The sequence below is a fragment of the Tamlana sp. 2_MG-2023 genome (assembly GCF_030548465.1).
Lineage (GTDB): Bacteria > Bacteroidota > Bacteroidia > Flavobacteriales > Flavobacteriaceae > Pseudotamlana.
In genome coordinates this window covers 1-57,084 of sequence record NZ_JAUOSF010000011.1, presented here as the reverse complement: position 1 = coordinate 57,084, position 57,084 = coordinate 1, and the positions used below count along the sequence as shown (strand labels likewise).

Here is a 57,084-nt window from a genome sequence, read left to right as displayed (position 1 = left end):
CCAAGAGAATTAAAAACAGTAATTTTAAACTAGTTTTAGAAAATTAAGCAGTTCTAATATGGGGAAGCTTACAATAGGTCCTAAACTTTATGAGGATGTACATGGTAAACTTGATTATACACCTGTGAAAAATAGAATCATTGAGAGTAAAGAAAGTAAGGTTTTTTCTTTGTATATGGGCTATGATGTATATTTAGATTATGAATTAAGAAGTAAGATTTTAGAGGATACAATACTTTCAGAAATAAGAAAAACAAAAAAGGTTTATAACATTACCAATAACAGAGAGAATTTTGATATCTATAAGGGCAAAATCTCTGATTCAATTAAAGGTTATATCCATCTCAATTATACGAACCCTAAAACAGAACAATTTGATTATCTCAATATTCCAATTGAGTTTTAATATTAGGTGTTTAGCAGGCTTTACTTTTTGAAAACAGTTTAAAAAAACGATTAATGTTTATTTGTTTAATACCGAGGTGATTAATGAAGATTTATTTAAAATATGTATTCTTGATATTTTTTCTAGTGGCTTGTAATTCACGAGAAGAAAATCTTCAAATTGAACTTTTGAAAACAGACTCACCAATGAAAGTGCTGTTAAGTTCAAGTAAAAGTGGTAATAATAAAGTAAAAATTTTTATACCACAAGAATTTAAAGTTACAAGCGCTCCTTCGGCTATTAAAGTTTCAAGCATCCGTTTTAGTGAAACAGGAGCCAATATATATGGAAGTCGAGGTACTGAGATTTATACTTACGATGAAAGTGGTCTTGAAATAGCAAAAATTGAACGCCAACTTTCCAAAAACAATATTTATAAATTTTACGTAGGTTATTTTAATAGCATTAGTGATTATGAAAAAGAAAACATTTTAGCTAATTACATTCAAAAGGGAACTAAATATGGAAATAATATTTATGATATTAAAAATAATGATTCATTGTTCAAGAAGCTAAAGAATAAAATCTCTGATTCAATTAGAGGTTATATCCACCTCAATTATACCAACCCTGAAACAGAACAATTTGATTATCTCAATATTCCAGTTGAGTTTTAATATTAGTTGCTGTGTAGCCATTGTACTTCAAAAAATAGTAGTATTTTTAGCACAATAAAATAATAACTAATTTTGACAAACTACAATTAACACTCAAAAAAATGAAAAAAAACCTACTGTGTATAGCGCTATTTTTTGCGTTATTCACGTATCAAACAAAAGCAAATGAGATTACCTCTCGTAACGCAGTAATTGCTACCACAACTACTGCTAATCTAGGTGATGTAACTGTCACCGGAGAACTAAAACAATGGCATAATATAACTTTAGAGATTACTGGACCTCAAACTTCAGAGTCAGCCAATACAAATCCATTTTCAGATTATCGAGTTCAAGTCGTTTTCACAAAAGGAAATGAAGAATTTTCCGTACCTGCTTATTTTGCTGCCGATGGAAATGCAGGTGAAACCTCAGCTACATCAGGTAACATTTGGAAAGTACATTTTAGACCATCTTCTACAGGAACATGGAATTACAAAGTTCATTTTAGAACCGGTACCGATGCAGCAACTTCTACCAGTAATACAGTTGGTACAGCAGTGCAGTCTGTTGACGGGAAAACAGGAACAATTGTTGTCGCTGCTTCTGATAAAACAGGAAAAGATTTACGAGCTAAAGGGCGTCTAGAATATGTTGGAGAACATTACTTACGTTTTGCAGGTAATGGTGAATGGTTTTTAAAAGCGGGACCTGATTCTCCAGAAAATTTTCTTGCTTATGAAGATTTTGATAACACATCCGATATAGGAGGAAGAAGAAAATCTTGGTCGCCACATGCTGGAGATTGGAATTCAGGAGATCCAAGTTGGCAAAATGGAAAAGGGAAAGAAATTATTGGTGCAGTAAATTACTTGGCTGATAAAGGATTAAATACATTTTCTTTTTTAACAATGGCCGCACCTGCAGGAGATGATAAAAATGTTTTTATGTGGACTGCTACCAACGAACAAGACAGGTATGATTGTTCAAAATTAGACCAATGGGAAATTGTTTTTACTCATGGTGAAAGAAAAGGAATGCATCTTCATTTTAAAACTTCGGAAACGGAGAATGAAATGCAATTGGATAATGGAAATGTAGGTAGAACACGTAAAATTTATTATCGTGAATTAATTGCTCGTTTTGGACATCATTTAGCCTTAAACTGGAATTTAGGGGAAGAAAACGGAGATTATGGAAATACAAATCAAAATGATGCACAACGTATTGCCATGGCAAAGTATTTTGCTGATAATGATCCCTATGAAAATCATATTGTAATTCACACATCACCTAATGGGCAAGATAAGATTTATACGCCATTATTGGGTAACAAATCCGAATTAACAGGAGCTTCTGTACAAACAGGATGGAATAAGGTACATGATATGACTAAAACGTGGGTAGATAAATCTGCTAATAACGGTAAAAAATGGGTTGTTGCTAACGATGAGCAAAACTCGGCAAAAATCGGAGTTCCAGAAGATGCTTATACAGGCACACCCAATAAACATGATATTAGAGAAAATGTTTTATGGGGAAACTTCATGGCTGGAGGTGCTGGTGTGGAGTATTACTTTGGGTACGAAAGACCACATAGTGATTTAAATTGTGAAGATTTTCGTTCTAGAGACGATAGTTGGGATTACTGTAGATTTGGTCTTCAGTTCTTTAATCAATACGTTCCTTTTTGGGAAATGAAAAATGATAACTCTAAAACTTCTAGAGGGCAGTGTTTTTATAAAGATGGAGATATTTATGTTATTTATTTACCTAATGGAGGAGGTAGTAATGTAACCTTGCCTAATGGTAATTATAATGTTAGATGGTACAACCCTAAATCGGGAGCTGGTTTAACGGATGGAAAGCAAAACTTCAGTGCTAATGGAGCGACTGCAATTGGAAATTCACCAAATACTAATAATGATTGGGTTGCATTAGTTACAAATACTAATTTTTCTCATCCTGGGAATCCTAATGGATATGAGCCAGAACTAGAAACCCCAAAAGAAGAAGTAGAAGGGCCAGCTGGTAGTGTAGGGTGTAGTGAATCTACGTCTAAGGTTACAGGTGATTTTATAGCTATTGAAGCTGAAGATACTGATGCTGACCTTGGTTTATGGGAAATGCAGACACCGACAGATGACTGGTATTTAGGGGACACCCAAGGTGTAGCTCCTATTAATAATAGTTACTTAGAGTTTACAGGGAATAATATAAATTCAGGTAGTGCTCAATCTCCATTAACTTACACCTTTGTTTGTGAGGAAACTGCAACATATAGATTAGTGATGCGTATGCGGCAAAATTTGGAAGGAAATGGAACGCATGAACAAGACAAGTCTAATGATGTGTATGTGAAATTGGAAGGAGATTTTGAATCAGGAAATGAATATACAACAGCTAGTTTAAAAAGTAATATGAAGTTTTGGGGAAGAGGTACCAAAATAGGAAATGACACTGTTGATCATTGGGGAGCCATTGTTCAAGGAGAGTTAGGGCATGATAAACTACCAATTATGTACAAGCTTAAAAAAGGCGAAACTTACACATTAACAATGTCTGGTAGAGCTAAAGGTGCCTGTATTGATTATATACTTTTTATTAATACAAAATTAAATTTAAACCCAGGGTATAATGTTGATATTGCTGTTAAGTTTGATGAAAAATATAGACCTCATACTTGTGAAGATAACGATGAACCTGTTATATCAGATTGCAATACGATAAATGCTGTAAATTTTGATAAATTTACAGGTTGGAATAATACTTTTGTTGATGCGCAATCAGGTAACGCACCTGCTCCAGCAAATGATATTCAAGTTTTATCCGTGTCCAACAGATTAAAATGGGCTGCTGCTGAGACTACATTTACAGGAGAGGACGGAGACATGCTTATCAAATTGAATTCCATGCAAGAAACAGATGGAGAATGCACTTTTAAAGTTTTTGTAAATAATGCGCTTATCGGAGAGGTGACCAATGATAGAATTCATGGGACAGGCATAGCGGATTATACCATCCAAACCCATGAAATTAACAGCGATGCTGTTTCTTTAGTGAATGGAGATGTTATTCGTGTTAAGTTTAATAATGCAACAAATGGTTTAGTTCCAGAAGGAAATACTACTGCAACAGCACGTGGCAGATGGGTGAGTTTAGAGCTTTGTCCTGCTGGGGAAGCCGCGGAGGATCCAGACCCAGTAGAAAATGAATTAAGTACCATTCACGATGCTTATATTCAAAATTCGGCTTCATTTAATAATAATGATTTAAAAGTTGAAAAAGGGGTAAGAACAGCTTATTTATTGTTTGATACTGATGGTTTGGATTCTTATACTCAATCTATTCAATTAGATTTAACAGTAGGAGACGATGCAGGTTCTGGAGAATTAAAAGTCTATAAGGGAAATCATACCAATTGGACTGAAACAGCAATTACTGCTGCAAACGCACCAACTAAAGGTTATCTATTAGGGAGTATTGATGAAACTTATCAAAAAGGAAATACATACTCTATTACTCTTGATATATCTAAAATAACTATTGGCGAGCCGCTAACTTTGATCATTGAACAAACTTCAGGTAATGATGTGTGGTTTTCTTCATCTGAAGTGGCTGGTAAAGAACCTAAATTAGTTATTGAATCAGCTACAGCATCTGTTGATGATATTGATATGGATTCTGTGAACGTATATCCAAATCCGTTTGTTAATGAATTAGTAGTAGATTTGCCAATTGGAGCCAGAACAATTGAGCTGTATGATTTTGCAGGAAGACATATTTTAACTAAAAATGTAGAAACAGGATTGAGAACGCTAGTTGTTTCAGAAAATGTTTCTTCATTAGAATCAGGAGCTTATATATTACAAGTAATTACGGAAACGAATGTATATTCTCTTAAAGTAATTAAGAAATAGCTTCTTAACCATTAAAGTTTAGGGAAACCCTCTTTGTGGTTCTTAAAATAATTAAATAAAAAAAGCGACTTGAGATAATCAAGTCGCTTTTTGTTTTGTTTAAATTGAACATGGCAAATTCTTCTTTTTTATGATTCTTTTCTGTATTCTAAAATCTATAATCAATATGATTACCTAAGTTATTTGTAAATTAGAGAATGGAGACAAGATGAAACCTGTGCGATTCAAATTAGTATGGGATCATTCCTGAAAGTTGTGTTTACGCAAAAAATTGAGTTAAAATAAAAGGGAAGACTTCTACTTTTTTTACTCATCTAAATTAACTTCTGAAAGCTGTAATTTTAGCTTTTAGTATACTGTAGAATCATTTGTACTTCGATTTACAAAATAGTTTAAAATAGTCCTGTAGATAAAACAAAAAAAACTCAATCAAACAATCGAGTAGACGGGTGGCAATAATGAATTATTCCGTCTACAAGACATGTTTTTCTATCACCTTTTACTGTTATTACCACAGGTTTAGCTTGTATAGTATTACATACAAAATTAAAGTTCCTGAGGTGATTTTAGTTTTATAAGCCTTGTTTTTTTGGACGGGATTTGGAGTGTTTCTGTTTCTTGGCGCAAAATTTATGGGAGGGTATTTGGTTGAATAATTTAACTTACTAGTTCTAGAGCTCGCGCAAGGGATAGCAGTGGAAAGCCCACAGGGAAGTATGACCGCGGACTTGCAACGAATAGCCCGACCCTAAAGGGTTGCGCCCAAAGGATGCTACTGAAAATGAAAGCCAAATTCTTTGAAAGGTTGTCTTTTCTTTAAACTGCTAAATCTTTGTATTCTATTAAAACTGAAAGTAAATAAACGGTTGGAAATCGGTTGAAAAGGCTTGATAACAAATAATACCCACCACTACAGAAGCAACAACTTTTAAGTAAATTGGGCTGTTGGCATAGAGATTTTCAATTTGGGTTTTAGTTGAATTTGGTAACCAATGCGTGATGTAACCAATGCCCATGACGATGAAAACAGCTTTGTAGTTCACAAATATGTCCCAGGCATAGTGTAAATCCATATGATAGGCTACTTGGTTGTACCATTTCGCGATATGCTCCATACTTTCGCCCCTAAAATAGATGCGGGTAAAGGTGATAAAAATTAAAGTCACTAAGATTTTCCACCATCTTGCAATCCAGTGGTTGTATTTTTCATACGGACTTATCTTTCTCCATAATTTGTAAACCACGATACCCAAGCCGTTAAGTCCGCCCCAAATCACAAATTTCCAAGAAGCCCCGTGCCACAAGCCGCCAATAAGCATGGTGAGCATAAGGTTGATGTTGGTATTAATATAGTTCTCTACTTTTTTATTGTATTGGGCGGCAATAAAAATGGCCAAACAAATTGCTAATGTTGAATATACCACGATTAAATTTTGATAGGCGTAGAGGACACCTAAAATAATGATAGATAGGATGATGTAAGAACCTATGGAGCCTTTTCGGTTTCCGCCTAAAGGAATGTATAAATAATCTCTTAACCAGGTGGATAGCGAGATGTGCCAACGCCTCCAGAAATCGCCGGTATTTAGTGCTTTATACGGTGAGTTGAAGTTTACGGGTAGCTTGAATCCCATGAGTAAAGCGAGGCCAATGGCAATATCGGTATAACCAGAAAAATCACCATAAATTTGTAGGGAATACCCAAACATGGCCATTATATTTGCGAAGCCAGAAAACATTTCTGGGGTGTCGAAAACACGGTCTAAGAAGTGCATGGCTATAAAATCGGCAAAAATCATTTTCTTAATGAGCCCTTTTAAAATCATAAAGGTTCCCTTGTCAAAATCGGATTTTGTTAACAGCGTTGGTGCTGTAATTTGAGGTACAAAATTCTCTGCTCTTACAATTGGCCCTGCGACAAGCTGCGGAAAGAAACTCACATAAAATCCGAAATCTACAATAGAGTCTAAAGGTTTTAGTTTTCTTCTGAAAATATCGACACTGTAACTTATGGTTTGGAAGGTGTAAAATGAAATACCTACTGGAAGTATAATTTTATCGACTGTAAAATAGTTTTGATCATTGAAGCTATTTCCCCATTCGGCAAGTAAATTCACGACCTGATAATCGGTATGGAACAACATGTTTAAAGAGTCGGTAAAGAAATAGGCATACTTAAAATAACAGAGTACAGTTAAATTAACGATAACACTTAGCGTAACTAGGGCATAGCGTTTTTTGTTGTTTTCGGTTTTGTAAATGTTTCGACCTATAAAGAAATCGACAATGGTACTAAATATGAGAATACCAATAAATAAACCACTAGTTTTGTAGTAAAAGAATAATGAAATTAGAAATAAATAAGCGTTTCTCTGTTTAATTTTTTTGTAAAACACGCCAAACAAGGTGTAAGCGACTGCGAAGAAAATCCAGAAATTTACTTGAGTAAAAATTAACGGAAAATCTTCCGAGAATGTGAAAATGTCGTATAACCTATTCATCGAGACGTTTAAAGTAATTTAGTAATTCGGTTGCGTTTCTGCCGGTAGATGCTGCCCATGCATTTACTATGGCGTCTAACATTAAATCCGCCTTTACGCTATAGCCAAACAGGGTGAAATGAACACGGTCTTTAGGCATGAGTTCGTTTTTATACCATTTTTGCGATGATCCCAATCCTCCCATAATTTCGAAAAAATCCCAAACCGCCATGTTGTATTCTTCTGCTATTTCTAATATAATTCGTTGTTGTGTAACCGTATTCGGATTTGGTTTTCTGCGCCTGTAATAACTATCATTAGGAACCGTAAGCAGAATGGCGCAATTGGGGTTTTTACGCTGAATCATGTTTAAAAAAGATTTGTAATAATATCTGAAACCTTCAGCGTCAAACTGATCTTCTGGCATATAAGCATCATTCGTTCCTATGGAGATAATAAATAAATCAGGGTTATAGAGATCAAACTGACGTTCAAAATAGGTGCTACGATCGAAACGTTTAAAACTAGCGCCGTTAACACCTATAGTTGTATATTCTATACCAGGATTGTTGTTTATAAACTCTAAACCCATAATATCAAATTCAGGATTTACCGTAGCAGAATCTTTTAGTTTAAGGCTTATTTCTAGGCTGTCTATGGTTCTGTTGAAACGAAATTCACGATACATCTTAACGTAATTTATCGTGTCTGATTTTACTAAAGTGCTGTCTAAAACAACTAAATTATAATCGTTTCTCCAAGTGTTATAAAACACACGTAATTTATCAAAGTTATAGGGTTCTCTATTATAATTTTTATAGTTCGCTTTTATAGATAGCGTGTCTGAAATATCCCTAAATGCAGCTGTTATTCCTGATAAGCCCCAAGCAATACTGTCTTTAGTGATGGAGCAGCGGTAACCTTGCCATTTATCTTGAGTGCTACTTGATACACGGTAATTTAAAGGGTTGTTTGTGTGTGCTAAATGGTAGGGAAACACAAAGCCTCGTTGTCCCGTAGCATAAGGATTCATGTTTTGCAAATAAGTTCTTAGTTTATTAGAATAAAAATCGGCTTGAATATGCGATCCTCCAATATGCATGATTTGAAGTTTATCTTTTTCGCCAGAATAAATACGGTCTAGTTTAGCGAAAAAAGTCTTAAAAGCAGGCGATTTATCTGCGTATTTAAGGGTGTTAGCTTCAAAATTTATAAGATGTCCTAAGGTAGGTTTTATGCTGTCCAACACATAATGTTGAGCATGAATAGACGTAGTGAAAAACAGGAGTAGAATTAAATACTTCATTTTTTATCCGTTAGATCTAAGTAGAGCGATAGAAAAAGAATTTCAGAAATCACTTTAGTACCCGATGGTGAAAAGTGCGTGTAATCGTTCCCTGCGAGTTTTTGGTCTACCCAATAGGGCATCGAGTTTTTTCCCCCCATAGCATCGTAAATGCTCCAATAAGCTGCTCCATTTTTAGTCATAATATCTTCAAGACATTCATTTAAATAAGGTAAAAGCGGGTAGGTAACCATTTGTCCGTTTTCTGTAGTAGACATATCACTAGGGCCAATGAACAAAATATTTGCATCGTTTGTTTTTCGTTTTACCCAGTTTACATGGTTTTTAATATATCCTGCATAACGTTTTACATGTAGTGAATCTTCAAAGTAAGGCACAGAGTTTCCTCCGTATTGAAAAATTACTAATTTCGGATCTAACGCCTTGTACATTTTTTTGAAATTGGTACTGTTTGTTCCTGCAAAAATAGTTCCTGCCGAACCGCGCATAGCCACGTTATCTAGGTTAATACCCTGATCACCATCTAGGGTGAGTCCATAGAAGTCTGGACTAATTTTGCTTTCCAATTCTATTTTTAAGGACGTTGGGGTTACAGCTAAATTAATTTGGTATTTATGATACTCTCCATCGTTTATTAATGCGTCCGATTGAATTAATTCCCCATTATTAAACACTTTTATAGTCGTTGGAGTTACCGATTGCCCGTAGTGTAAGCCGATTTTTGTGAATTTTTTTAGGCGGTTGTATGAACGGGTTGGTTGAGAAATATAAATGGTGCCTTTGGTTACTTGTAAGGTGTCTAAAAGCACATCGTTAATACTGTCGTAAGCCTGTGTGAATCGTGAAAGCGACGAGTAAGCGCCATATTTTTTATGTTCGAAAGGTGTGGCTCTCTTGTCAAAATAGGCATGACGTGTCCAATTATCTGAAGCTGCTACATCATTACTAATCTGTTCATAAACTTGTACAATAGGTACAAATCCAGGACCATGACCTCCGTAAATACCTTGGAGCCTGTTTCTAAGATATGCTGAAATACGATCGCCTTCCAACTGGGAATCGCCGTAATGAATAATACGACATTGACTCGCGTTTAAGCTGTTTCGTAATTTTTCTAAATATTCAGATTTATTTTCAGGGTATTGAATACGTTGTACTTTAGATGTGTCTATTTTTCTAAAATCAGGAGGAGGAGGTAATTCTTCTATTTCCGCTACGTCATTTTCAATTTCCGTATTTTCTATAATAGTTTCAACATTAGTTACAATACTATCTAAAACAGTAACTTGTGTCGCCTCAGGTGCTTTAGTTTGAAGAAAAGATTCAGATTTAGGATATTTTATGGTCACATCACCTATGAAAAAGCCTTCCTGAAATGTACCGTTTGGCAGTGGTTTAGAATCTGAAAAGAAAGTCATTCCTAAAAGAATCAATAAAACAATGATCAGATATAAGGAAATTTTTAATGGTGTGTATTTCAAGTTTGTTTAGGTTAACTGCTTTTATAAGAAGCAGAATCAGGGTATAAAGATACATTTCTTGATTAAAACTATCAACGGCCAGTAAAATAATCCGTGATTTTCTGTTTTTTTCTGAAACTTAAGCATAATTTAATGGAAGCAGATACATGTAAATAGACGATTTTAACAATTTATTGGGCTTCTAAATAAGCTCAAAGCCTTACTATTTAGGTAAAACTTCCGCATCTTTGCCTAAAAATTAGCATTGTGAATTTTAAAGACAAAGAACTCATCATATTTGACTTTGATGGCACGCTCATCAATAGTATTCCAGATCTTACCTTGGCCGTAAACACTATGTTGTCTCATTATGAAGCCAAACCACTGACAATAGAAGAGGTGACACCATTCATAGGTAACGGGGCGATGCCTTTGGTGAAAAGAGCCTTGGGACGTGCGCTACCAAACCAAGAACTTTCGGAAGCTTTTTTAAATGAAGCTTTTAAAGTCTATTTAGCGGCCTACCAGCAGGTAACTTGTAAAGATACTTTTATGTATCCTGGCGTTTTGGAAACCTTGAAATATTTAGATGATAAAAGTTATAAACTAGCCATTTGTACAAACAAACCCTTTGGGTTTATCAAACCTATTTTAGATAAATTAGAAATTACACAGTACTTTAAGAGTTGGGTTGGTGAAGATTCTTTACCAGAGAAAAAGCCTCATGCAGCGCCACTTTTTCATATCGCTGAAGAAATGAATACGACCATTGAAAATAGTATTATGGTTGGTGATTCTAAAAATGATATTCTTGCTGCGCAAAATGCAAACATGGAAAGTATTGGAGTAAGTTATGGTTATAATTACAATGAAAATATAGCAGATTATAAGCCTACAGTAGTCGTCGATCATTTTTCTGAAATTCAAGAATTGTTCTAGAATGGATAAAATTTACAATGTTGGTATCATAGGAGCAGGGGTTTCAGGTGTTGTAACCGCATTACAGCTGGCAAAGCATGGTATTGATTCTGTATTGTTCGAACAGGAAAAAAGTGTTGTGAGTGGTCCTCCGTTTTGTCATTTACATGCTGGAGGTAATTTGTACCCAGACATCTCTGAGTCACAATGTAAATTGCTTATGAAACAATCCATAGAAATGGCGCGTTTATTTCCAGAATCTATTGATGAAAGACCAACATTTATAAGTGTTCCTAAAACTGAAAAATATGAGTTTAATAAGCTAGAGGAGCGTCTTGATATGTTAGTGCAGTATTACGAGGATTTAATAGCCGAAGATCCTGCGAATAAAATTCTTGGAGCACCAGAGCATTACTATAAAATTTATACCGAAGCGGAATTAAACGTTTTAGCAAAACAACCCACTATAAAACATCCGAAGTCACCTGATCAATGGATGACTAATACCATTAAATTAATAGATTATAAAAAGTTAAAGATGCCAGTAATTCTTGTTCAAGAATACGGGTGGAATCTTTTTAGGCTCGGTGCTCAAGCACAATTGGCATTGGACAAAACTCCTTTTTGTGATTTAAAAACAAATACTAGCGTTACGAGTATTAAGGATGTTCGGAAACAAAATTTAAATTACAATTGGGAAATAACCACAAAAGACGAGGTTTATAAAGTGAATTACCTAGTGAATTCATGTGGCTTTAAAGCAGGAGAATTTGACGAGTCATTACATTTAAACACAGAGCGCTTAATTGAATTTAAGGCTGCGTATGTTTCAAAATGGGATCCTATTCCTGGATTAATTCCAGAGCTTATTTTTCATGGTGAACGAGGCACGCCTCGTGGTATGGTGCAATTAACACCTTATTGCGATGACTATTATCAAATTCATGGCATGACAAACGAGATTACATTGTTTGAAAACGGATTGGTAAAGTCTAAGAATAATGTGCCACAACCAGAGTTTGAAGATGGTATCAAGCAAAAATTAACACGTGGTTGGGATTACAAGGAAGTAAAATCGCGTACTGAAAAAGCCATAGCATCGGTCACTAAATTTGTTCCAAGCTTTAAATCGGCTAGTGTTGGTGGACCTCCATTATTTGGTGCCCAACAAATACCGGGTGACGACCCAAGCTTAAGGATAGGGGAGGTTCGTTTTCCCTGTAAAACTTATGCGCGTAGTGAAATCGTTAAGGCTTCTTCAGCTTTAACTGTAGCCAATCAAATTTTAAATAAAATACAAGAAATAGGTATTATGCCTTCAATAAATGATGAAGGAAGCCAGAATTCAATTTTAGAAAGCATATCTAAAGATGACATTGATGCCTTGGCTGAAGCTCTTGCTGAGCAGCGCGGTTATCCAAAGTCGTTATCTCGATTGGTTATTGAGAAAAAGTGATTGGTTTAATTTTCTAATAAGAAAATTAATCACCTCTAGCGCACATGGAAAGTAGTATCTTGAAATCTTTCATTTAAGACAAAAATGAGTGATGGTTTAAACTGTTTATAAAAATATTTTTAGCTTAATTTTTATAGGTGACTTTGCTTCCTTTAAAGTCATTTTCTTCAAAAATTCTTCGTACTTTTAATATGTATATCTTTCAATCAAAGGGTTTTATGTGTTTGTTTTAACATGATTTACATCGCTACGTTTTTAATCGTGTTTTGTTAAGAGTTTTCATGATATTGAATTAATCACGTTACAAAATAGATTAAGGTTATATGAAAATGATTAAATAACTATTTACTTTTTATAGAAAAGTAATTTGCCAAAACCGTGCAGGTTTTTCATAATTATCACAGGTTATCGGACGACTTGGGTCGCCAGTTAAAATGAGTTTATCACCTTCTATTTTGGCATGGGTAATGGTTCCTGCTTTATATGTAAAACTTGCTATATCATGTCCTTGTAGGTATTGTTTATTATAGATTCTTACGGTACTAATTTCTGGACGTGATGAATGACCACCAAAACCAAAGGAAACCGTGCCGCTATAATAAATGGCAATACTACCATCTAAGCCCTCTGGTTTTAGTAATTTAGGAGGGCGATTTGAACAATAATAAGGGTTTTTAGATAAAAGTGTTTTTTCAAAAGTTTTAAGATTTACCTGATACAACTTTGTGTCTACATGCTTTTGGGTATCTGGATTGGCAATCATTAAAATGGTGTCAGTATTAACATAATTAACAAACCATATGGATTTCATTACAGGGTTTTTAAAAGTGTGAATCAGTTCGCCTAACTTATGGTCCTGTTGCAAATGGATGGTGTTATCAAGAAACACTAAGGTGGTATCGGTATCTTTAAGTTTAAAGACTAAAACGGTACGATTTTCATCGTCAAAAACATGGAGTTCATCACGTAATTCGCCTTCGGGTGTCATTAAGAATTCTTTAGCAACCGGTAAATCGCCGTCACTAGGCATAAACTCTGTAATTATTTGGGCATCTGTATTGGAGAGTTCTTCTATTTGTATGTTTGGATTATGATCTAAAATATCATTGCTTAAACGCACTTTTGCAATAGATAATTTATCAATAAATATCATTTTAATTAATAGGATCACAAAAGGGAAAACCACTAAAAGGACAAGAATACCAATAATCCACCACACAATTTTCATATATTATTTTAAATTAAGATGTAATAAAAGCTTTGATAAGCTCATCCTGACAAATTATTGTTTAAGTATGCCTTTTTTTATTGCTAGTTGTTTGTTATTTGTTTTTGGAAATTTATTTTAACCATTAACCATTAACCATTAACCATTAACCATTAACCATTAACCATTAACCATTAACCATTAACTAAAACGCTTCACCAATTCTAAAATAAATGCCCCAATCATCTTTACCCACGGCGGCGTCCAATCCGATATTAAATTTCACTTTCTTAAAAGCTGCATAGCGATACCCAACACCAGCACCAGGATAGGCTTTCCAGTTGAAGTCTTCGGTGTCCGATCCATACATGGTTGCAATACCGGCAAAACCTACTACGCCCATTTTGTCGTTAAAATTGTAACGGTATTCCCCTTGAACGGCCATTAATCCGTCACCACGGTATTTGCCTTCCGAATAGCCACGAATATCTTTTCCACCAAGGACAACCTGTTGTTGAAAGGCGATATCACCCAAACCAAATTTTCCGAAAAAACGCGCGGCAATAACATCATGATCTTTTCGAGTAGAAAAATACTGGTTATATTCCGATGAAATTTGATTGGCATCCACCTCGTTTCCAAACCAAGTTGGGTAGGCTAAATATCTTAAAAGGGTTTTGACTCCATCAGTAGGGTAGTAAATCGCATTTCTGCTATCATATAAAGCATTGAGCTCAATGGCATTGGTTTGAGTTACATCTTCCGGTTGTACATCGTCTTCATAGAGGGTGTCATAATGGGCGAAAGTATAGGTGATTCCGCCATATAAGTGCTCTATTATTTTGCGTTGTACTCCTGTGCTCAAAACAGTAATGTCAGTTCCGTAGTCATAAAAACCGGGAACTTCGATGTCAGTCATGTAAAATTGAGAGTTTTTATCACCCGTTAAAAAGAAGAGTTTGGCACGCCAGGTGTCTTCCTTAAAATACCATTTATTAAATGCGGCGATAAAATAGGATTTATTCGTGGTGTAAACTGCCGACATACCTGATATGGATTTTGCCGAAACGGTATCGTTTTTATCCAATTTGTACATCATCATAGGAATGGCACCAAACATAAACTCTAAATTTCTGTTGTAACTGATGTAGGGCATCACCTGAAAATCAATTTTCTTTTCCTTTATGGTGTCAGTTTGTTTCTTGTTTTTATGTTTTGCTTGCTGCGCTTGTGTGGTATTTAGAAATAAAGTGAACAAAATAAGAGGGAGTATGTACTTTTTCATGGCCTGGAGGTATTTCAGCTTTAATTAGTGAAGTTACTGTGAATTTAGTAATTAATGAAATCTTCAGGATGATTATTTATAGTGACTAAAAAAACAAGATGACAGCTTGTCAGTCTTTTGTAAATGGCACAAAGATTGACTTATACAACTCGAAATTAAAAATGAACAGTCAACAATATAAATAAAAAGTTATGAGTAAAATTATTGGAATTGATTTAGGAACAACCAACTCTTGCGTTTCTGTAATGGAAGGTAATGAGCCTGTAGTTATTCCTAATGCAGAAGGAAAAAGAACAACACCATCTGTAATTGCCTTTGTTGAAGGTGGAGAAATTAAAGTTGGTGACCCAGCTAAAAGACAAGCAGTAACAAACCCAACTAAAACAGTTTATTCAATTAAACGTTTTATGGGAAACAAGTATTCTGAATCTAAAAACGAAGCAGAACGCGTACCATATAAGGTAGTAAAAGGTGATAACGATACACCTAGAGTTGATATTGACGGTCGTTTATACACACCTCAAGAATTATCGGCTATGATTCTTCAAAAAATGAAGAAAACTGCTGAAGATTACTTAGGTCAAGATGTAACACGTGCTGTAATTACAGTACCAGCTTACTTTAACGATTCGCAACGTCAAGCTACAAAAGAAGCTGGAGAGATTGCTGGTTTAAAAGTAGAGCGTATTATTAATGAGCCTACTGCCGCAGCCTTAGCTTACGGTATGGACAAAAAAGGTACAGACCAAAAAATAGTAGTATTTGATTTTGGTGGAGGAACACATGATGTATCTATCCTTGAATTAGGAGACGGTGTATTTGAAGTACTTTCTACAGATGGTGATACACACTTAGGTGGTGATGATGTTGATGAGAAAATCATTAACTGGCTAGCTGATGAGTTTAATGCAGAAGAAAACATGGACTTAAGAAAAGATCCAATGTCTCTTCAACGTTTAAAAGAAGCTGCTGAAAAAGCGAAGATTGAATTATCATCTTCAGCTCAAACAGAAATCAACCTACCTTATATCACAGCAACTGCTAGTGGACCAAAGCACTTAGTTCGTACATTAACAAAATCTAAATTCGAGCAATTAATTGACGATTTAGTAAAACGTACTATCGAGCCATGTGAGTCTGCATTAAAAGCAGCAGGTTTATCAAAATCTGATATCGATGAGGTTATTTTAGTAGGTGGTTCTACACGTATCCCTGCAGTACAAGCAGCTGTTGAGAAATTCTTCGGAAAAGCGCCAAGTAAAGGTGTAAACCCAGATGAAGTTGTTTCTTTAGGAGCAGGTATCCAAGGTGGTGTATTAACAGGAGATGTTAAAGATGTATTACTTTTAGATGTAACGCCTTTATCTCTTGGTATCGAAACTATGGGTAACGTATTTACAAAACTTATTGAAGCGAATACAACGATTCCTACTAAGAAATCACAAGTATTCTCTACAGCAGCAGATAATCAACCATCAGTAGAAATTCATGTTCTACAAGGGGAACGCGCAATGGCTGCCGATAACAAAACAATCGGTCGTTTTCACTTAAGTGATATTCCACCAGCAAGAAGAGGAACACCACAAATTGAGGTGACTTTCGATATCGATGCGAATGGTATCATTAAAGTATCTGCGGAAGATAAAGCAACTGGTAAGAAACAAGATATTCGTATTGAAGCGTCTTCAGGTTTAAGCGAAGAAGAAATCGAAAAGATGAAAGCTGATGCTGAAGCTAATGCAGAATCTGATAAAGCTGCAGCTGAAAATGCTCAAAAATTAAACGAGGCTGATTCTATGATTTTCCAAACGGAAAAACAATTAGAAGAGTTTGGTGATAAATTATCTGATGATAAAAAACAACCAATCGTTGAAGCTTTAGAAGAATTGAAAAAAGCTTATGAGTCTAAAGATGTGGCTGTAATTACACCTGCTTTAGATAAAATAAACGAAGCTTGGAAAGTAGCTTCTGAAGAAATGTACAAAGCACAAGCTGAACAAGGTGGAGCACAACCAGGACCAGATGCTGGTGCAGGTGAGCAACCACAAAATGAAAGCAGTGATGTTGAAGATGTAGACTTCGAAGAAGTAAAGTAAGTAGAGAACCCATCTCGATGAAAACCGAGATGGTGTGAATCACTTATTCCGAACTTGTTTCGGAATCTCATATAGAATATAAAAGTTCTACAATATAGTAAAGCGCAATCTTTAAAGGTTGCGCTTTTTTTATACCCTTTTGTAGCTGTTTTTTTAATATGATTGGTTTAGTAACCCTATTTCTCGTAATATTGCTTGAAAATTAATTTATCCTAAAGGCATGAAAAAAATTATTGTTTTATTTTCCGTATTAAGTTTAGTCTTAACCTCTTGTTCAAATGATGATGTTGTTGGTTTTACCTCGGAAGATCTTATCGGGAAATGGGAGTGTACTAGCGTTGATTACGATGGTACCGCAACGGTTACTGTAAATGGAGAAACTTCAAAAATAACGATTACAGGAGAAGATATTAATAATTCTATGATTAGTACATTTAATGAAAGTAATAAAGTTTTGTTCACTCAAGGGACGTTTACTATAGAATTAAGAATGACTGTAGGTGGTGTTGAGAGAACGTCTTATTCCAACCTTCAGCAAATTTTAGACGGAGATAGTTGGAATCAAAATGGGAGAACCTTAAGAATTTATAAAGGTGACGAAGAAGAACGTTATGAAATTGATGAATTATTACCTACTTCTATGATACTTTCTTCTTCACATAAAGAAGATGTGCTTATTAACGGACAAGCTGCAACTGTAGATTTTGATCTTGTAGCCACTTACCGAAGTATAAATTAATAAATCAAATGAAAAAAATTAGCATTTCATTAGTTGTCTGTATTTTAGTTTTAACTTCTTGTTCTAGCAATGAAAGTGAAGCTTCAGATATTTCAGAAGATTTAGTTGGTACTTGGATAGGTACTGATTTAGTGTACGAAGGCTCGTATGAAACCTCATTAGGAGGGGAAAGTCATGAGACGATCTATCACGGAGAAGCTTATGATATAACTAACAAATTAACTTTTAACGAGTCGCCTAATACCGTAGTTTCAGAAGGGAGTTATAATGTTAAACTGGAATATACTGTAGATGGTATAAGTGATACAGAGTATGTAGAGGGTGAAGAATTCCTCGAGAATGGTTCATGGGAGCTTGATGGTGATGAACTTATAATTGAAAATGAAGATCTATCTGATTCTAAAGAAAGAGAAACTTCTATTAAAATACTTCTAATAACAAATGATAAATTAGTAATTAGCTCTACAGAAACCGTAGAATTGAAAGAAAACGGTGTGGAAATTAAGAGCCTTGTAAAAGTAACCTCTACATTTAAAAGATAAAATAAAACGCAATCAAGAACTTTGATTGCGTTTTTTTAATCTCAATTCATACCTATAAAATTTGTCCGTTTTCATCAACTTTTAAAGTTTTTTTAGAGCCATCCACTTTTATTTTTATTTTATATGTTTTTTCAATAGGCTTGTGTGGTACGTATGAAACATAATACACAGTAGATACAAAGGAACAGCCAGGGTGCGCCTTGGTTACTGAATACCTCACAGAATAAGGTAGCGAAACATCTTTGTATCTTTCAAAAGATTTGGTTAGTTCTCCAGCGCTGTTATAATTAGCAATAATACTCCCTTCATATTGATCGTGTTCTTCAAAAACGACTTGGTAACCATTTATTGATTTCTTATTAAATAGAGCTTGTTTCGTGATATCGTAATTAGCTACAGTGCTTTCTAGTGATCTAATGCGTTTTGCAGTTTGCATTTCTAGTACAGTGGATAAGTATTGGCTGTGTACGGCAGTAGCTGTTTTGTACTTTAATAATAGCAAGTCGTCAGATTCATAACTTACTTGAGCAAACATGAGGGTGGTAAAACCTAGAGTAAATATACCGATTAGTAATTTTTTCATGATAATAGATTTTTAAATTAAACAATTTGTTGAATACGTAATTCATTAAAAGAGAGAAAATTATTTAATTGGTTACGGCAATTTAAAGGATAAGATAATAGTAAAATGCAACCTAAGTAGCAGATTTGTAATGTTTTATGTTAAAATTGATGTATTACTTTTTTATTCTATCTAAAAGAAGGTTCATATTTAGTATTTTGATGTTCTTATTTGTTATTTCAATAATACCTTCTTCTTTAAACTCTTGAATATGTCTATTTAATACAGTACGTGTTGTGCCAATAAGTTGCGCCAGTTCCTTGTGTGGGAGACCATTTATTAATTCTAACTTATGGGTTGTTTCATTAGTGTGCTCGACGAGCAACTTTGCAAGACGAGTAGAAGTGGAATCTAAGTTTGAGCTTGTTACATAATCTTCCAAACCTTTCATTTTTATCATGCTGTATTCAAGGGCGTTTTTATAGAATGCTACATGCTCTTGCATCCATTGCTTTAAAAAGGTAATTGGAATAGAAAAGACTTCGGTGTCGTCTAAAGTTTCATAGTATACCTCATGGTGACACCAATCAAATACGTTATACAGGTCGAAAACATCATGTTGAGTTAAAATAAATAAGGTTATTTTTCTATCCTTTTTAGGGTTAAAGAAGTAGACTTTTAACCTTCCACTCGTAATAATGTAGAAGTTATTTACAGTCTCACTCCTGTCTAAAAAGCAAATACGTTTGGTCCATGTTTTTTGTTTACTATGAAAGAATAGTTCTTGTAAACCCTCATCAGAAACATCTTTAAATAAGGGGTTTTCTTTGAGTGCCTTAATATCATTATATCTATTGAGATGCATCATACTAGTATAGCTGTTAAATTAAAAGGCTAATACAAGTTTTGGGATGCTATTAATGTTCTAAGGAGTTTATAAATATAATGATTAATAACTTGAAAAACAGCTAGTCACAAGGTGATTTTAAAAAATAGTTTATTAACATTTAACCTTTATGTTTTTTGTGTTTTTATCATTTTTAGGTTGAAATTATTTTAGGAATATAAGCGAGATTCATCTTATATAATCTTTTAATCACATACTTTTGTTTTAAAATTGAACTATGCTTTTTTCTGAACATATTAAAAGTAAAAAACAACCCAAACGATTAGCAGTTAAACTGAATGCAAAAGGAGAACAGTTTGTATTGCAAGGGCATCCGTGGGTGTTTTCTAATAATATTGTAAAAATAAATGATGACGCTAAATCTGGAGATTTAGCCATTATTTTTGGAAAAAGTAAAAACCGTGTTATTGGTCTTGGCCTATACGACGGAAATTCCCCAATTCGTATTAAAATGCTTCATAGTGGATATGAAAAGGCAGAAATCAACGCTCAGTTTTTTCAGTTAAGAATAGAGGAAGCTTTTAAAAAACGAAAAGGGCTACTGAAAACGAACACCAATAGTTACCGTTTGTTATTTGGAGAAAATGATGGTTTTCCTGGTTTAATTGCCGATGTCTATGCTGAGGTCTTAGTGGTTAAAATTTATTCCGAAATCTGGTTGCCTTATATTGAAAACATCATTCCTAGTCTTCAGAAAATATCTAAAACAGAAACCGTAGTGGTTCGATTAAGCAGAAGTTTGGAGCAATCTAAACAGCATCAGCTTAAAAATGGTGAGGTCGTTTATGGAAGCTTAAAAAATGAAGTGGTTAGGTTTGTAGAGCATCATGTTAATTTTTCAGCAAATGTTATAAAGGGTCATAAAACGGGTTATTTTTTAGATCACCGAGCCAACCGAAAACAAGTGGGTGAGTGGAGTAAAGGAAAAACCGTGTTGGATGTGTTTTCATATGCGGGTGGATTTTCAGTGCATGCTTTGTATAACGGTGCACGGGAAGTCACCAGTTTAGATATTAGTAAGCAAGCTTTAGAAATTGCTGTTGAAAATGGCAAGCTAAATGCCTACAAAGGGAAGCATAAAATTATTGCCGGAGATGCGTTTGAAGAATTAGAAACGCTAATTAAAGATAATGTCACTTTTGATGTGGTGGTTATTGATCCGCCAAGTTTTGCAAAACAAGCTTCAGAAATTAGTTTAGCAAAGAAGAAATACGCACAGTTAGCTAGGCTAGGAGAGAAGTTAACATCCAAAAACGGCTTATTAGTATTGGCATCATGTTCATCACGTGTGCTTGCTGAAGAATTTTTTGAAATTAATTCTAGTGTTTTAGATAAAACCACTAGAAACTATAAAGTAGTTTTAAAGACGCATCACGACACAGATCACCCCATTGGGTTTCCTGAAGGCGCTTACTTAAAATGCGGATATTATCGTTTTTTAGATCAGCGTTAAATTTCATGAGGCTGTTCAAAAAGTATTAAAGTACGTCATTCTGAACTTGATTCAGAATCGCATCATATTGATAACCAGTCATTATGAGAACCTGAATCAAGTTCAGGTTGACGAAAACTTCACTTTTTAGACAGCCTCATTTATTTTATTCAAACCGTTTTTTCTCTCTCTGAATGAACGCTTTTAAATCGGTAGGTTTTTTACCTATTAATCGCTCATAAAAATCTGAAATTTTAGGTTCTTTTTGAAAACGAGGTAGAAAGTGAAGTAGAATCATAACCATTATCATTCCTGAAACCATGCCTTCACGTTTTTTAATACGATAAAATGTAATCGGATTTACATTTCTGTACGAAATAGGGGTTGGTATAATGCTGTTTATAAGCGTGGTTACATTCTCAAAATTTTTGTTTTCCAATCCAGTGATTTCGATGGCTTGATTTTTGAAATGGCCAAACTTGCTAAGCAGCATAGCAGCAACCTCACCAATGTTTTGAACATCAACCCAATTGAATTTTGCCTGTCCCGCCGGCAAGATAATTTCACGTTTTGTTTTGATATCTTTTATAAGTGTTGTAGTTAGGTTTTGCATGAAATAACTCGGTCGGAGAAAGATATGATCTAACCCTTGTTCAAGAATTAACTGTTCAATTTTATTATGCGGGATGGCTTTGCTTTTTTCAACACCTTGAACTGAAAGGAAAACGATCTGGTTTATCTGCTTTTCCTTGATTTTTAAAATTAAAGGTTTAAAGTAGGTTTCAATATCAGAAATATGTGGCGGTCTTAACAAAAACACTTTGTCAATGCTATTTAGGGCCTTATCATACGTATTAAAATCTTCAAAATCAAAATGAGTATATTCTAACTGAGGAAACGCCTTAAAAACGTTCTGAGCTTTTTTAACATTACGAACACCAGCAATAATCTTGTTTGCGCCATTGATTTCAGTTAAAAATCGAATCACTTCATAACCTATATTTCCTGTGGCTCCAGTTATTTATGTATTACTCATTTGAAGTTTTTTGTTGTAGGTTAAAAATAGGGATATCAAAATGATTTAATGAAACTTTATAATCTTAATATTTAGTGTCCAAGATTAAAATTAATACGATTAATTCAATTTGGAAATGATAAAAGTCATCCTAAAGAAATTAAAGATTTAATGTAGATCTGGCTAGTCTATTTTTGTTTATTATGTATGCATAATATTTTATTATATTTGATAAAAAAGAAATATGCCTATATCTTTAACCGAACTATTAAGTATTAAACATCCGATTATACAAGCACCTATGTTTTTGGTTTCCAATGTTTCTATGGTTAAAGAAGCAATGGATTGTGGAATAGCAGGTTGTATACCCGCACTAAATTATAGGACACTAGATGAGCTTAGAATGGCACTTCGGGAATTAAAGGCAGCAAAGGCAACAAATGGTGCTTTTGGTTTTAACTTAATAGTAAATAAATCTAATGTAAAGTTTAAAGCGCAATTAGAGCTTATTTGTGAAGAAGGCTGCGATTTTATAATTACTTCATTGGGAAGCCCAGCAGAGACAATTACTGAAGCCCATAAAGTGGGAATCAAAGTTTTTTGTGATGTCGTCGATTTAAAATATGCACAAAAAGTAGAAGCTCTAGGTGCAGATGCTATTATTGCGGTAAACAATGAAGCGGGGGGACATCGGGGAAACAAAACCCCAAAAGCTTTAATAGAAGAATTAAGTACAAACTGTCATATTCCTATTATTTCTGCAGGAGGCGTAGGTTGTAAAGCAGATATCGATAAAATATTAAGTTATGGCGCTGGTGGTGTATCAGTAGGCAGTCTTTTTATTGCTTCAGAGGAAGCAGGAGTCACCGATGAATATAAACAAGCCTGTGTGGATTATGGTCAAAAAGACATCGTCATGACCGAACGCATTTCGGGAACACCTTGTACCGTAATTAACACCCCGTATGTACAGAAAATTGGAACAGAACAAACTTGGTTGGAATCCGTTTTAAACAAAAATAAGGCATTAAAAAAATGGGTTAAAATGATACGGTTTTCAATAGGCATGAATGCGACTAAAAATGCAGCAACTAAAGCGACTTATAAAACGGTATGGGTGGCCGGACCGAGTATTGAATACACAAATAAAATATTACCCGTAAAAGATATTGTAAGACGATTAGTAAGCTAAAAGTCTTATTTCATTAAGTTAAATCTTTAATAAAGTTTTCTTGAGTACCTATTCTTAATGTTTATATTTGAAACGAATTAAATCCCTTAATTGGATAAAACATATTCCATATTTTAAAAATTAAAATGATGAAACAGAAATTAACACTATTATGCGCTTCTTTAATTGCTATTGTTTTTTATAGTTGCGGACCTTCAATTAAAGTGACTGATACTTGGAAAGCTCCTGATATTAGAGAAATCCATGACGATAAAATTTTAGTTATAGCTAGAATGGACGATAGAGCTTCAAGACAGTTATTCGAACAGGAAATTGTTAGTAAATTAAAAAGTGTTGGTATAAATGCTGTGCCTAGTTATTCGACTTATCCAGATATTAAAATTAATAAAAAATTGGAAGAGTCTGAAGTAAACGAAGATATCGCCAAGTTTAAAAAGGATGGTTTTGGAGCCGTAGCATTAACCGTAGTAAAAGATGTTAAAACAGAAATTAACACAGAACAATCTGGTGGTTATGTAGCAGGAGGTTATTACCCTGGTTTTTATGGCGGATATGGTGGTTTTGGCGGCTATTATGGTTCTTTCTACTCGCCTTATGGCATGGGAGGAAGTTACATACCAAGCTCTCAACGTACTTACGAATCGGATATTTACAAGTTAGAAACAGTAGTTTATGATTTAGGTAGAGAAAATTCTAAGCAATTGGTAGCTGTTGTAAACTCTGAAATTACAGACCCAGATTCGGCTTCAGGAGTTGCTAAACCTTACGCAGAAAAAGTTTTAGAGCAGTTTAATAAGTAAAAACTGTTATATCATACAGTTGATTGAAGCTGTTTCAAAGGAAAATATTTCGTCAACCTGAACATGATTCAGGTTCTCATTATCATTGAAAATCAGTATAATGAGGTTCTGAAACAAGTTCAGAATGACGCGATTGTAGGCTTTTGAAACAGCTTCATTTTTTTTAATGAAATATTAAAGTTTTAAAAAATATATTCTCAATGGAATTATCTAAAGAAGAAGTTTTGGCACGCGCCAATGCCGTATGTAAAAACACTTTAATGGAAACCCTAGATATTGAAATAGTAGATTATGGAGATGATTTTATTCTAGGGAAAATGCCGGTGACTTCAAAAGTGTATCAACCCGACGGTGTTTTGCATGGCGGCGCAACAGCGGCTTTAGCAGAAACGATGGGAAGTTTTGCTGTACAAATTCTAATGCACAACAAAGATGTGTTCGTAAGAGGTATAGAAATTTCGGCCAACCATTTAAAAAGTGTTAAAGATGGAAACGTGTACGCCAAAGCTGTTTATTTACACAAGGGTAGAACGACTCAACTTTTAGAAATACGTGTAACAGACGACCATGATAATTTGATTTCGTTGTGTAAATTGACTACTATTGCACTCCCAAAATCGAAATAGATTTACATGACTTCAGGAGCTTTTTTTGAACGTATAAAAACGCAGTATACAAACAATTTGCCATTTGTAGCTTATAGAAAACCGAATGCTTCAGAGTTAAATGGTTTGTTGCAAAATAATGACGAGTTATATCTTTCTGAAGATTATACAGAAAAGGGTTTTGTTTTCGCACCATTTGATAATTCAGAAAAAAGCATATTAATGCCTTCGGAATTTTCAGAAACATTAACTACGGTTTTTGAAACTTCAGTTACAGATAAAACTTCAACTGTAAATAGTACAGCCACTGCAGAGGACAAAATATTTCACATCAACTTAGTTAATCAAGGTGTTGAAGCTATTAAAAATGATGTTTTTAAAAAGGTGGTGCTATCCCGAAAGGAAGCTGTCCAACTCCGCAAAGCAGATCCTTTAAAAATCTTAAAGAATTTATTAAACACCTATAAATCGGCTTATGTTTATTGTTGGTATCACCCAAAAGTTGGTTTATGGCTGGGCGCTACACCAGAAACTCTAATTAAAATAGAAGGCAAACGATTTTCTATTATGGCTTTGGCCGGTACTCAAAACTATCAAGGGAATTTAGAAGTGACTTGGCAGGAAAAAGAAATACAAGAACAGCAGTTTGTAACCGATTTTATCTTAGATCATTTAAAACCATTGGCAGAAAGTTTTAAGGCTTCGGAAGTAGAAACCGTAAAAACAGGAAATCTACTACACTTAAAAACTATGATTTCTGCACAATTAAAAGATGAAGTTTCTTTAAAAAGTGTCATTGATGCACTGCACCCTACACCAGCGGTTTGTGGTTTACCTAAGGAAAGTGCCAAAGCATTTATTTTAAAAAATGAAAATTATAACCGTGAATATTATACAGGTTTTTTAGGGGAATTAAATATAGAAAAGACCGTTGCGCCACGTTCTGGAAGGCGAAATATAGAAAACAGAGCCTATGCTCTAACTAAAAATAGCACACAATTATACGTGAATTTGCGCTGTATGCAACTTAAAAATGAGCAAGCTTTATTATATGTTGGAGGTGGAATTACTAAAGGTTCTGATGCTGAAAAAGAATGGTTAGAAACCGTTTCAAAATCTTTAGTGATTAAAAGTATTATATAATTGTTGGTTTTCTTATTTTTGAGTGTTAACCAAGATCATCCTGATTAAATGACATATCCAAAAATTGCACTTGCTCAAACAGTTATTCAACTATGTAAATCAAAAGGGGTAAAGCATATTGTGATTTCTCCTGGTAGCAGAAATGCACCTTTAACAATAGGTTTTACTAACGATCCTTTTTTTAAATGCTATAGTATTGTTGATGAACGCTGTGCAGGTTTTTTTGCCCTAGGAATAGCGCAGCAATTACAACAACCAACAGCTGTTGTCTGTACATCTGGAAGTGCGCTCTTAAACTATTATCCAGCAGTTTCAGAGGCTTATTTTAGTAATATCCCTTTGGTGGTATTGTCGGCAGACCGCCCGAAGCATTTAATAAACATAGGAGATGGACAAACTATTAATCAGAAAAACGTATTTGAAAATCATGCTTTGTTTTCAACCGATTTGAAGTTGGATTTGAAAGATGAAAAACACATTCCTTCAAATGAAGAAGTTCCAGTTTTAGTCAAAGTAGAAGATAGATTCGAGCGTTTACTGGGTTTACAGAAAAATATTCAAAAAAGTAACGAGGAAGAAATTAATTTAGCCATCAATATGGCGATTATGAAAAAGGGCCCCGTTCATATTAATATTCCGTTTGACGAACCGCTTTATGAGGTTGTAGATAAGCTAACGGTTTCTCCAAAAACAGTTGAAGCTGTAGCAAAAGAACATGAAATTGAAGATTACGTCCTGCAATCTTGTTTAGAAGAGTGGGATACAGCGCCTAAAAAAATGATATTGGTTGGTTCTAATATGCCAAATAAAATAGAAAAGAAATGGTTGGATGAAATTGCAGAAGATGATAGTATCATTGTTTTGACAGAATCAACTTCAAACATTCATCATAATGGTTTTTTTCCAAGTATCGATCAGTTTATAGCACCATTAACAGAACAAGAGAAGGAAGAACTTCGACCAGATATCTTAGTGACATTTGGAGGCTTAATTGTTTCTAAAAAAGTAAAACAATTTTTAAGAAATTATCAGCCAAAACACCATTGGCATATCGATCGTAAACAAGCTAATGATACGTTCTTTTGTTTAGATAATCATATAGAAACGACCCCTAATCACTTTTTTGAATCCTTTTTACCTAAAATATTGCACTACGTAAAAAGTCAATATAAAACCCGTTGGCTCGACGTAAAAGGGAAGCGATTAAAGAAACATAAAGATTATGTTATTAACGCGCCTTATTCCGATTTAAAAGTCTTTAATAAGGTTTTAAAATCCATTCCAGACGATAGTGTTTTACAAGTAGGAAATAGTTCGGCAATTCGTTATACACAATTGTTTAAAGTAGATAAAACCTTAGAAGTATATTGTAACCGTGGTACTAGTGGTATTGATGGTTGTACCTCTACAGCTATTGGTTGTGCGGTGGCAAGGGAAGATAAGCCTACAGTATTAGTAACTGGAGATTTAAGCTTTTTATACGATAGTAACGCACTTTGGAATAATTATATTCCTAACAATTTTAGAATTATTGTTGTAAATAATCAAGGCGGTGGTATTTTTAGAATTTTACCAGGACATAAAAACACTGAAAATTTCGACACTTATTTTGAAACAAATCATAACCTTTCAGCAGAACATTTATGTAAAATGTATGGTTTGGATTATGAATCGGTTTCAGATGAAGACAAATTAAATACTTCTTTAAATAGTTTTTATTCGGAAAGTAAACAGCCTAAATTATTAGAGATTTTCACACCTAAGAAAATTAACGACGAAGTGCTTTTAGGTTATTTTGAAAATTTAAAAGAGATTTCAAAGAAAAAAGTAGTACCGAAAGATTCTGAAGCAAAATAGGTAATGGCTTTTATAATTTGAAATTAAATTATAAAGAGAAATTTCAATCATAAAAAAACGTATAGATTCTATGCGTTTTTTGTTTTTCAATAAAGTTATCTTTCGTTAATATCATTACCTTTGCCGCATGATAACATTAGGACAAGTAAATACGCTAGAAATACTTCGTGAATCAGAACACGGGATCTATTTAATCGATAATGAAGACAATCAAGTGTTGCTTCCTACGCGCTACGTTCCAGATAGTTTTAAAATTTACGATAAATTAGAAGTCTTCGTTTATTTAGATAACGAAGAACGCCCGGTGGCTTCTACCGATATGCCATATATTAAACGTGGTGAATTTGCTTTGTTACGTTGTAATCAAGTTACTGATTATGGAGCTTTTCTAGACTGGGGCTTAGTTAAAGAACTATTTTGTCCGTTTAAAGAGCAGGCTTTTAATATGAAAGCTGGGGGCTGGTATTTGGTGCACTGTTATTTAGATGAAAAAACAGAACGACTAGTCGCTTCAAGTAAAACCAATCGTTTTTTAGATAATACCAATTTAACGGTGCAACAGTTTGATGAAGTTGATTTAATCGTGTCGCACCCTTCAGATATTGGTATGAATGTTATTGTAAATAAAATCCACTCGGGGTTAATTTATAAAGACCAGATTTATAAAGATATCAGTGTTGGTGATAAACTAACAGGAATCGTTAAAAAAGTACGCCCGGGTAATAAGTTAGACATTTCTTTAGGACAAATAGGATATCGTAATATAGAGCCTAATGCAGAGCGTATTTTACATGAGCTTCAAGACAATTCAGGGTATATGAATCTTACTGATAAGTCGAGTCCTGAAGCGATTAAAGAGCAGCTTCAAATGAGTAAAAAGAACTTTAAAAAAGCGATAGGGGCACTTTATAAAGAACGTCAGATTGAAATAAAATCTGATGGTATATATTTAGTTTAAAACCTGTGTGTGATTGAATAATCAGTTGTTAAGAGTAGCTTTCACCCAAGCAACAGCTTCTTCTAAATTATTAAAATCCTTTTTATTAAACTTAAAAAAGTGGTCTTCAATGGCTGTGATTTTTTTAGCACTAAGGTTATAGGTTACAGTGGCATAGGCCTTAGCCGTTGGAAAGGCTTTATTAAATAAATAAGCTTCAGTAATCATGATAGAGTAGGAGTTTACACGATTACTGATAAACCCAAAATCTTCGGTTCCAAAGGCTTTTTTTATGAGCCTGTGGCAAGGTTCAAAAGTTATAAAATCAATAGTCACCCCTTCGTTAAATTCTGCAACCACATAGTTTTTAAAAAAGTATAGGCGACCTATATCTAAAGTTTCTAGATGAATATATTGTTTTAGTATAGATGTGTCATTGTTGGGCATATTTATTTTGAATTAGGGAGTTCAGAATAATAGATGTCTTGATGTGTAAATTGATGATTTTTAAGAAAGTATCAATTTTTAAGTAGGTTTTTTAACTAATTTAAAGATAATAAAAAATTTTAAGCTACGAAATTGTTTATTTTACAAAAAGAATTACGCTTCATAATTGAGATATTTCAACACTATAAAAATTCTTAAGAATAGTCTTTCACACTTCATAGCTTCGTTTATTATAATTATTTTTGCCCTATGATTAATCAAGATACCATCGTTGCACTAGCAACACCATCTGGCGCAGGTGCCATTGCTATCATTCGTTTATCGGGAAAAGAAGCCATTACCATAGCTGAATCTCAGTTTAAATCGGTTTCAGGTAAGCAATTGGCTAAACAGTCTACACATACCATTCACTTGGGGCATATTGTGGAAGGTGAACGTACCATTGATGAGGTTTTAGTTTCTGTTTTTAAGAATCCGAACTCTTATACAGGAGAAAACGTGGTAGAGATATCATGTCATGGCTCTAGTTATATTCAGCAGGAAATCATTCAGTTATTTTTACGAAATGGTTGCCGTATGGCCGATGCAGGTGAATTTACCTTGCGAGCCTTCTTAAACGGAAAGTTAGACCTAAGTCAAGCGGAAGCTGTGGCCGATTTAATTTCAAGTGACAACGAGGCGAGTCACCAAATTGCTATGCAACAGATGCGTGGTGGATTTTCTTCGGAAATAGCCAAACTACGTGAAGAGCTTTTAAACTTTGCTTCCTTAATTGAATTAGAACTTGATTTTGCTGAAGAAGATGTTGAATTTGCCGACAGAACGCAATTTAAAGAACTTATTTCCAGAATTACCTTCGTTTTAAAACGACTCATAGACTCCTTTGCTGTAGGTAATGTGATTAAAAACGGTATTCCTGTGGCCATTGTAGGCGAACCAAACGTAGGGAAATCTACATTACTTAATGCCCTTTTAAATGAAGACCGCGCCATTGTGAGTGATATCGCCGGAACCACGAGAGATACTATTGAAGATGAATTGGTGATTCAAGGTATTGGCTTCCGATTTATCGATACTGCAGGAATACGTGAAACCCAAGATGTGGTAGAAGGTATTGGAATCAAGAAAACCTTTGAAAAAATTGAGCAATCGCAAGTGGTTTTATACCTCTTTGATGCGACACAATTTGTGGATAATGCTGAACAGTTTCAAATAGAAATTGAAAAAATAAAAAACAAATACCCTTTAAAGCCTCTGTTAATTGTTCCGAATAAAATTGATAAGCTTTCAGAAGCCGAAGAAAAAGATTTAACCACCTTTTTAAGCGGTATCGAAAACTCCAAATATATTCTATTATCAGCTAAAGAAAACAGGGGTGTAGATGCGCTTAAAAACCAACTCATCGGCTTTGTAAACACAGGAGCGCTACGCAATAACGAAACCATTGTCACCAACACCAGACATTACGATTCCCTATTAAAAGCTTTTGAAGAAATTCAAAAAGTACAAGATGGTATTGATACTAATTTATCTTCAGATTTAATGGCTATTGACATCCGTCAGGCGCTATATCATTTTGGGGAAATAACCGGTCAAGTCACTAACGATGAGTTGCTTGGCAATATATTTGCTAACTTTTGTATTGGCAAATAGTTCGTCTCTCTTGGTAACCTATATTTTATTATCTGAATCATTTACCTTGATAAAAAATGAATTGATATGAGTCGGTATTCCCAACTAATTGATGGTTAATGAGTGGGGTGTCTGTTTTTTCTAAACTTAGAGCAAAATCCAAGAAGTACTTCAGGGTGAAAAATGGTAGTGTCAGTTAAAATTTATGTCTTGGTGTGGGGTTTAAAATTATTGTAGTTTTCTAAAAGAATATTTGCATTTAGCGCTATAAGTGGTTTATGGTGGGGTGAACTTGTAATTATTTAAGAAACGCAGGATTCAAGTACTAAAAACCTTTCTTTTGTATAATAAAATACTATTTTTGAGTTTAAATCAAGACGTTCATTTAAGTGATTAATCTTTTAAGCCGTTAACCTGTACGTTCTGTATCATTAGAATTTTTTTTAAAATAATACATAGTAAATGAAACCACTACAACCACTATCATTAGCATGTCGCACTTTTTTTTTAAGCAGTTGCCTTGCAGTACTAATATCCTGTAAAGGACAAACCTCAAGTCCTAAAAAAACAGAGACCACTCCTGTTGCTCAAACAGAAACTACAAGTTCGGATGAAGCAATTTCGACTGATCCAGTCCAAGAAACTCCCACGGATTCTATAAAAGGAAAGGCCGCTTTTGAAGCAGGTCTTATAGCAGCAGGTGAAAATAATATGCCAGCAGCGTTTAACGATTTTACCGAGGCCGCCAAAGCAGGTCATGTTTATGCGCAGTACAATTTAGGATTAATGTATGAGCAAGGACTTGGAACAAATAAAAATTTAGAGGAAGCAGTGCATTGGTATAGGGAATCGTCAATGCAAGGAAATTCGGCAGCACAATTTAATCTTGGGGTGTGCTATGAGAATGGCAATGGTACGGCAATAGATTTTGATAAAGCGAATGAATGGTATCGTAAAGCTTCGGTACAAGGTGATGGGTTAGCCATTGGTAACCTTGGGATGCTGTATATTCGTGGTCAGGGTGTCGCGGTAAATAAAGTTGCTGGTATTGCATTATTGCTAACCTCAGCTACTATGGATACTTCTCCACAAAATTCGGCAAGGAATAACATTGCATCGACCAAAGGTTTAACACCTGAAATGATTAGCGAAGCGCAAACGTTATCAGGAGAAATGACTTCAACTCAGAATATTTTAGAGCCACTGGATGCGTATTTGAATAAATAAGAACAAGATACAAACGGAATGATCGTTTAAGCTTTGCTGAAACGGCTTTTAAAAGATAATTTAAACCTCGTAAATAAGGATTGTTTATGAGGTTTTTTTATTGTTGAAACCCAATAATTATGCTGCGCTTAGATAGATCTTTAAAGATGTAGATTAGGGGGCGTTATGTATTTTGTGTTTAAGGGAAAGTTTCTGTATAAGTCCGATAATTATTTTCCTGAAGAAGGCTCCAGAGTGTAGCTTACTAAAGAGTTTAAAAAGGATGCTTTAGTGCGTACAGGTATTTTTTATGAAAAGACAATTAAATATACCCCTCGTTTAAACGGGGGTAAAGTTATGTAACTAATATAACTGACCAACAAGGTAAGCTTTGATGTTTGTCCAATAAAAACGATTAAAATACATTGACAAAGGGCTACTGTTATTTTTAAAACAAAAATATGGCCCAGACAATAAACTAGTTTCAAATTAGAAATCCCCAAACCAAAAACCAAACTAACCTACATGAATAAAAAATCAAAAAATCACAATCCGTTATTTAGTGCCCGTAGTTTGTGTTTGGTTGCCTATGTTTCTAGGTGCTCAAAATATAGATATGGCTAGGCTTTTGTAAAAAAAACTGTTTTCAAAATAAGGATTAAAGGTATATATTTATGTATTGCTTTATAGGCATGGGAGAGGCGTTCTATGGAGGGAAGGTTGAAGTAAGGGCTTTGTAGACCACTAGTCGAAGACTAGCGGGAGCGGGTAAGTCTTGTTTTAGTTTTCGACCATCTCTAAAGAAAAAGGGCCTCAGTTTTCTGAAGCCTTTCATCTTAAAAAAAGAATATCACTACTTTATAACTTAATTATTTTTTGTTGTTGACGTCCTGAAACTAGTTCTACTTCTAGTATATAAACTCCTGCTTGCAAATCATCAATCAATAAGGTTGCTGCTGTATTTCGAACATCAATTTGTTTTACCAATACTCCTTTAGTATCAAATATACGAACCAATGTAATTTGTTTTTTTGATACCATGGAAACAAAATCTTGAGCAGGGTTTGGATACCAAACTACTTTCAACTCGTGATCCTCTGCATCCAAAACGTATTGTTGTGTCAACTTGATTTTATCCAAGTTCCATTGCCAATTATTACTTCCTGTAGCTCTAATTTCTAAAGTATGTTGACCCGTTGTCAGGTTTATCTCATTTTGAGCAATTAGCTCCTGATAAGTATCCCATGCACCATTATTTTCAACGGCATCTACAGAAACGGCAACACCATCTATTAAAATAGTAATTTCAGCATTATCAGATGGTGAAGATATTAAATAAGTAAGCTCATAAGTTCCTCCTTCAGTAACATTAAAAGTATATTTTGCCCAATCTTCATTATTTACATAGTTGATTCCAAATTCACCTTTATTTACTCCTGTTCCTAAATCATCAACGTAAGTTCCTCCTGTTTCTAAAAATAATTCTGCTTCGATTGTCAACCCTTGAGGAGCATCTTCTAACAATGCTTCTACGATATCAACCAATTGGTACTGATTGTGCGTATTATCGGCATATCCACCACCAACTGTTCTGATGGTTGCATCTAATTTGTAATCTTCTCCTAATGCCGGTAAGGCGTTTAAAGGAATTGTAATGGCTACGGTTCCAGTTCCTGCTTCAACAGTTACTTTACCGTTTGCCAGCCAAGCTCCATTTGGTTGAGTAAGTACTACAGAGACATCTCTAGGAGCTACCGCTTTGTAGGCAACTTCTACTTCTATACTTGTAGTTTGCACAAATTCACTTGGTAAATTCACAAACTCTACGTAATCATCTGTAATTACTGCTTCTAAAATATCGGTAAAAATTACTGCTTCATCTAAATTATCTACCCAGTTACTACTTCCTGTAGGTCTAATTGCTATGGAAATTTTATAATCTTCCCCTAATTCTGGTAACGAGGGCAAATCAATAGATATAGCTACACTGCCTGATCCTGCTGGAACAGTTTCCATGCCATTTCCTAGCCAAGTTCCGTCTGGAGCGGTGAAAACAGCATATACATCTCTTGTTTCGGTTGCAGAATAACGTACAGGAACTTCAAAGGACAATTCTGGTTCCATAGCATCAACTGTTTGTGTAAAAGAAACGGAGTCTGTAGCGCTATTGCTGCACGTTTCTCCAGGTAGACCGTAACAGGTACCAGAAGCCGAACCGCTCCACGATATTCCTGCTACCCATGGGGTGTTTCCATATTCGTAAGCACCAACATCAGGATTGGCTCCTTGGTAACCATCGGTATAATTAATACCGTTAAGATCTATTACTCGCCCATAATCAATAGCTTGCGCATTGGCTTTTAAGGTGAAATCGTTATTGGTAATATTATTGAATGAAGTAGCACTAACCAAGTTGTTTTGTTTATCGGCAGTTGGTTCCCAAGTATGTTCATCTTCTTGATTACCCGGACGGTCGCTAGCCTCTTTTTCGGTTATATTATTCCAAACCTTAACGTTACTTTGGTTATAACCATTGTACCAAGCGCCCATGGTTGCCGAACCGTTTACAAAGGTATTGTTGAAGATGTTCAAATTAGTTCCGTCCCAGTTTATTTGAACATTTGTCCACTCCGTATTATATACGACATTGTGGTGTACGTCCCAGTTTTTGGAGCGGTTATCTAGATAAATACCTGCTGCTTTAAATCGACCTTCACGAGCATCGGAATCATGAAAAATATTATGGTGGATACTTGATTTTGATGCTCTACTATTGGTAGTGTATAATAATCCACCATCATCCGCAATTCGCATACTGTAGCTAATGTCGTTGTACGCAAACTCGCCGCCATCTACATAGGCTTGAATGACATCTTTTCCTGCCCTTGTTAAAGTATTGTTGCGATAGGATCCACCTGTAGCACCTCTGGTATTCAATACACAATCGTAGTTTCCTAAATAATTAAAATCATGTACATAAGAATTTAGAAGTTTGTTATTGTCGCCTTTGTCGTAAACGCCATTTCCACCGCCCCAAGCTATTTCGCATCGCTCTACAGTGTTGTTTCTACCTGTCATCAATACACTTTGTCTTCCGGAGTCAAAGCTATTAATCACATTTAGCGTGTGGTTCCCATAGAAACTAGACACCTGATACACACGATTGTTGTCTCCTGATAGTGTTATTTCGCCTCCAAATACGGCTAAATTTTCAACGTGAATATAGTTTTTATTTAAATTAATGGTTTGCTGTCTTTTTCTGAATTGGATAGTGTTGTCTGTCGGAGCACCACCACCATCGATTTGAACGTACAGCGTGTTGTTGCTATAGAACCACTCGTTTTTATAATCTAAGGCTTCTTTAATGCCTTGCAAAAAGAACTCGCCCCGTTTTACACCATGACCCGTATAGCCAGGATGGTGCTTTTCATTAATCCAATTTAGATTTTTATTGAGATAAAAATTGATTTGGTTTGCACTAGAACCTGTAATATAATCCGTCCAGGCCAAGAATCCGGCACCACCATAAAAATGAATCGTACCACCATTTTCCCATTTTCCAGCATAAGGAATCGAGGCTTCATGGCCATTTCTATTGTTACCATAGTTTAATACCGATCTACTTCCACCTGCTGTACCTGTATTACAGGCGGGTAAATAATCTCTTTCGAATAGGTTTTGAGGTGTGTTATTGGGCCATCGGGCTAAGTCCATTAATTGATTGTTGTGCAAACACATGTTGTCTTGCCCTAAATCCCAGTTTACAGTCGCCTTATAAACATTACCATTATCCAAAGTCCAATTATTAACAGCTTGCATAGCCGTTATAATGACAGCTTCACCAGGTGCACCCCTAAAAGTAATGGGGTTACCCGCTGTACCTGAGTTTTTTGGGGTTAGTGTTTCTTCATAAGTTCCTTCATGAATAATTACGACATCACCTGCAACAGCGACATTTGCTGCTTTTTCAATGGTTCGATAAGGGGATGCTTCTGTTCCTGAATTGGAATCGTTTCCTGTTTTTGATACATGAATTTCCGCTGAAAAACAGACATGCACCACAAGAGCCAGTAATAGACTCGCGTAGGTTTTTGGTTTCATTGTAGTGTAGTTGTTTAATTTGTAGGTATAAACATACAAAAAAATACTTTCTTAAATAGCAAGGAAAAAAACATTCTATGTCTATGTAGAGTTTATTTCTAGTACTATGGTAATACTAGTCTATTTTATTTGAAATGCCTTTTGTTTAAGTATCGGATAAAAAATAAACATATTGTTAGTCTTTTGACTTTCAGTGTTTAATGAGGTGTTTGCGATAAAGGAGAAACCATGCCTGCATATGTGTATTACTTTTCTTCCATGTTTTATAATTTTTGTTGGGCATGTTTTGTGCAGGTATAGACCTACATTGTAACACTAGACAAACGCCTAACGCAATAGAAAATCATTAGTTATAAAAATTTCTATTTTCTCCCCTGTGCAGTTTTTGTCTAGTACTAGTGTGCTACCTAAGCTATTTTATTTGAATAACTTTTCATGTTTATTAAGAATTCAGAATTAATTTCAAAAAAAACATATGAAATATTATTTAGTGTTATTGTGCTTAGGGCTTTGTTTACCAGCTACCACACAGAATTACGATTGGGAAAACCCTGAAGTTATAGGAATAAATAAAGAAGCAGGGCATGCCTATTTTATTTCATACGATTCGGAAAAAGACGCCTTAAATGAGGATTTGGAAACCAGTCATTATAAATCTCTCAACGGTATTTGGAAATTTAAATGGAGTGCTAATCCTAACGAAAGATCCAAAAATTTTTACCAAAAGGGGAACACTGAATTAAAAGATGAAATCCCTGTGCCATCCAACTGGGAAATGCAGCATTATGGCTATCCGTTTTACGCGAATATTACCTATCCGTTTCCTAAAAACAAACCTTTTGTTCCTCATGATTATAACCCGGTAGGCCAATATAAAAGAGAATTTAATATTGATGCCGATTGGAGTAACAAGGAGGTTTATATTCACTTTGGGGCTGTAAAATGTGCTTTCTATTTATGGATTAATGGAAAGAAAGTAGGCTACAGCCAAGGCAGTAAGTTACCAGCAGAATTTAATATCACTAAATTTATTAAACCAGGAATAAATGATGTTGCTATTGAGGTTTATAAGTTCACAGATGCTAGTTATATTGAAGATATCGATTTTTGGCGTTTGGCAGGGGTAGAGCGAGACGTGTTTCTCCATGCGCGCCCAAAATTAATGGTGCAAGACTTTTTTGCAAAGGCAACTTTAAACGAATCCTTTACAAAAGGTGTTTTGGATTTGTCGGTGGATTTAAAGAATGTTACCGCGAAGCAGTCCACAAATATATCAGTAAAACTTTACGACGGAAATCAAGTGGTTTACACCGAAAACAGGAAACAGACCGTAAATAAAGAAGCAGGTAGTACCATTCAATTTCAAACGGAAATAGACCAAATTAAACCCTGGTCGGCAGAAAAACCAAACCTATACACGTTACTTATCAGCTTAAAAAATAGTCAAGGGATAGTACAGGAATCTATTGCTCAAAAAATTGGTTTTAGAAGTGTTGTTCTTAAAAACGGACAATTATTAGTAAACGGTGAACCTGTTTTATTTAAAGGGGTAAACCGCCATGAACATGACCCTGTTTTAGGTCATGTAACGACAAAGGAAATGATGCTAAAGGACATCCAGTTGATGAAACAATTTAATATCAACGCAGTAAGAACCTCTCACTATCCTAATGATCCGTATTGGTATACACTTTGTAACAAATACGGACTGTATGTAATTGATGAAGCCAACGTAGAAGCACATGGCTATGGCTGGATAGTTAATGAGGTGGCAAGAGATTCCAGTTATTATACCGCTATTACCGATAGGATTCAGCGTGTTTTTAATAGAGATAAAAATAACCCATCGGTTATCATTTGGTCCATGGGTAATGAAGCAGGTACCGGACAACCGTTTATTGACAGTTACCAATGGCTAAAGAAACAGGATAATACACGGTTGGTATCTTATGATCGTGCCGAGGTAGATCCAGATTTTGATCATGTAAGACATACCGATATTATTGGCTACATGTATGCTCCAATAATAGATATTAAAAAAGAGCACTTGCCTGCAAACCCAGAGCGGCCTTTTATTTGGGTGGAATATGCGCACTCTATGGGGAATAGTACAGGAAACTTAAAAGAGTTATGGGATTTTGTTAGAAAAGAGCCAAGAGTTCAAGGTGGATTTATTTGGGATTGGGTAGACCAAGGAATAACAAAAACTTCCGACAATGGAGAGAAATATTGGGCTTATGGTGGTGATTTTGAGCCAGAAGGAGCAGATCATGCAGGCCCTTTTTGTTTGAACGGCATTGTTTTCCCTGATAGAACAATTCAACCAGCCCTTTGGGAAGTTAAAAAACAATATCAAAACATACATGTAAAATTAACAGATGCCAACGCCTTGACTTTTGAAGTGTTTAATGAACATTTTTTCACCAATTTGTCTGATTTTAATTTGGAATGGGATCTGTTAAAAAATGGCCGACCGGTTAAAAGCGGAAGTCTGGAATTATCAGTAGTACCACAATCCACAAAGATGTTTAGTTTAGAGGTCAATTTATCTAAGGAAACCTCCAAAGATGAATACATAATTAATTTTCATTGGAAACTTAAAAAGGCTACAGAATTTTTGGAAGCAGGACATATTGTTGCCAAAGATCAATTTATCCTTAAAGATGGACGTTTTCCTTCAAAAGAAAATGTTTCAAAAGCTGTTATACAAGTGTCTGAAACAGATAAACGCATTGAACTTACTTGCGAGTCCAATATTAAAATAACTTTCGACAAAGTAAAAGGAACTTTAACTTCCTATATGGTTGATGAAGAAGAATGGATGGCTGCGCCTTTACTATTAAATATGTGGAGAGCTCCAATAGATAATGATTTAGGAGCTAAAACACCAGAGAACTCTATGAATTGGAAAGCGGTTGAAAGTAAATTGAAATTAAAGCATGTGGCATGGAGAGCACTTGATGATAATCGCGTGATGATTAGTTTTAGAAAGGAAAACCCTGAAATAGCTAATTTTTTTATTAATTATACGGTAGATGGCTATGGGAAAATTAAAACGCAATATGTATTTGAAAAAACAGGAGGAAGCGGATTAATACCGCGTATGGGAATGAATGTGAAGCTTGTTAAAACTTTAGATCAAGTATTCTACTATGGAAGAGGACCGCACGAAAATTATCCAGACAGAAACCAATCGGCTTTTTTAGGTGTTTATAAATCCAATGCTAAAGACTTTTATGTGCCATACATTCGGCCACAAGAAAACGGATATAGAACAGATGTTCGTTGGTTAGAGTTAATGAATGATAAAAACAAAGGTTTAAGGTTTACTAGTCCGCAAAAGCTTAATTTCAATGTTAACCGGTTTAATAATGAAGATTTTGAGCCAACAGGAAGAAATCGTCATACCACAGATATTCGACCTAGAAATCATGTAAACTTAAATATTGATTATAAACAAATGGGCGTAGGAGGAGATACGAGTTGGGGCGTATTGCCTTACCAAGATTATTTGATTTTTCCAGAACCTATGAAGTATACATTTTATATAGAACCAATTATGGATTAACTTATTACTTTGAAAATAATAAAGGGTTGTTAAATGTGTCATTTTAGGTACTCTTCCATGGATGAAAAATAATTACATTTTTTTACACACGGCCGATTTTGGTGATAAAAAAACAATAAAACGTTAGTTATGAGTATTAATTATAGCATAAAAATTGTTCAATAAGGCATAATGGATTGTGTTTGTATTTTGATTTTTTTACAATTACCTTTGAAATGAGTAGGTGGCAAAACAACCTTCCTCTATAAAAGATTCACAAATGGATAAAAATGCAGTTCAAGACCTGCAATCGGAAGATAGACTTAAATTAAAAGCAATATATAATGAATATCGAACTGAGTTTTTGAACTTTGGGAAAAGGTATAATTTGAATGAAGATGACCTATCAGACGTGTATCAAGAGGCTTTTTTAGCACTTCGAAAATTGGCAATAAAAGGAACGTTAGATGATGTTAAAAGTAGTATGAAGACGTACCTTTTCGGTATCTGCAAGTTTAAAATTTACGACGTATTAAAGAGAAAAAAGGTAAAAATACCTTACGAAGCCAAATTACATGTGGTTGAGGAGGAAATTCAAGAGATAGAAATCGATAGAGAGCCCCCATTGACTGAAAAACAGTCGTTATTGCGTAATTACTTTAAGGAGTTAGGAGAAAAGTGTCAACAGGTGTTAACCATGTACTATTATCGTGGACTAAATATTAAAGAAATTGTTGAGGAGGGGGGATACGGCAATGAAAATGTAGTAAAAGCTCAAAAATCGCGATGTTTGAAAACGTTAAGAGAACTATGTAACGGATAGCATTATGAATCAAGAAACATTGTTACAAAAATACCTGCAGGGGAAGCTAGCCAAAACGGAACAGCAAGAATTTGACGCGCTTTTAAAAAGTGATCCTGAGTTTAGAAATGAAGTGGAGTTTCACTCTGATGTCAACAGAGCAATTTCAGCTGAGGAAGATGAAAAATTCATGAAGATTTTATCAGATTTTGAATCTGAAGCAAGAGAGAAAAAAACAGAAATAAGTAAATTTCCAACCAAATGGCTTGTAGCTGCTTCTATCGCTTTATTAGTTGGTATAACTTATTTTTTCACAACCTATCAAAATACGACATCGCATGATCTGTATGTCCAAAACTTTAAGCCTTACCGTAATGTTACACACCCAATAATTCGAGGAGATCAATTAAATGATATAAAAACCCAGGCATTTTCTGAGTATAACAAAGGTGAGTATAAAAAATCGGTACAACTTTTCACAGAATTATATGCCTCAGAAAAGGAACCTTATTATCTCTTTTACAAAGCCAATGCTTTGATTCAATTGGATAGAGCAGAAGAGGCAGTGCCTCTATTAAACAAGCACTTAGAGACCCAAGATTCACTTACTAATAAAACGTACTGGTATTTAGCCATGGCGTATTTGCAATTAGATGATATGGTACAGGCTAAGCAGGCACTAAATAGTGTTGTAGAAAGGAATGCCTATAACGCACAAAAAGCTAAGCAGCTTCTCGATGCGCTTTAATTCGTTTGTAGCCGAATATTAGAACTCCTGTTCCTAAAAGCACAAGGCCAACAGCTAACCAAGGAGAATTAGGCTTTTCGGAAATAGGTGAGTTATCGCCCAAAACTATAAAACCAGCCCAATAGTAGGGATGTTTTAATTCCTCCTCCTGGGTATTTTTTAAGTAATCTAGTTTGGCTTTTTGAAGGGCTTTTGATTTGGAGTCTCCTTGCTTTAGATTTTTATAAAAGTTAATAAGGATCGTATTTCCTGATTCATCAGCAACAGACCATAAGGTAGAAACCACACTTTTGGCGCCTGAGTAAAAGAACCCTCGTGCCAGGCTCATAATTCCTTCGCCACGTTTTAAATCACCGGAGGAAGTATTGCACGCACTTAATACGACCATGTCAACATGTGTTTTTGTGGCGTAAATTTCCTTTAAATACATTTTTAAATCACTAAAAGCTATCCAAGGGTTGCTTTCATTTCCAATATCCGCATGGGTAGCTAAGTGAAGTACGTTATGTTTATTGGCATTTTTGATGAAATTGGCTTTAGAGGCTTTTTCATTCAAAAAAGTCTCCCCATGGTAAACTTCAGCAATATTGTTAACCTCACTTTTACTAAAAAAAAGTTCAGGAAGTTTTAGCTTAGTAAATGTAACAGGTGCAACACCAAGCCACATATCATTATTTTTAACTTTGTCTTTTTTGTTATAATCGAGTAGAGAATATGAATAAGCATAGGATATTTGAACATCCTCAATGAGATACTTTAAATCTTCAACATTGGTTACTAATATTTCGAATGGAATTTGCTGGAGTGTATAATCGGGTATTATGGTTAGTTGTTTCCCCTTAATTTTATTATATACATTTTTTGGAAGGAGGGTTTTAAATAGTTTATTGGAAATCACGTTGAGATTATCTACATCTGAAAAGCCATTAGACAAAGCAGTGATTAGGTTTTCTATATCTTTATTGAAGTTTGGAATGTCTTTTAATGGAAACAACTCAGTAGTATTGGCGGTGGTCAATAAGCCGTATCCTTCTTCTTCATTTAGAATATAGTGAAGTGCCACTTTATTTTCAAAAATATAGTTAGATTGTAATTGTTGTAATGTCAATACATTCACTTTCCTTTTAAATTTAGTATAGTTAGGATAGGTTGTGTTTAACGAGTCTACAAGCTTTTCATAAGTATACTTAAGTTCTCGTATTGTTCTTTTAAGAACAGCAAGAGAATCAATGCCTAAATGATTGATATGCTCTTCCAGTTTATTTTCCGATAAAAAAATAGCACGCTTTAGATCAAACTCTTTTTGGGCTACTTCTAATGGAATTTGGCCAATTGCCTTTGCTTCCTCATTGCTAATATCTTCTAATAACAATAGTGCTTTATTTCGCTCCATAAAATAAAAAGCATCTCCGGGACGGTTTAAAAGTTGGCAGACTTTTACCGCTTGCATATATAAGTAGGAACTTTGTTTTCGCCAGTATAATTTCGACTGATACTCGCTACTTTCATGCCGGATGAAGTCAACTATTTTATCTGCTAATTTAAACGTTTTCAGAGCCTCTGTTAGATGTTTTTTATTATTTTCTTGTTTATAGAACGTAATTAATCCATTAGCCTTTGCAACAAAATGATCAAGCATTGATAGCTTATTATCTACTAATTTTAGATCTTCAAATGTAGGTTTTTGAAATTCACTTTTTCCTAGTAATACAGTAATAGCCTTATTATAATATGTAATACCTTCTTTAAAATATTGTTTTTTAATTAACAGATCACCTAAATTCTCATAGGAATTTGAATATTTATGATCTAATGAAATAGACTTGCGAAGTTCTTTTTCCGCTCTTTTAAGGTCATTTTTTTTTAAAAGGCAAAATCCAAGATTATTATAAACGACAGCCAACTCTTCAGGGTAAAACAATTCTGAACGTTCTATTATTTTATCATATTTCGAGATAGCATCCGTATAGTTTCCAGTTCTGAGTAAAAGGTTACCCTCTAACAGAAGTACTTGATTTTTTTCAAAAGAATTTTCTCGATTTTTATCTCGTATAATCGAATCAGCCTTTTGAAGCTGAGTATAAATTGTATTTTCATATTTTAGGTAATCCATTGTTCCGTAAGTATCTGCCATCAAAATATGAGTATTCAATAAGAATGCCCATTGTTCAGGGACATTCTTACATATTTCAATTATCTCATTGAACCTATCAATAGCCTTATGAAAATCGCCAGTTTCTAGATATATCATTCCCAAATCTTTTAAAGCGTAAAGAGTTACTTCATCTGTGCCATTTAATAAAATAATTTTTTTAAAGATTTTTGTGGCTTCATATGAGTTGCCGTTTAGGTTTTCAAAATAGCCGTGATTATACATTGACTGTTTCAAAGAAATTGTATCTGTTATTGGTGGATTTGATTTTATTTCAATGGCTTTTAAAGTAAAAAAAATTGCTTTATCAAGCGATTCTTGTTTTTCATGCTTAAGCCAATTTAGGAAATACCACTTATTTCCTAAATCATGGTAACAATTACCCAGACTTACGTTGTCGCTTCGAACCAAACTTGCGACAAGCGAATCGATTTTTTGCTGTTTAACATCTAACGAGAGATTGGAATTTATTAGTTCCTCAAGAATGGTACACTGAGAGTAGGCGTGTTCATGAATTATAAGTCCAATTAAAAAAGTAACTAATAACCTCAATTTCATTTAAAGACAATTTGCATATTATCAATTTTAGACATACTTGTTAAGTTGAAAATGTGAATGTTTAATTCCGCTTGCTTGCCAATCTTATGACTGTAAAATATAGTTGTTTTTGGAGTTATTCTATATACTTGAAATCTATAACGGGTAAACCATTATTCGGTCTTTTAACAATATTTGATTCATATAGAAATGAATGTAAAAGTGAATGACCTCTAAGGTTAGGGTGCTCCAACCCGAATTTTAAAAGTTTAGCAGAAAGATAACCGGCTCCATAAGACGTACCTTCAACTTGGAACTTTACCGCATCTACAATTCCTTGGGTTTGTATTTTACTTTCAAGTATATAGGACCATGGAGCAGCCAAATCAACACTTTTTATGCCGTAATTTGAACCAACTGTAGCTATTTCAGTAGTCGCTAATAACAAAGAACCATAATTATCCTTCTCATAACCAGCTACTGAAACTATATTATTAGAAGGCTGCATGGAAGCCGTATTAAAAGAAAGACTGGAGTTGTAACTAGATGGGAAATGTGGAAGGGTATCATTATTTCTTCGTTCATTTCCAGCAGAGGCCACAACAATTGATTTTTCATTCAACAAGTCTATGTAATCCTTAAGGACTAAAAAATCCTCAGAAAAATTAAAAGATGTCTCTGCCAATGTGGCTCCAAAACTAGCATTAACAATAGCAATATCTATCTTGTTCCCTACAGCTTCTTCCATTTCTATAATCTTATTTATATAACTAAAGGCGCATACAATTTCCCAGTAGTTTCCTTTTCCATGGTTATTAAAAACTTTTAATGGTAGAATTTGAAATTGTTCCTTATCCGAATTGGGCACGTTTTTTAGAATATTCTTTGTTACTAATGTTCCGTGCTGAGTAAAATCACTTAAATCTGTATTTTTATTTATAAAATTCCAACCATAACTTCCATTAATGGAAGTTATACTATCACCACAAATAGCATTATTATATTTATCAGTTTGAAGCAATTTGAAATTACCTTCATCAATTAAAGTTTGAATCTCCAATCCTGTATCAATAATTACTATTACTGATTCGCCGTTATTAGGATTGATTGTTGCTCGAATTTCATCTTGTTTTATAAGTTGGACTTCTTTTGATCGGGAAGGTAATACGATTTCGATATTTACATCACCTTTAACACCACTATGAGAATTTCTTCTAACAGTACCTATTGCGTTTTCGATATTTAAAGTATCTGGTATATTCCAAAGCATAATATCATCATCGCAAGAACATCTTTTGATATTTTGTATGCCAAGGCTGTCTGCAATTAGTTGTAAAGTAGCACTATCTCCTGATACTACTATTTCTTTATATCCTCCTTCAGGAGAGGAAATTGACATACGGCTTGGCCTAATAGTAGGTAGGTTACCTTCTTCGGTAGGGTTTGGTTTTTTTGAAAAACCTTTAATCTCCTTGCAGTTGGTCAGCGCTAAAAGAAACATTACTAGACTTAAAAGTGAAAGTAGGTAGGATATTTTTCTCATAATGGTTTTAGATTTAATTTACTGGTTAGTGTTCAATAAAATTAAATGGTTAACATTTATAATTAATTAGATGTTACTTTATAAGAGTTTTTTTTGTTTTATAAATCAGATAGATAGATTTGTGAAGGTAGTAATTTTCTTTTGGAAAAGAGGAAAGCCCTTTCTAAAATATTTAATAAGAATTTTATTTAATGAACTTAACTGGAGCGAATTTCTGTGCTCTAAAACCCTCCAGAATTGCACTTGTACTTTACCAAAAGATCAAACAGGAAATATGAGTAAGTACTCTTTTTTTACTTTTTTTTTGATTTCATGTTAACCTTTTATTCCTAGATAGAACTAATAAACAAAGAAGTACGTGCACAAGCCTTCTAAACATTAACATTTTAAATTTTTAATTATGAAATTAGAACCTATTATTAAGGACACAGTAACTCTTGCAAATAGCGAGATTAAGAAAATTGCAGATAGAGTTGCAAACACAGCTATTTTAGCTGCAGAGAAAGTATCTGTCGACCCTAGTTTTAAAGCTGAAAAAGATAGTTTTGAAAGTATTATGCTACAACGACTAAAAACTTTTGATCAGACTAAAATCAAAAATATTCAAAAGGAGGTAACACCGCTAGCTAAGGCATCCCAAGAAGTTCGTAGTGGGGTATATGGTGATTTGGGTAAAATAAACATCTTTGATGTTAAAAACGTTGAAGCTGCTGTTAACAAATTAGAGCCATTAAAGATAGAGCGTAAGCTGCTAGGTTTACGGACAGTACCTAAGAATTTAAATTTATCTGACGTTGAAATTAAAAAATATCTTGAAGGTCAAAGTGAAATTTTAAATACGCATAATATCACTTCTATTGATGCCATTACTGGTGGCGGACGACTTTTTAGTGATATTGGTCAGATTTCAGAAGATGAAAATACCCAGTTAGACGATTTTCAACCACAAGCAGTTACAGACAAGTTAGCGCTTTATATACGTAGGGTAAAATGTGTAGATGAAACAGGTAGGGCTAGTATTTTTGATCCAGAAGGGGAATATTATGGAGATGACGAAATCGCGCTTGCTGGAACTTCAGTTGATGAAACTGGTGATACTAAAAAGATTCCTGAATTTAGGGTTGGAAATTCCTTTAATGACGGAGATACCAAATGGTACAGTCCCCATAAGCAATGGCATTGGTTCAGTATGAGGGAAGGCGGTAGCAACTGGCCAAAATCCTACTACCTGACTTTTATATTAGCGGAGAAGGATTTTAATGGTTTGTCTGATTTTTTACAATTACTTTGGGATAAAGTTGGTAAAAGTGTTACAGAGGCGGTTGCTACTGCCGTAGGAGGAGCGGTAGGATCAGCATTAGGACCGTTAGGGGCTGTAATAGGAGCAGCTATTGGTTACGCTGTTGCTAAAGTTATTGAATGGTTTATCAAATTGTGGAAAGATGATATTTTTCCACCAAAAACCATTAGTTGTACCGTACCATCTTATGGTGCCAGATGGACTAAGAATGGAACCTGGGGCTATACTACTTCTAGCTATAGAACTGCTCATTTTTATGGGCATAATGGGCATTATTATATAGAATATTATTGGAGATTGTTCTCTTAACAGCATAACGAATATAACCTAAAGGTAGGTAAAACTTAGCTTTGAAATAATGTCATACAAAAAAAAGTATGGCATTATTTTTTTAACATTATAGTCACTACTATAAAATAGTACTATCAAAACTTAAAAATATATGAAAACCATTAACGATATTTCACAATTGTTGAAACTGTGGCCATATCACTTGCCAAATACAGATTCGTTTTTACGCACTTTGCCTAGTGTAGCCAAAACAAAATCTATAAAAGTAGGGTTCATAGATACAGGAGTAAATAAGTCTCATCCATGTTTCGCCAAAGCCAAACTAATAGCCAAGGATTTTTCGGGAGGTTCAAATGCAGTAGATGAGTTAGGACATGGCACCCATTGTGCCGCTCTTTTAGTGGGGCATGATATTGGGGTTCATGTTGGCCTTATTCCAGATGCCAAACTCTATGCTGCAAAGGTAGTGGGGCGTTATAGAAAAGGACCAAAACACACCGAAAAAGCAATGGTTGAGGCTTTGAAATGGCTGATAAAAAAAGAAGTTCATATCATTTTGATTACCATGGGGAGAACAAAACACAGTGTGATTATAGAAAATCAAATCCAGTTAGCTTTGAATCAAGGGATAATAGTGATAGCTTCAGCCGGTAACCATGGCGGGAGTTTACCACTTTTTCCATCCAGCATACCGCAAGTAGTTTGTGTTTCTGCTATGGATAGAAATGGATTAGCTTTACCAGAATGTTACACAGGAAGTCTTGTTGATGTTTTTACTCCAGGTGAAGCTATTATTAGTGCAGATAAGTATTCTAAATATTGTGAAATGAGTGGGTCTTCGCAAGCTGCGGCTATTTTTTGTGGTCTTATTGCTCGTAAAATTGCTCATATTTGAAAAATTTAAGGGAATTTCAAAAGTATAAGAGCGCATGTGTTAGTTGTATTCAGATTTAAAGGTTATTGATATCTGACTAGCTTATATCTTTTTGATGAGATTATGGTAGCAGTGATTAACAAGTTGTGGCTTGACTATATATCTGTTCCTTTTTGCATCGAGAAATAAGTTCATCAATCTATTTGTGTATTTAAAAGTGCCCGTTTTTAATATGATAACGACTATGGCCGAATACATTTTAAAACATTTCTGAAAAAGAACAAAAGGTGGTAACTATTCAGCCTCAAATGTATTTATGACTTAATTGAAAGGGAGTTGTGGTGCTCATTGTGAAACGCATGGAGCTGCTACTCGTGTTTCCTAAGACCAAAAAATAACAGTTAATAATACGGTGATCGGTTATTAGATCTTACTTTAATTTTAGTAGAGCAGGTCGTGCTTTTAGCTAAGAAGAATTAATAAATGTAGTAAAAAACAAAAAGCTAAGGATAATAGATGTAAATAATAGAAGATAAAATAGAATTAATAGGAAAAGTCTCTATAACTAGATTAAATTAAACCTGTAAGTTTATTCTTGGTTTTGGTCTAGGTTTTTTTATGTTAAATCAGTAAAAGTCTAGTTTTAATCTAGTTCCTGGTTTTTCATCTACCCTAAAATCTAAGTAGTTTTGGAAGGATAACATCTTAAAATTTTAACTTTTGAGTACAAAGTGTTAATTATTGTAAGTTTTAACACGTGCAGTATGTAAGTTAAAGTCTATGTATGTTTGATGCCAACCCCAACAAACTAAACCTACTACCATGATTAAATTTAACCTAAAAAAGATGTTTTTTTATGTCTTTTTTTTACTAGTACCAATTTGCATTTGGTCCCAAGATGTAAAAGTAGAATTAACATTTACATATCAAAACACTCCTGTAAAAACCTTTACTGTTAACGATTTAATTGTTATTGACTTGCCTACTGCTGCTACTGCAACTTGGTATGATGCGCCTAGTGGAGGTAATTTATTGCTTCCTACAGAACCCCTTGTAAGCGGGCAAATTTATTATCTCGAAACTATACCGGCAGCTGGGATTGGAACTCGTTTACAAACTATTGTCTATGAAGTCTCTCCTTCACTTGAAGCTGATAAATCCAATGATGTATGTTTAGGAGAACAGGTGACTATATCGGCAAAGGATCTCTTGACAAACGAACAATTTGAAATTGAAAATACAAATGGTATAGGCTTGGGATTAACAAAAATCACAGATTATGGTGACTCTAGTTATTTTGTGAAAGAAGATAAAATGTCTTGGGAGGATGCTTATACTTTAATAAATGCTATTCCGGGAGCTGCGATGTATATCATAAATGATACATCGGAAGAAGGTTTTGTATTTAATGAGTTAACGAATTTAGGCCTTGCAGATCCTGGCGATGCTAACGCTTTTTGGCTGGGTTTAAAACAATTTGCAAGTGCTGTAGATTTTGATGATACTGTTAATCAAACCGGTTGGTATTGGATTGATGGAACGCCAATGGGGTATACAAATTGGAGTGCCGATGAACCAAATGATTATAGAGATGCGCCAAGCTTAGCACCCCCTTATCAATTATATGATGCTGGAGGTATCAATGATGAAGACTATGGTCAATTCGATTTTCAAGCTAGAGGGGTACAATGGAATGATGCTCCTAATGATAGTCAAGATAGAAATTCATTCCCTATTTTTGAGTTTACTGGGATATCAGGATTGCAATGGTATCAGCTGAATACAACTACTAATACTTATGAAGTAATTCTTGGAGAGACTAACGGAGATTTACAAATTACAGCATCTGAACTTAGCCAAAAATATAGATTAGAATTTTTAGTAAATGGTATTACTTCGTCTTTAGACTATGAGGTTCAAGCGGTAGATGTACAAATATTCCCTATCGCATCAAATTTAACCACAGCATGTGATGATGAGGTTGATCCATTACTTCAAGACGGGGTGTATGCTTTTGATACTTCAACCTTTGAAAGCACTTTACTAAATGGTCAAATGGGTATGACTATTAGTTATACTGATGAAAACGGACTTCCACTTTTATTAACTAATCCACTTAACACAGGAACGCAATCAATTAACGTTCGTATAGAATCAAATTCAAATGCCTCATGTTTTACCACTGGGACTATAGATTTTGTAGTGAATGCGTTGCCAAAGATAAAAACCAATACTGACGGGAGTGAAGATGTTACAATCTGCTTTGGGTCAACGACCACTCTAGATGCCGGAATAGCTGATGGTAGTCCAGAAACAGATTATACATATGAATGGTCAAAAGATGGTACGGTCATATCCCCAGTTGAAACAAACCAAACATTAATTGTAGATACAGATGGTGATTATACTGTAGAAGTTACTTCAATAGCTTCTGGTTGTAGTGCAACCCGTAACATTAATGTTGTTGTTACACAAGATCCGCAGCCTGCTATAGAATGTTGGGAAACCGCCACATTTAATAATACAACCTGTACATGGGACGTAACAGGAACCCAAGAAACAGAACCTGTTACAGAGTGTTGGGAAACCGCAACATTTAATGATACAACTTGTACATGGGATGTAACAGGAACGCAAGAATCAGAACCAGTTACAGAGTGTTGGGAGACTGCCACATTTGATTCTAGTACTTGTACCTGGGTAGTTTCTGGATCACAACCCGACAAACCAACAGGATTAGAATGCTGGCAAACCGCCATGTTTAATGATACGACTTGTTCTTGGGATGTAGTGGATGCACAATCAAATCCACCTACCGATTTAGAATGTTGGGAAACAGCCACATTCGATTCGGGAATATGTGACTGGGTTGTTAAAGGTATTCAACCTGATGAACCAACAGGTTTATTTTGTTGGGAAACTACAACTTTTAATAATACGATTTGTTCTTGGGATATCATAGGAGGGGAGCCATTAGCACCCACAGATTTAGCTTGTTGGGAAACAGCCACATTCGATTCTAGTACTTGTACCTGGGTAGTTTCTGGATCACAACCCGACAAACCAACAGGATTAGAATGCTGGCAAACCGCCATGTTTAATGATACGACTTGTTCTTGGGACGTAGTGGATGCACAATCAAATCCACCAACCGATTTAGAATGTTGGCAAACTGCTACCTTCGATTCGGGAATATGTGATTGGGTTGTTACAGGTACTCAACCTGATGAACCAACAGGTTTGGAGTGTTGGCAAACCGCCATATTTAATGATTCGACTTGTTCTTGGGACGTAGTGGATGCACAATCAAATCCACCAACCGATTTAGAATGTTGGGAAACCGCCACATTCGATTCGGGAATATGTGACTGGGTTGTTACAGGTACTCAACCTGATGAACCAACAGGTTTATCTTGTTGGGAAACTACAACTTTTAATAATACGACTTGTTCTTGGGATATCATAGGAGGGGAGCCAGTAGTACCTACAGGTTTAGCATGTTGGGAAACCGCCACATTCGATTCTAGTACCTGTGCCTGGATAGTTTCTGGAACAAAACCCGACAAACCAACAGGATTGGAGTGTTGGGAAACCGCAGAATTTGATAAATCAACTTGTTCATGGTTAGTTACTGGTTCTAAACAGATTGAGACCTTGAATTTCGAATTGTGTAGTAATCAAGCTTTAGAGCTTTATGCTACAACTGTGGTAAGTAATCCAAGTTACAAATGGAGTACTGGTGAAGTTAGTGATCGTATTTTCGTAACTACTGGAGGGACTTACACAGTACAGATTTCAGATGGCAGTTGTGTAGTTAGCGAAATAACTTACAACGTTACTCCAATAGCTGCACCAAGTATTCAATCTGTTGTTTCGGATGCCGATAAAATAATTATAAACACAACTACCAATGGGGATTTCTTATATTCTTTAGAGGGGGATATATATCAATCTAGTAATATTTTTTATAATATACCAGCTGGCTTATATACCATCCATGTAAAAGAAGCGTTTTGTAATGACGTAGATACTAAAGAGCATTTCCATTTTTATATTCCTAAGTTTTTCACCCCAAATCATGATGGGTTCAATGATACTTTCGAAATAAAAGGTCTTGAATTTTTTGGAAGCTCAGAAGTTTCTATTTTCAATCGATATGGAAAACTATTAAAACATGTGATTAATAACTCGTTTTCTTGGGATGGTAGGTACAATGGAACAGAACAACGAACAGACGATTATTGGTATGTTGTAATTGTGGATGGCAAAAAAATTACAGGACATGTCACTTTAAAAAGATAAATTAGGAAAGGCTTATTCATTCCTTTAAGTTAATCGCAATCAAGTAATAAAAGGCTATCCAATTGGATAGCCTTTTAACTTGACACATTCATAATTCAAATAGAATGAATTTTGTAGAGCATTTAAATTTAGTGCCTTTAATAAAGGTACAGGGCTTAAAAACTTTGTTTACAAGGCGTAATCAATAACTACAGTTTAAAACTAAAATGTAGGTTCCGATGCAATTTTTCGATCAATAATAATCAATTTTTTGTTACTAGAAACAACATTATGATTCTAAGTAGAAAAGAAGACTGTCTAAAAATTATAAACATTAAAAATAATCAAATCTTAGATTTATTTGAGGAGTATTCAAAAACTTGGCTCAATTCATAATTCACCTTTGCAGAAAAAGGAAAGAAGTGATACGAGTTATAAAGAAATAAAATATAAACTACTTAAATAATAAAAAGTGCTAGCCTTCTTATTTGGGATAAAACCCTCCGTTGTTTTATTAGGATTGGTCCTGAAATCATAACTCCCGGGGAGGAATCTCAGGGAGTTTCTTTTTTTAGTACAAATAATTTACATCCGTTTTTAAAGGGTGTAACTAAAAAACTTAACGAATATCATAACTTCATATTCATGTATGCCAAAGTGTTCGTAAACTAGTGTTTTATATAAAAATAACAGTTAAATTCATTGGTGTAAATACTGTGTTTAGCATGTTCATAAAATAGCCTTAAGTCGGTAAACTAACTGTTTTTACATGCTACTCGAAAATCCTCAGATTATTATAATTTGATTTTTATTAGAATTATTTTTAAATCAACTGATTTACAGTGACTTAAAAAGTTTAGGGTTTAGGGTTATAAGCATGGTACGGTAGTTTTATTGTTTTTCATAGTTTTATTTGGTTGGGTTAATTATTGTGCTTATCATAAAATTATAGTATACAACTGTAAGTCAATAAATACAAACTAGACTAGAGCTGAAGTAGTTAGAAAATGTTATCTTATGTTATGTTTTTTTCGGATCTAACTCTCTAATTACTAGATACAATTTTTTTATGTGTTTTTAGAATTACTTTCTGATTAAAATATTTAAGGTTTAAAAGATAAATTAATGGTTATTATTTGCTTACGGTTTTCTTTTTTCAGCAAGAAAAAAAATCTCCATATGAGGTCATAAAATTAAAGCATTAATTCGTTAAATAAATACAAGATATTACCCTTTAGTAGTAAAAAATTAACTTTTTTGTTGAAAAGTCAACTGGAATACGAAAAATATTCTTAAGTTTGATTGCTGAAATCACAAGTCGGTTCTTAATTATGTGATTTCTAGTAAATGTTTATGCTCGAAACTCCTCCGTTTATACTTTAATGCATAAACAACTTAATTATGTCTAATCTATTCAGATGTAATTTTCCTAACCTATATTTACCATGATTAAATTTAACTTAAAAAAGATGTTTTTATATGTCTTTTTTTTATTAATACCTGTTTGCATCTGGTCCCAAGATGTCAAAGTAGAATTAACATTTACATATCAAAACACACCTGCAAAAATCTTTACTGTTAATGATTTAATTGTTATTGACTTGCCTACTGCTGCTACTGCAACTTGGTATGATGCGCCTAGCGGAGGTAATTTATTACTTCTTAATGAACCCCTTGTAAGCGGGCAAATTTATTATCTCGAAACTATACCGGCAGCAAATATTGGAACTCGTTTACAAACTATTGTTTATGAAATCAGCCCTTCACTTGAAGCTGATAAACCCAATGATGTATGTATGGGAGAACAGGTAACCATAACAGCAAAGGACCTCTTGACAAACGAGCAATTTGAAGTTGAAAATACAAATGGTATTGGTTTGGGATTAACAAAAATTACAGATTATGGTGACTCTAGTTATTTTGTGAAAGAAGATAAAATGTCTTGGGAGGATGCTTATACTTTAATAAATGCTATTCCGGGAGCTGCGATGTATATCATAAATGATACTTCGGAAGAAAGTTTTGTATTTAATGCGTTAACGAATTTAGGCCTTGCAGATCCTGGCGATGCTAACGCTTTTTGGCTGGGTTTAAAACAATTTGCAAGTGCTGTAGATTTTGATGATACTGTCAATCAAACCGGTTGGTATTGGATTGATGGAACGCCAATGGGGTATAGAAATTGGAGTAACAATGAACCAAATGATTATAGAGATGCGCCAGGTTTAACACCCCCTTATCAATTATATGAAGTAGGAGGGATTAATGATGAAGATTATGCTCAATTCGATTTTCAAGCGAGAGGGATGCAATGGAACGATGCACCCAATGATACAGCAAATAGAAATTCATTCCCTATTTTTGAGTTTACAGGGATATCTGGGCTCCAATGGTATCAGCTCAATACAACCACTAATGCTTACGAAGCAATTCCTGGAGCGACTAACGGGGATTTACAAATTATAGCAGCTGAACTTAGCCAAAAATATAGATTAGAATTTTCAGTGAATAGTCAAAACTTATCTTTAGACTATGAAGTTAAGGCAGTAGATGTACAAATATCCCCCATAGCTTCAACTTTAACCACAGCATGTGATGATGAGGTTGATCCATTACTTCAAGACGGGGTGTATGCTTTTGATACTTCAACCTTTGAAAGCACTTTACTAAATGGTCAAATGGGTATGACTATTAGTTATACTGATGAAAACGGACTTCCGCTTCCGAGTCCATTACCTAATCCGTTCGTTACGGGAACGCAACAAGTAAACGTTCGTATAGAATCAAATTCAACCCATTTATGCTTTTCCACAGGAATTATAGATTTTGTTGTGAATGGCCTGCCAAATATTAGAACGAATACCGATGGTAGTGAAGATGTTACAATGTGCTCTGGGTCAACAACCACTCTAGATGCCGGAATAGCTGATGGTAGTTCAGAAACAGATTACACCTATGTGTGGTCAAAAGATGGTACGGTCATATCCCCATCTGAAACAAACCAAACATTAACTGTAGATACAGATGGTGATTATACGGTAGAAGTTACTTCAATAGCCTCTGGTTGTAATGTGACCCGTAACATTAATGTTGTTGTTACGCAAGATCCGCAGCCTGTTATAAAGTGTTGGGAAACCGCTACATTTAATAATAGCACTTGTTCTTGGGACGTAATTGGGGGGAAACCAAGTGAACCAACAAACATAGAGTGTTGGGAAGCAACCACATTCGATACCAGTACTTGTACTTGGGTAGTTTCTGGGACAAAACCAATTGAGCCAACCGGTTTAGAATGCTGGGAAACCGCAGAATTTGATAAATCAACTTGTTCATGGTTGGTTACTGGTTCTAAACAGATTGAGACCTTGAATTTCGAATTGTGTAGTAATCAAGCTTTAGAGCTTTATGCTACAACTGTGGTAAGTAATCCAAGTTACAAATGGAGTACTGGTGAAGTTAGTGATCGTATTTACGTAACTACTGGAGGGACTTACACAGTACAGATTTCAGATGGTAGTTGTATAGTTAGCGAAATAACTTATAACGTTACTCCAATAGCTGCACCAAGTATTCAATCTGTTGTTTCGGATGCCGATAAAATAATTATAAACACAACTACCAATGGGGATTTCTTATATTCTTTAGAGGGGGATATATATCAATCTAGTAATATTTTTTATAATATACCAGCTGGCTTATATACCATCCATGTAAAAGAAGCGTTTTGTAATGACGTAGATACTAGAGAGCATTTCCATTTTTATATTCCTAAGTTTTTCACCCCAAATCATGATGGGTTCAATGATACTTTCGAAATAAAAGGTCTTGAATTTTTTGGAAGCTCAGAAGTTTCTATTTTCAATCGATATGGAAAACTATTAAAACATGTGATTAATAACTCGTTTTCTTGGGATGGTAGATACAATGGAACAGAACAACGAACAGACGATTATTGGTATGTTGTAATTGTGGATGGAAAAAAAATTACAGGACATGTCACTTTAAAAAGATAAATTAGGAAAGGCTTATTCATTCCTTTAAGTTAATTACAATCAAGTGATAAAAGGCTATCCAATTTGGTAGCCTTTTAACTTGATACATTCATAATTCCAATAGAATGAATTAATTTTATAGAGCATTTAAGTTTAATGCCTTTAATAAAGGTACAGGGCTTAAAAACTTTGTTTACAAGGCATAATCAATAACTATAGTTTAAAACTAAATTGTAGGTTCCGATGTAATTTTTCGATCAATAAGAATCAATTTTTTGTTACTAGAAACAACATTAAAACTGATTTAAAGCATAAAGGAAAACTGCCTAAGAATTATTTTTAAAGAAAAAAAACAGGATAAGTTTGTTCAATCCTCATTTTGAAATCCTACTATACCACCAGTATTTTCAAAAATAAAAATCCAAGAGTTGAATAATAGTTTATATAAGAATTTCTTTTGCAGAAGTTTATTAATTTTTCATTGATTCAAATCAACTTTCTATTGATAATATTTGAATACTTTAGATAGAATAGACATTTTTGTTTTTTATCAATAAGCTTTAATTTAAATGTATCTTAGTATTATGAAGAAAACAATCTCAAATAAACAAGCGTCTGGTTTTTTTGAGTCTACTTTTATCTTTCTGTTTTGGGTGTAAGCTTCCCCATTTTAGAACTGCTTAATTTTCTAAAACTAGTTTAAAATTACTGTTTTTAATTCTCTTGGGGCT

Annotated in this window: 36 protein-coding genes; 24 read left to right on the top strand and 12 right to left on the bottom strand. The window is 34.4% G+C overall.

Features of this window, described 5'->3' with window-relative positions:
• Positions 1 to 58 precede the first annotated feature (58 nt).
• The 3 genes from Q4566_RS14910 to Q4566_RS14900 all read left to right on the top strand — a co-directional run bounded on the left by Q4566_RS14910 (position 59) and on the right by Q4566_RS14900 (position 4,961).
• The gene (locus tag Q4566_RS14910; RefSeq protein ID WP_303422888.1) at positions 59 to 406 is read left to right on the top strand and encodes a hypothetical protein; all 348 of its coding nucleotides are present in this window, start codon (positions 59 to 61) and stop codon (positions 404 to 406) included.
• Between the two features lie 110 nt (positions 407 to 516).
• Entirely contained in the window at positions 517 to 1,062 is a 546-nt protein-coding gene (locus tag Q4566_RS14905) for a hypothetical protein (protein WP_303422885.1), read from the top strand.
• Between the two features lie 101 nt (positions 1,063 to 1,163).
• The gene (locus tag Q4566_RS14900; RefSeq protein ID WP_303422882.1) at positions 1,164 to 4,961 is read left to right on the top strand and encodes a DUF5060 domain-containing protein; all 3,798 of its coding nucleotides are present in this window, start codon (positions 1,164 to 1,166) and stop codon (positions 4,959 to 4,961) included.
• 842 nt (positions 4,962 to 5,803) lie between these two features.
• On the opposite strand, the gene Q4566_RS14895 is transcribed toward Q4566_RS14900, so the two are convergent.
• The 3 genes from Q4566_RS14895 to Q4566_RS14885 are packed head-to-tail and all read right to left on the bottom strand — an operon-like array spanning position 5,804 to position 10,228.
• Positions 5,804 to 7,462: an MBOAT family protein gene (locus tag Q4566_RS14895; protein WP_303422879.1), complete on the bottom strand. Its 1,659-nt coding sequence runs from the start codon at positions 7,460 to 7,462 to the stop codon at positions 5,804 to 5,806.
• The gene (locus tag Q4566_RS14890) at positions 7,455 to 8,747 is read right to left on the bottom strand and encodes a GDSL-type esterase/lipase family protein (protein WP_303422874.1); all 1,293 of its coding nucleotides are present in this window, start codon (positions 8,745 to 8,747) and stop codon (positions 7,455 to 7,457) included. The genes Q4566_RS14895 and Q4566_RS14890 overlap by 8 nt, the downstream gene beginning before the upstream one ends.
• Positions 8,744 to 10,228 carry a lipase gene (locus Q4566_RS14885; RefSeq protein WP_303422872.1) on the bottom strand — a complete coding sequence of 495 codons (1,485 nt, stop codon included), beginning with the start codon at positions 10,226 to 10,228 and terminating at the stop codon, positions 8,744 to 8,746. Before Q4566_RS14885 ends, Q4566_RS14890 begins: the two co-directional genes overlap by 4 nt.
• A 246-nt stretch (positions 10,229 to 10,474) precedes the next feature.
• Here Q4566_RS14885 and Q4566_RS14880 point away from each other — a divergent pair, with 246 nt between their 5' ends.
• Positions 10,475 to 11,146, top strand: coding sequence for a phosphoglycolate phosphatase (locus tag Q4566_RS14880; RefSeq protein ID WP_303422870.1), 672 nt, complete (start codon positions 10,475 to 10,477; stop codon positions 11,144 to 11,146).
• Position 11,147: 1 nt separating this feature from the next.
• A complete protein-coding gene (locus Q4566_RS14875; protein ID WP_303422867.1) occupies positions 11,148 to 12,581 on the top strand; it encodes an FAD-dependent oxidoreductase in 1,434 nt (477 codons plus the stop codon).
• Between the two features lie 352 nt (positions 12,582 to 12,933).
• Here Q4566_RS14875 and Q4566_RS14870 read toward each other — a convergent pair whose 3' ends face one another.
• Both Q4566_RS14870 and Q4566_RS14865 read right to left on the bottom strand, forming a co-directional pair.
• Complete coding sequence (locus tag Q4566_RS14870) at positions 12,934 to 13,809, bottom strand: hypothetical protein (protein WP_303422864.1); 876 nt, start codon at positions 13,807 to 13,809, stop codon at positions 12,934 to 12,936.
• Between the two features lie 184 nt (positions 13,810 to 13,993).
• On the bottom strand, positions 13,994 to 15,073 hold the full coding sequence (locus tag Q4566_RS14865; protein WP_303422861.1) for a BamA/TamA family outer membrane protein: 1,080 nt from the start codon (positions 15,071 to 15,073) through the stop codon (positions 13,994 to 13,996).
• A gap of 191 nt (positions 15,074 to 15,264) precedes the next feature.
• Between Q4566_RS14865 and dnaK the strand changes: the two genes are divergently transcribed.
• From dnaK to Q4566_RS14850, 3 genes are all read left to right on the top strand, one after another.
• Positions 15,265 to 17,169 (top strand): molecular chaperone DnaK, encoded by a 1,905-nt coding sequence (dnaK, locus tag Q4566_RS14860; protein ID WP_303422858.1) that lies wholly within the window; start codon positions 15,265 to 15,267, stop codon positions 17,167 to 17,169.
• 220 nt (positions 17,170 to 17,389) lie between these two features.
• Entirely contained in the window at positions 17,390 to 17,908 is a 519-nt protein-coding gene (locus Q4566_RS14855; protein WP_303422855.1) for a hypothetical protein, read from the top strand.
• A gap of 8 nt (positions 17,909 to 17,916) precedes the next feature.
• Complete coding sequence (locus Q4566_RS14850; protein ID WP_303422853.1) at positions 17,917 to 18,450, top strand: hypothetical protein; 534 nt, start codon at positions 17,917 to 17,919, stop codon at positions 18,448 to 18,450.
• Between the two features lie 52 nt (positions 18,451 to 18,502).
• Here Q4566_RS14850 and Q4566_RS14845 read toward each other — a convergent pair whose 3' ends face one another.
• Entirely contained in the window at positions 18,503 to 19,033 is a 531-nt protein-coding gene (locus Q4566_RS14845; RefSeq protein WP_303422851.1) for a hypothetical protein, read from the bottom strand.
• 154 nt (positions 19,034 to 19,187) lie between these two features.
• The gene (locus Q4566_RS14840; protein ID WP_303422849.1) at positions 19,188 to 19,880 is read right to left on the bottom strand and encodes a Crp/Fnr family transcriptional regulator; all 693 of its coding nucleotides are present in this window, start codon (positions 19,878 to 19,880) and stop codon (positions 19,188 to 19,190) included.
• A 256-nt stretch (positions 19,881 to 20,136) separates the two neighbouring features.
• Between Q4566_RS14840 and Q4566_RS14835 the strand changes: the two genes are divergently transcribed.
• Positions 20,137 to 21,372 carry a class I SAM-dependent rRNA methyltransferase gene (locus Q4566_RS14835; RefSeq protein WP_303422847.1) on the top strand — a complete coding sequence of 412 codons (1,236 nt, stop codon included), beginning with the start codon at positions 20,137 to 20,139 and terminating at the stop codon, positions 21,370 to 21,372.
• A 145-nt stretch (positions 21,373 to 21,517) separates the two neighbouring features.
• Here Q4566_RS14835 and Q4566_RS14830 read toward each other — a convergent pair whose 3' ends face one another.
• Complete coding sequence (locus tag Q4566_RS14830; RefSeq protein WP_303422891.1) at positions 21,518 to 22,372, bottom strand: NmrA family NAD(P)-binding protein; 855 nt, start codon at positions 22,370 to 22,372, stop codon at positions 21,518 to 21,520.
• Positions 22,373 to 22,610: 238 nt separating this feature from the next.
• On the opposite strand from Q4566_RS14830, the gene Q4566_RS14825 reads away from it, so the two are divergent.
• The 6 genes from Q4566_RS14825 to Q4566_RS14800 all read left to right on the top strand — a co-directional run bounded on the left by Q4566_RS14825 (position 22,611) and on the right by Q4566_RS14800 (position 28,921).
• Positions 22,611 to 23,558, top strand: a complete 948-nt coding sequence (locus Q4566_RS14825; protein WP_303422844.1) for a nitronate monooxygenase family protein — start codon at positions 22,611 to 22,613, stop codon at positions 23,556 to 23,558.
• A gap of 125 nt (positions 23,559 to 23,683) precedes the next feature.
• Positions 23,684 to 24,358, top strand: coding sequence for a hypothetical protein (locus Q4566_RS14820; RefSeq protein WP_303422841.1), 675 nt, complete (start codon positions 23,684 to 23,686; stop codon positions 24,356 to 24,358).
• A gap of 200 nt (positions 24,359 to 24,558) precedes the next feature.
• Positions 24,559 to 24,984: a PaaI family thioesterase gene (locus Q4566_RS14815; RefSeq protein ID WP_303422839.1), complete on the top strand. Its 426-nt coding sequence runs from the start codon at positions 24,559 to 24,561 to the stop codon at positions 24,982 to 24,984.
• Between the two features lie 6 nt (positions 24,985 to 24,990).
• The gene (locus tag Q4566_RS14810; protein ID WP_303422836.1) at positions 24,991 to 26,106 is read left to right on the top strand and encodes a chorismate-binding protein; all 1,116 of its coding nucleotides are present in this window, start codon (positions 24,991 to 24,993) and stop codon (positions 26,104 to 26,106) included.
• Positions 26,107 to 26,154: 48 nt separating this feature from the next.
• A complete protein-coding gene (gene menD / locus Q4566_RS14805; protein WP_303422834.1) occupies positions 26,155 to 27,963 on the top strand; it encodes a 2-succinyl-5-enolpyruvyl-6-hydroxy-3-cyclohexene-1-carboxylic-acid synthase in 1,809 nt (602 codons plus the stop codon).
• A 127-nt stretch (positions 27,964 to 28,090) separates the two neighbouring features.
• Positions 28,091 to 28,921: a S1 RNA-binding domain-containing protein gene (locus tag Q4566_RS14800; protein ID WP_303422831.1), complete on the top strand. Its 831-nt coding sequence runs from the start codon at positions 28,091 to 28,093 to the stop codon at positions 28,919 to 28,921.
• Positions 28,922 to 28,942: 21 nt separating this feature from the next.
• Here the strand turns inward: Q4566_RS14800 and Q4566_RS14795 are convergent, their stop codons facing one another.
• Positions 28,943 to 29,347, bottom strand: coding sequence for a hypothetical protein (locus Q4566_RS14795; RefSeq protein ID WP_303422828.1), 405 nt, complete (start codon positions 29,345 to 29,347; stop codon positions 28,943 to 28,945).
• A 249-nt stretch (positions 29,348 to 29,596) separates the two neighbouring features.
• On the opposite strand from Q4566_RS14795, the gene mnmE reads away from it, so the two are divergent.
• Entirely contained in the window at positions 29,597 to 31,000 is a 1,404-nt protein-coding gene (gene mnmE, locus Q4566_RS14790; protein ID WP_303422825.1) for a tRNA uridine-5-carboxymethylaminomethyl(34) synthesis GTPase MnmE, read from the top strand.
• Positions 31,001 to 31,690: 690 nt separating this feature from the next.
• Positions 31,691 to 32,206 (top strand): tetratricopeptide repeat protein, encoded by a 516-nt coding sequence (locus Q4566_RS14785; RefSeq protein ID WP_303422822.1) that lies wholly within the window; start codon positions 31,691 to 31,693, stop codon positions 32,204 to 32,206.
• Positions 32,207 to 33,043: 837 nt separating this feature from the next.
• On the opposite strand, the gene Q4566_RS14780 is transcribed toward Q4566_RS14785, so the two are convergent.
• A complete protein-coding gene (locus Q4566_RS14780; protein WP_303422819.1) occupies positions 33,044 to 36,286 on the bottom strand; it encodes a carbohydrate-binding protein in 3,243 nt (1,080 codons plus the stop codon).
• 475 nt (positions 36,287 to 36,761) lie between these two features.
• Between Q4566_RS14780 and Q4566_RS14775 the strand changes: the two genes are divergently transcribed.
• From Q4566_RS14775 to Q4566_RS14765, 3 genes are all read left to right on the top strand, one after another.
• Positions 36,762 to 39,854, top strand: coding sequence for a glycoside hydrolase family 2 TIM barrel-domain containing protein (locus Q4566_RS14775; protein ID WP_303422816.1), 3,093 nt, complete (start codon positions 36,762 to 36,764; stop codon positions 39,852 to 39,854).
• 259 nt (positions 39,855 to 40,113) lie between these two features.
• Positions 40,114 to 40,656, top strand: a complete 543-nt coding sequence (locus Q4566_RS14770) for an RNA polymerase sigma factor (RefSeq protein WP_303422812.1) — start codon at positions 40,114 to 40,116, stop codon at positions 40,654 to 40,656.
• Positions 40,657 to 40,660: 4 nt separating this feature from the next.
• A complete protein-coding gene (locus tag Q4566_RS14765; RefSeq protein ID WP_303422810.1) occupies positions 40,661 to 41,383 on the top strand; it encodes a tol-pal system YbgF family protein in 723 nt (240 codons plus the stop codon).
• Here Q4566_RS14765 and Q4566_RS14760 read toward each other — a convergent pair.
• Positions 41,358 to 44,093, bottom strand: a complete 2,736-nt coding sequence (locus Q4566_RS14760) for a CHAT domain-containing protein (protein ID WP_303422807.1) — start codon at positions 44,091 to 44,093, stop codon at positions 41,358 to 41,360. The genes Q4566_RS14765 and Q4566_RS14760 overlap by 26 nt on opposite strands.
• A 115-nt stretch (positions 44,094 to 44,208) precedes the next feature.
• Entirely contained in the window at positions 44,209 to 45,615 is a 1,407-nt protein-coding gene (locus tag Q4566_RS14755) for a S8 family serine peptidase (protein ID WP_303422804.1), read from the bottom strand.
• A gap of 400 nt (positions 45,616 to 46,015) precedes the next feature.
• Between Q4566_RS14755 and Q4566_RS14750 the strand changes: the two genes are divergently transcribed.
• The 4 genes from Q4566_RS14750 to Q4566_RS14735 all read left to right on the top strand — a co-directional run bounded on the left by Q4566_RS14750 (position 46,016) and on the right by Q4566_RS14735 (position 56,374).
• On the top strand, positions 46,016 to 47,224 hold the full coding sequence (locus tag Q4566_RS14750) for a glycine zipper family protein (RefSeq protein WP_303422802.1): 1,209 nt from the start codon (positions 46,016 to 46,018) through the stop codon (positions 47,222 to 47,224).
• Between the two features lie 133 nt (positions 47,225 to 47,357).
• On the top strand, positions 47,358 to 48,101 hold the full coding sequence (locus Q4566_RS14745) for a S8 family serine peptidase (protein WP_303422799.1): 744 nt from the start codon (positions 47,358 to 47,360) through the stop codon (positions 48,099 to 48,101).
• Between the two features lie 801 nt (positions 48,102 to 48,902).
• Entirely contained in the window at positions 48,903 to 52,382 is a 3,480-nt protein-coding gene (locus Q4566_RS14740) for a T9SS type B sorting domain-containing protein (protein WP_303422794.1), read from the top strand.
• A gap of 1,424 nt (positions 52,383 to 53,806) precedes the next feature.
• The gene (locus tag Q4566_RS14735) at positions 53,807 to 56,374 is read left to right on the top strand and encodes a T9SS type B sorting domain-containing protein (RefSeq protein ID WP_303422791.1); all 2,568 of its coding nucleotides are present in this window, start codon (positions 53,807 to 53,809) and stop codon (positions 56,372 to 56,374) included.
• Positions 56,375 to 57,084 lie beyond the last annotated feature (710 nt).

Excerpts from the sequence above, each read along its gene's own strand:
- Q4566_RS14750 (WP_303422802.1), top strand. The coding sequence starts at position 46,016 with ATGAAATTAGAACCTATTATTAAGGACACAGTAACTCTTGCAAATAGC.
- Q4566_RS14820 (WP_303422841.1), top strand. The coding sequence starts at position 23,684 with ATGATGAAACAGAAATTAACACTATTATGCGCTTCTTTAATTGCTATT.
- Q4566_RS14875 (WP_303422867.1), top strand. The coding sequence starts at position 11,148 with ATGGATAAAATTTACAATGTTGGTATCATAGGAGCAGGGGTTTCAGGT.
- Q4566_RS14910 (WP_303422888.1), top strand. The coding sequence starts at position 59 with ATGGGGAAGCTTACAATAGGTCCTAAACTTTATGAGGATGTACATGGT.
- Q4566_RS14890 (WP_303422874.1), bottom strand. The coding sequence starts at position 8,747 with ATGAAGTATTTAATTCTACTCCTGTTTTTCACTACGTCTATTCATGCT.
- Q4566_RS14780 (WP_303422819.1), bottom strand. The coding sequence starts at position 36,286 with ATGAAACCAAAAACCTACGCGAGTCTATTACTGGCTCTTGTGGTGCAT.
- Q4566_RS14745 (WP_303422799.1), top strand. The coding sequence starts at position 47,358 with ATGAAAACCATTAACGATATTTCACAATTGTTGAAACTGTGGCCATAT.
- Q4566_RS14835 (WP_303422847.1), top strand. The coding sequence starts at position 20,137 with ATGCTTTTTTCTGAACATATTAAAAGTAAAAAACAACCCAAACGATTA.
- Q4566_RS14870 (WP_303422864.1), bottom strand. The coding sequence starts at position 13,809 with ATGAAAATTGTGTGGTGGATTATTGGTATTCTTGTCCTTTTAGTGGTT.
- menD (WP_303422834.1), top strand. The coding sequence starts at position 26,155 with ATGACATATCCAAAAATTGCACTTGCTCAAACAGTTATTCAACTATGT.
- Q4566_RS14740 (WP_303422794.1), top strand. The coding sequence starts at position 48,903 with ATGATTAAATTTAACCTAAAAAAGATGTTTTTTTATGTCTTTTTTTTA.
- Q4566_RS14770 (WP_303422812.1), top strand. The coding sequence starts at position 40,114 with ATGGATAAAAATGCAGTTCAAGACCTGCAATCGGAAGATAGACTTAAA.
- Q4566_RS14845 (WP_303422851.1), bottom strand. The coding sequence starts at position 19,033 with ATGAAAAAATTACTAATCGGTATATTTACTCTAGGTTTTACCACCCTC.
- Q4566_RS14760 (WP_303422807.1), bottom strand. The coding sequence starts at position 44,093 with ATGAAATTGAGGTTATTAGTTACTTTTTTAATTGGACTTATAATTCAT.
- Q4566_RS14825 (WP_303422844.1), top strand. The coding sequence starts at position 22,611 with ATGCCTATATCTTTAACCGAACTATTAAGTATTAAACATCCGATTATA.
- Q4566_RS14795 (WP_303422828.1), bottom strand. The coding sequence starts at position 29,347 with ATGCCCAACAATGACACATCTATACTAAAACAATATATTCATCTAGAA.
- Q4566_RS14755 (WP_303422804.1), bottom strand. The coding sequence starts at position 45,615 with ATGAGAAAAATATCCTACCTACTTTCACTTTTAAGTCTAGTAATGTTT.
- Q4566_RS14855 (WP_303422855.1), top strand. The coding sequence starts at position 17,390 with ATGAAAAAAATTATTGTTTTATTTTCCGTATTAAGTTTAGTCTTAACC.
- Q4566_RS14810 (WP_303422836.1), top strand. The coding sequence starts at position 24,991 with ATGACTTCAGGAGCTTTTTTTGAACGTATAAAAACGCAGTATACAAAC.
- dnaK (WP_303422858.1), top strand. The coding sequence starts at position 15,265 with ATGAGTAAAATTATTGGAATTGATTTAGGAACAACCAACTCTTGCGTT.
- Q4566_RS14895 (WP_303422879.1), bottom strand. The coding sequence starts at position 7,462 with ATGAATAGGTTATACGACATTTTCACATTCTCGGAAGATTTTCCGTTA.
- Q4566_RS14775 (WP_303422816.1), top strand. The coding sequence starts at position 36,762 with ATGAAATATTATTTAGTGTTATTGTGCTTAGGGCTTTGTTTACCAGCT.
- Q4566_RS14800 (WP_303422831.1), top strand. The coding sequence starts at position 28,091 with ATGATAACATTAGGACAAGTAAATACGCTAGAAATACTTCGTGAATCA.
- Q4566_RS14765 (WP_303422810.1), top strand. The coding sequence starts at position 40,661 with ATGAATCAAGAAACATTGTTACAAAAATACCTGCAGGGGAAGCTAGCC.
- Q4566_RS14840 (WP_303422849.1), bottom strand. The coding sequence starts at position 19,880 with ATGATGCATCTCAATAGATATAATGATATTAAGGCACTCAAAGAAAAC.
- Q4566_RS14785 (WP_303422822.1), top strand. The coding sequence starts at position 31,691 with ATGCCAGCAGCGTTTAACGATTTTACCGAGGCCGCCAAAGCAGGTCAT.
- Q4566_RS14850 (WP_303422853.1), top strand. The coding sequence starts at position 17,917 with ATGAAAAAAATTAGCATTTCATTAGTTGTCTGTATTTTAGTTTTAACT.
- Q4566_RS14900 (WP_303422882.1), top strand. The coding sequence starts at position 1,164 with ATGAAAAAAAACCTACTGTGTATAGCGCTATTTTTTGCGTTATTCACG.
- mnmE (WP_303422825.1), top strand. The coding sequence starts at position 29,597 with ATGATTAATCAAGATACCATCGTTGCACTAGCAACACCATCTGGCGCA.
- Q4566_RS14865 (WP_303422861.1), bottom strand. The coding sequence starts at position 15,073 with ATGAAAAAGTACATACTCCCTCTTATTTTGTTCACTTTATTTCTAAAT.
- Q4566_RS14735 (WP_303422791.1), top strand. The coding sequence starts at position 53,807 with ATGATTAAATTTAACTTAAAAAAGATGTTTTTATATGTCTTTTTTTTA.
- Q4566_RS14815 (WP_303422839.1), top strand. The coding sequence starts at position 24,559 with ATGGAATTATCTAAAGAAGAAGTTTTGGCACGCGCCAATGCCGTATGT.